This window comes from Vibrio sp. 03-59-1, from assembly GCF_013114135.1.
GTDB lineage: Bacteria > Pseudomonadota > Gammaproteobacteria > Enterobacterales > Vibrionaceae > Vibrio > Vibrio cortegadensis.
Map to the genome: position 1 here is coordinate 1 of NZ_VTYA01000014.1, position 57,671 is coordinate 57,671.

Sequence of the window (57,671 nt, forward strand, 5' to 3'; positions counted from 1 at the left end):
TGGTTGCGGGAGCAGGATTTGAACCTACGACCTTCGGGTTATGAGCCCGACGAGCTACCAAGCTGCTCCATCCCGCGTCCGGATGCATTGTTTAAGACAATGACTCTTTTCTATTCTTTCTGAGCAAAACTCAAAGAGAAAAATTGGAGCGATACATCGGGTTCGAACCGATGACCTCAACCTTGGCAAGGTTGCGCTCTACCAACTGAGCTAGTATCGCAAACTGAAACGTCTTTCGTCGTTCAGGGCTGCGAATTATAAGAGCATTTTTTTGTGATGCAAGTCCTTCCTTCAAAAAAAATTAATTTTCTACTATTTTGATGGAAAAGCATGCAAAAAACGCATTTTTTAACCAAGTGTAACCATGACGCGTACCATAAAACCCGCTTTTACAATCAACTAGATACTAATAATTGTTTTACGGTAGTACTGCAATTCCGCAATCGACTCACGAATATCGTCCAGTGCTAAATGGCTACCTGTTTTTGAAAAGCCATCAAGAACCTCTGGTTTCCAACGACGAGTCAGCTCTTTCAAAGTGCTCACATCGATATAACGGTAATGGAAGTATTGCTCTAATTCAGGCATATGTTTGTAAAGGAAGCGACGATCTTGCCCAATACTATTCCCACAAATTGGCGATTTTCCTTTTGAGACCCATTTTTCTAAGAACGCGATCGTTTGATCAATTGCATCTTGCTCGGTGACTTGGCTCTCTTGAACTCGCTTAACTAAGCCGCTACCAGTATGCGTTGTCGTACACCACTCATCCATTTTCGCTAATTCATCATCAGATTGGTGAATAGCCAAAACAGGCCCTTCTGCTAGAATATTTAATTCGCTATCGGTAACAATGGATGCAATTTCAATGATTTTATGAGTTTCAGGATCTAAGCCTGTCATCTCCAGATCGACCCAAATTAAGTTCTGATCGCTAAAGGACATAAGGGAGCTGCCTATTTGTTTAGGTGTAAAAGAGGTACTATACCCAAATATGTATACTCAAACTAGGTTTAGCACGACCGAAATATCGTAGTGTCAATAACATAGCGTTGAGTACTCAATCATCAATTTAGATGTGTTAAGTGGAAAATTGTGGCTAAAAAGAAAAAGTTAACCAAAGGTCAAGTACGACGCGTACGCAGCAACCAGAATAAGCGACTTAAAAAAGAAGACTCTGTTCAGTGGGACGAAAACATGCTGGGCGGCACTAAACGTGGTTTAGTGATTACTCGCTTTGGGCAACATGCTGACATTGAAGATCTAGAAACCAATGAAGTTCACCGCTGTAACTTACGCCGTAGTATTGAAACTTTAGTGTCTGGCGACAAGGTCATTTGGCGCGCAGGTCTGGAATCAATGGCTGGTATTTCTGGTGTTGTTGAAGCCGTTGAGCCAAGAACATCAATGCTAACTCGCCCCGACTACTATGATGGCCTAAAGCCTGTTGCAGCAAACGTTGACCAAATGATCATTGTATCAGCCGTGTTACCAGAGCTATCCCTTAACATTATTGACCGCTACTTAATTGCATCAGAAACAGTAAATATAGCCCCACTTGTCGTACTTAATAAAGTCGACCTCCTCACAGAGAAGCAGATCGCTGAATACCAAGAAACATTAAAAGCTTATGAAAAAATTGGCTATAAAGTGCTTCTTGTCAGTAAAGAGTCTGGCTACGGCATTCCTGAGCTTGAAGCTGAACTTAAAGGCAGAATTAATATTTTCGTAGGTCAATCAGGCGTAGGTAAATCCAGTCTGGTTAACGCATTAATGCCAACTCTCGATATTGAAGAGGGCGTGGTTTCTGAAAACTCAGGGCTTGGTCAACATACTACGACGGCTGCTCGTTTATACCATTTTCCATCTGGTGGTGATTTAATTGACTCCCCTGGAGTTCGAGAGTTCGGTTTATGGCACCTTGAACCCGAAGAGATCACAGAAGCTTTCATCGAGTTCCGCCCATATTTAGGGGGATGCAAATTTAGAGATTGTACGCACATGGACGATCCTGGTTGCCTCCTAAGAGAAGCCGTAGAAAGCGGGAAAATAAGCAAGCTACGATTTGATAATTATCACCGCATCATCGAAAGCATGGGTGAAAACAAAGCGAATCGTCAGTATTCTCGTGGAAAAAAAGCTGACCTCTAAGACTAGAATATCGGTAAATAAGCACCATATTATGAACAACTGATACCACGCCTACTCATTGTAGGCTGGGCATCCTCTTTTAAAACCTAAACATAGAGCACTGGAAACTCGCACCATGGATAAAATCAAAGTTGGATTGCAATACTGTATTCCACAGCACGGGCTAACTCGCCTAGTCGGTAAAATTGCATCTGCAAAAGCAGGCGCTTTAACCACCGCGATTATTAATTGGTTTATTAAGCAATACAAAGTCAACATGGATGAAGCTCTGCACAGCGATCCTAAACATTTCAAAACGTTCAACGAATTTTTTGTCCGTGAGCTTAAAGAAGGCATGCGCCCAATCGCTGAAGGTGAAACGGTAATTTCTCACCCAGCAGATGCTCGCGTTAGTCAATTCGGACCAATTACTGACGGTCAGTTAATTCAAGCGAAAGGCCACAATTACTCAGCACAGGAGCTACTTGGCGGCGACGCTAACCTTGCTGAAGAGTTTAAAGATGGTGAATTTGCGACACTTTACTTATCGCCAAGCGATTACCACCGTGTTCACATGCCATGTGACGGTACGCTTCGCCAGATGATTTATGTTCCTGGCGACCTTTTCTCAGTCAATCCATTAACTGCAGAAAATGTTCCGAATCTATTTGCTCGTAACGAACGTGTTGTCTGTATCTTCGATACTGAATTCGGTCCTCTTGCTCAAGTTCTTGTCGGCGCAACCATTGTAGGAAGCATCGAACAAGTATGGGCGGGAACCATCACCCCTCCACGCGGTAATTCCGTTTACAAATGGGACTATCCATCAGAAGGCAATACCGCTGTGAGCTTGAAGAAAGGTGAAGAAATGGGCCGCTTTAAACTTGGCTCTACTGTTATCAACCTTTTTGCTAAGGATTCGATTCAATTTGATGAATCAATGAAAAATGGTGAAGCGACCGTAATGGGTACCGCTTACGCACACATTAAGAGTGCTGAAAATAAGACACAAGCGTAACCAACCATCCTTAACTCTCTTTAAAAAGTTGGTACTTCGGTATCAACTTTTTTATATCTATCGACAAAAGCATCAGTTCATTTTCTTGACCAAAGACAAACCTCTCACCGAAATATGCTACGAGTTTGTAAAAGTCATACTCCCGTCTAGGTACCTAAATCGTTGATAATTTATTCTATTTTGAGTTCATTTATTTATGAGGTTGGTCATCTATGCCGAAATTACGTTCAGGAGTGCTGTTGAAGCTGCTAGTCTGCTTTTCAATCCCCTTAGCTGTGCTCTTTATGCCAATAGATGCTATCCCTATCGACGACCTCACTTTAATTCAGCATCGACTACTCGCTATTTTCCTACTTGCTGCTCTTTTGTGGGTGCTTGAGCCTGTTCCCGTATTTGCCACCTCAATTCTCATTATCGCTTTAGAGCTAGTGATGATCTCAGACAAAGGACTTCATCTTTTTAGATCGCCCCCTGCGGGACATGATCTTGGAGAGTTAATGAAATACACCGACATATTCAGTGCATTTTCGTCTCCTATTATTATTCTATTTATGGGGGGATTTGCTCTTGCGATTGCAGCCTCCAAATATGAACTCGACAACAACTTAGCCCGAGTGTTACTCAAACCTTTTGGTACCCAGCCTCGCTTTATTATGCTTGGGCTCATGTTGATCACTGCTGTCTTCTCTATGTTTATGTCCAATACCGCGACCACGGTTATGATGCTGGCGCTACTCGGCCCCATCGTCGCGTCTGCACCAAGAGGTGATTTAGGTATAAAAGCATTGGTTTTATGTATTCCGATTGCCGCGAATACAGGTGGCATAGCCACACCAATAGGAACCCCTCCAAACGCCATCGCTCTTCAATATTTAACCGGTGAAAACAGTATCGATTTCCTTTCATGGATGATGATGGGGCTACCTTTTGTCATTATCCAACTCACCATCGCTTGGTTTTTATTGCAGAAATTCTTTCCATCGTCAGAGAAAGAGATGATTTTAAAACTCGACGGAAAATTCAAGAAAAGTTGGCGCGCGATCGTCGTCTATGTCACCTTTGCGGCCACCATTATTCTATGGATGACGACTAAACTACATGGGATGAATACCTATGTGGTTTCTATTATCCCGCTAGCCGTATTTACGCTGACTGGGATCATGGGCAAAGAGGAGCTTAAGCAAATTAACTGGGATGTATTGTGGTTAGTTGCAGGCGGTATTGCTATCGGGATCGGTTTAGATAAAACAGGGCTAGCCGCAGCGCTTGCTCACGCTATTGATTATGAATCTCTTTCTCCAATGTCGGTGGTTTTCACCTTATCGATAATCTGCTGGTTAATGGCGAACTTCATGTCGAATACCGCCACCGCCAACTTATTAATGCCCATTGCAGCGGCGATTGGCGCATCGATGGAAAGCTTAGTTAGCATTGGTGGATTGCAAGGTTTACTGGTTGTTGTCGCCTTCTCTGCGTCATTAGGGATGATCCTTCCAGTCTCCACACCACCAAACTCTTTGGCTTATTCAACAGGACTTATCGAAAGTAAGGACATGGCAAAAACAGGTTTAATCATGGGCGTAATTGGCTTACTCATTGTTTATATTGCCGCCCTCATTATTACCTAAATTATCAATAGTGGGATATACGTAGGCTTGAATGAGCATGTAACATTTATAAGCCTACATAACCGCGATTTTAATTTAATAGACAACTGTGATTTCGCTTCACACTTTATCTAATAAACAGCTTATAGGTTTGGATTTATTTGATTCTAAACACATTTTTTACACATCAATACAACGACACTACACGCGCGTCAATCACGCATCCACCAGCACCATGCATCATTTTGACTATCGATTTTCTAAGAGGGAGGAATAGACCTTGAGGCATACCATCAAATTTAAAATTCAAATCGCAATAGCGGTTATTATCGCCGTAGTTAGTGGCGCTCAAGCTTGGATTTCCGTCAATCAGCTCACCCAAGAGACTGAAGTTGCGATTAGCCAAGAAATGAAGAATGTAAGTGTAAGTACAACCAACTATATTGCCGATTGGCTCTCTATTCGTAGCGATATGATGGTTGCAAATGAACCAACCGTGTCTAGCAATGAAAATTCAGATCGCGAACTCCTCATCACCAAGCAAGCGGGGCAATTCTTATCTGTCTACGCCGGGTTTAGTGATGGCACTATCGCATACGGTGATAAGGGTGAAGATTGGCCAGCAGGCTACGACCCACGAACTCGCCCTTGGTATAAAGATGCAAGTGCAGCGTCAGGGCTCATTATTACTGAACCTTATCAAGACTTTGATGGCAGCATTGTCATCAGTTTCGCCAAAGCATTTAACGGTGAACAAAAAGGTGTTCTCGCCGCTGACTTAACCGTGACGAGCATTATTGATGCCGTTCTTAACGTAAAACTTGATAACGATGGTTTTGCATTCTTGGTCGATGGTAACAACAACATCGTGGCTTACAGTGATGAAGAGTTAAGCCAAAAACCACTAACAAGTCTGAACCCTGAACTTACGGCAAGCAAAGTTTCACAACTGATTCAAAACCAAACGATCACGACTCTCGCTTGGCCTAAACAGAATGAGAAGATGATCTACATCGCCAATGTACCGAATACCGATTGGTCACTTGGTATTGTTATCGATAAAGAGATGGCGTTTTCTGCGGTATCCGATGCGATTCAATTCATCGCACTCACTTCATTTATTTTGTACATCGTCATTTCAATCGCAAGTACCATGGTTATCAACCGCTTGCTTTATCCATTACAAACGCTGTCTGAAGCACTCACTCAACTCGCACAGGGTCGAGGCGATCTGACTCAGCGTATTGATATTACTCGCATGGATGAGATTGGAAAACTTGCCGAGCTTGTGAACCAGTTCTTAAGCCAGATGCAGAGCATGCTGAAAGGAGTCATTGAGCACAGCCATGACTTAAACAATCATGCCGAGCAAGCGAATCAACTGGCCACTCAATCTTCAATTCGAGTTGAAAACCAGCAAAACGATATCAACCAAATAGCAACGGCTATCCATGAGATGTCAGCAACAGCGGCAGAAGTAGCAAGCCACGCAGAATTAACCGCATCAGCGTCTCAAGCATCAGCAACCGCATGTAATGAAGGCCAAGAGGTGATTCAACAAAACCGTGATGCGATTACTGGTCTTGCAACTCAGGTAGAAGATGCCGCTAACGTTATTCGAGAACTAGAGAGTAACGCGCAAAGCATCAACCAGATCCTATCAACCATCCAAGGTATTGCTGAGCAGACCAACTTACTTGCGTTAAATGCGGCAATCGAAGCGGCTCGCGCTGGTGAGCAAGGTCGAGGCTTTGCTGTAGTTGCTGATGAGGTACGAGTACTCAGCCAAAGAACGCACGGCTCAACAGAAGAGATCCGCGTCATGATTGATACTCTGCAGAAGAATACTGAACATGCCGTTGAAAGCATGACAACCAGTACTCAACTGGCAGAGAACAGCGTAGGCTTTGCTGAGCAAGCGCATGGCAGCCTAAGCAAAATCACTCAAGCAATCACTGAAATCAATGATATGGCTCTACAAATCGCAAGTGCTGCCGAAGAGCAACGCGCGGTAAGTGAAGATATCAGCCGTAACACCCAAGGTATTAAAGATGCTTCTGACGATCTTGCCCATCAAGCAGAGAGTAGCCGTAATAGCTCGAACGATATGAGCAAAGCCGCTGAATCTATGCGTCAAGATGTGGAACGTTTTAAGGTATAACGCCCAAACGTACATCTTTTAATATCCGTAATACCGCTACCGAGACTGAAACAAAGCGATCCTTTTCATAAGAATCGCTTTGTTCTCAGCTCGGTTTCATGCATATTTATGAGCTAATTTATCCCAATCACAAGGATGTTGTTCACATGGGATTTGAATGGTTAGCGCTTGCAGCGGCTTTTCTATGGGCGATCTCAAGCCTATTATCTGTCTCTCCTGCTCGTCATCTTGGAACATTTGCCTATAGCCGTTGGCGTATGGGTTGCACCGCTTTAATTCTTTCATCCATGGCTTTTGCGACTGGAGGGTGGTCAAGCGTTGAACCTCACCTTATCACTCCAATGATGCTGTCAGGTTTAATTGGCATTTTTATCGGTGACACCGCTCTTTTCGCTTGTTTAAATCGAATGGGTCCAAGGCAAGCTGGGCTTCTATTCTCTTGCCATGCGGTCTTCTCTGCCATTTTAGGATACTTCCTATTTAGCGAAACCATGCAAGGCACTGAGCTTGTTGGGGCCGTATTGGTTTTCTTAGGAGTCATCACCGCCATTTTCTTCGGAAAAAAAGCGAATACCCATGAACTGGAATCAATCAAAGGGAAGATTTGGGTGGGCGTCGGATTAGGTCTTACCGCTGCGATATGCCAAGCTTTAGGGGGAATTATTGCTAAACCCGTCATGCAGACAAGTATCGATCCCGTTGCAGCATCTGCCATTCGTATGATCACCGCTTTTCTTGCCCATAGTCTATTCCGTCTCAGTGGCGCGAAGTTGGCTCGTCCAACAAACCCAATGACAGGAAAGATGCTAGGGATCACCGCTCTCAATGGCTTTTTAGCAATGGCCGTGGGTATGACTCTGATTTTGTATGCGCTACAAGAAGGAAACGTAGGAATGGTCGCCCTGCTCTCTTCTACCACACCTATCATGCTGTTGCCTCTTCTCTGGGTATATACAAAAAAAAGACCCAATCGATATGCGTGGTGCGGGGCGATTTTAGCCGTCGTCGGAACGGGAATATTGGTGAGCTAGAAATCGAATACTGAAAACAAAAAAAGCCATAACACGCTAAGTGCAATGGCTTTAATCAGTCACTCTATATTGACCGATGACTAGGCTTTTGGGAACGGAAATGCCGTGACATCGTCAATGTGATCACAATTCAACGCGAGCATAATTAAGCGATCGATCCCCAGAGCAACGCCCGCACATGCTGGTAATCCAGCCTCCAGCGCAGTAATCAAATGATGATCTATCGGCTGCGGTTGTAATCCCATTTCCACTCGTTTTTGATTATCCGCTTCAAACCGAGCCAATTGCTCTTTTGCATCATCAAGCTCATGAAAACCATTCGCAAGCTCAATACCTTTGAAATAGACTTCAAAACGATCGGCAACTCTCGGATCTTGCTTATTAATTCGAGCCAATGCCGCTTGTGACGCAGGGAAATCATACACAATGGCAGGAACTTGCAATCCAATTTTACTTTCAACCCCAACGCTGAACAGAAGTTGCAGTAGTGTATCTCTATCCTCTTCTGGCTCCGCAATATCACTCAAGCCTAATTCATTCCCCACAACTTTAAGTTGCTGCATCGACGCTTCAAGTGGGCAAACCCCTAGAACCTGTAAAAATGCGTTCTGATACGTCATTTTCTCGGCAGCTTCACATTGAAGAACTTGCTGCAATAGCGCGTCCATTTCAGCCATTAGATCATGATGATCAAATCCAACGCGATACCACTCCAGCATCGTGAATTCAGGGTTGTGATAGCGACCATTCTCCTCATTGCGGAATGCTTTTCCAATCTGGTAAATGCAACCACTTCCAGCCGCCAGTAAGCGTTTCATATGAAATTCAGGACTGGTCATCAGATAAAGATGGCTACCGTCAGCATAGCCAGGGCCAATAAAATCAGTTTGAAAAGTATGTAGGTGTACATCCGTTACGGTTGCATGACTAATCGCAGGTGTCTCAACTTCAAGAACCTGACGTTCTGCAAAAAACTGTCGAATTGAAGCCAGCAATAATGCACGTTGTTGTAATTTAGCTATTGAAGCGGAGGGTTGCCAATCTGAACCAATCATATCGAGTTACACATAAACAAAAGTTATGCGAATTCTAACGCTACCATCCAATAAATCCACAATTGAATGTGATTCAAATCACACAAAAAACAAATAGTATGCTTACGATTTCACTACCGAAGAAAAAACCTAGCAGCATCAATTTTTTGTTCACATGGCTCTTTTAGAATACCCACTACCACTTAAGGCTTATTATTAAAAAACTCGATAAGCAAGCCTTTTACTATAACAAGTGAGTTAATTTAAAACTCACATACACTGGAGGATAACTGTGAAGACTATCACCACAGATATCGCAGTCATCGGCGCTGGCGGCGCTGGTTTACGTACTGCAATCGCAGCCGCAGAAGCAAACCCTGACTTAGAGGTCGCTCTGATTTCTAAAGTTTACCCAATGCGCTCTCACACGGTGGCTGCAGAAGGTGGTTCAGCAGCAGTTATCAAGGAAGAAGACAGCCTAGACAATCACTTCAACGATACCGTTGGCGGTGGTGACTGGCTATGTGAACAGGATGTTGTTGAATACTTTGTAAAAAGTGCAACTCGTGAAATGGTTCAAATGGAACAATGGGGTTGCCCATGGAGTCGTAAAGAGAACGGCGACGTCAATGTACGCCGATTTGGAGGCATGAAAGTCGAAAGAACGTGGTTCGCGGCTGATAAAACTGGCTTCCACATGCTTCACACTCTATTCCAAACATCGATGAAATACGATCAAATCAACCGATTTGATGAATACTTCGTGGTTGACCTATTGGTTGAAGGCGGCGAAGTTCAAGGCCTTATCGCTATCCATATGTCGGAAGGTGAACTGGTTACGATCAAAGCAAAATCTGTTGTATTAGCAACAGGTGGCGCAGGTCGAGTTTACCACTGTAATACAAATGGTGGCATCGTAACGGGCGACGGCATGGCGATGGCTTATCGTCACGGCGTTCCACTGCGTGATATGGAATTTGTTCAATACCACCCAACTGGCTTACCAGGTACAGGCATCTTGATGACTGAAGGTTGTCGTGGTGAAGGCGGTATTATCGTCAACAAAAATGGTTACCGTTACCTACAAGATTACGGCATGGGACCAGAAACACCCGTTGGCGAGCCAAAGAACAAGTACATGGAACTTGGCCCACGAGACAAAGTATCTCAAGCATTCTGGCATGAGCAGCAAAAAGGCAACACAATCAAGCATGCACTAGGTGATGTTGTACACCTAGATCTTCGTCACCTAGGTGAAGATTACCTGCAAGAACGTCTACCGTTCATTTGTGAATTGGCAAAAGCGTACGTTAACGTTGATCCAGCAAAAGAACCGATTCCAATTCGTCCTACCGTTCACTACACCATGGGTGGTATTGAAACTGACGGCCTATGTGAAACTCGCATTAAAGGTCTGTTTGCCGTAGGTGAATGTGCTTCAGTTGGTCTTCACGGTGCAAACCGTCTTGGCTCTAACTCTCTAGCAGAATTCGTTGTATTCGGTCGCGTTGCCGGTGAAAACGCCGTGAAACGTGCCGCTGAATTCAAAGGCTGGAACGATGAGTCTATCGCTAAGCAAGTAAAAGCGGTTGAAGATCGTATTGCAGGTTTGATGAATCAAGAAGGCGACGAAAACTGGGCAACAATCCGTACTGAAATGGGACACACCATGGAAGCGGGTTGTGGTATCTACCGTCAAGAAGATTTAATGCAAGCGACGATCGATAAGATCAGCGAGCTAAAAGAACGTTACAAACGCATCAGCATTAAAGATAAAGGCAAAGTATTCAATACTGACCTTCTTTATGCAATTGAAGTGGGATACGGCCTTGAAGTGGCAGAAGCAATGGCATGTTCAGCAATCCTTCGTAAAGAGTCTCGTGGTGCACACCAACGTCTAGATGAAGGTTGCACAGAACGTGATGATGTTAACTTCCTCAAGCACTCTTTAGCATTCTACCAAGAAGACGCTGCACCAACGATCGATTACAGCGGTGTAACTATTACTAAATCGCAACCAAAAGCACGTCTGTATGGTGAAGCTGCCGAGAAAGCCGCAGCTGAAGAAGCGAAAGCAAACCAAGAACAGTCTGCCGAGGAGCAAAAATAATGTCAGCAAATCGTATCCAAAAAGTAGACATTCTACGCTACGACCCTGAAAAAGATAACGAACCGTACATGCAATCTTTTGATGTACCGTTTGATGAAACCATGTCAGTGCTTGATGCAATTGGCTATATCAAAGACAACCTAGACAAAGACCTATCTTACCGTTGGTCTTGTCGTATGGCGATTTGTGGCTCTTGCGGCATCATGGTGAACAACGTTCCTAAATTAGCATGTAAGAGCTTCCTACGTGATTACCCAGATGGCGTAACCATTGAGCCTCTAGCAAACTTTGCTATTGAGAAAGATTTAATCGTTGATATGACGCCATTCATTGAGCGTTTAGAAGCAATTAAGCCTTACATCATTGGTAATGACCGCACTGTAGAAGATGGTCCAAATAACCAAACGCCTGCGCAAATGGCGAAATACAAACAGTTCGCTGGCTGTATTAACTGTGGTCTGTGCTATGCAGCATGTCCGCAATTTGGTTTAAACCCTGAATTCATCGGCCCTGCGGCATTAACGATGGCTCACCGTTACAACCTTGATAGCCGTGATAACGGTAAAGCTGAACGTATGAAGCTTATCAATGGTGAAAACGGTGCTTGGGGTTGTACTTTCGTCGGTTACTGTTCTGAAGTTTGTCCGAAGAGCGTTGATCCTGCGGCAGCGGTAAACCAAGGCAAAATCGAATCTTCAATGGATTTCGTGATCGCAATGCTTAAACCTGATGGCCAACCAACATCAGTAGAAACAAGCAAAGAGGACGCATAAGATGACTAATCGTAAGCCTTATGTTCGTGAAATGAAGCGCACGTGGTGGAAATCTAGCTCTTTCTACCGTTTTTACATGATGCGTGAAGCCACTGTATTACCTTTGATCCTATTTACTCTGTTCCTGACCTTTGGTTTGGGTAGCTTAGTAAAAGGCCCTGAAGCATGGGATACGTGGTTAGGTTTTATGGCAAACCCAATTGTTGTGGCGATTAACATCGTCGCTCTATTAGGTAGCCTATTACACGCGCAAACCTTCTTCAGCATGATGCCTCAAGTAATGCCTATTCGCATAAAAGGCAAACTTGTCGATAAGAAGATTATCGTTCTAACTCAGTGGGCCGCTGTTGCGTTCATTTCACTGATTGTTCTCATTGTGGTTTAAGGAGCTGAGTGTGTCTAACAATTATCAGGTAAATAAAAACCCAAAACGTTCAGATGAACCAGTATGGTGGGGCTTGTTTGGCGCTGGCGGTTCATGGTTTGCAATGATCACACCAGTGACTATTTTGGTTCTTGGTATCCTTGCTCCTCTGGGTATTATTGATGCTGAAGCGATGAGCTACGAACGTGTATCTGAATTTGCAACGAGCATCATCGGCGCTCTATTCATTATCGGTACTCTAGCGTTGCCAATGTGGCATGCAATGCACCGCGTACATCACGGTATGCACGATCTTAAGATTCATGCAGGTGTTGCAGGCAAAATTGCTTGTTACTTCTTTGCTGGCTTAATCTCAGCATTAGCGGTTATTTTCATCTTCATGATCTAATTCATAGATAGAAAATCAAAGAGCTCAGTCATTCGTTACTGGGCTCTTTTTTTATCCATGTTCCGGATAACTATAGGTTTCAGATAAAAAGGTACAGATAACAAAAATGTTTCAGGTAACAAAAAAGGCCACCGAAGTGACCTTTATGCTTAGCAACCTTTCTTAAAGAAGATTACTTCACACGACCAACGTATTCACCGCTACGAGTGTCAACTTTAACTACTTCGCCAATCGCAATGAATAGAGGAACACGAACAACAGCACCTGTTGCAAGCGTCGCTGGTTTACCACCAGTACCTTGAGTGTCGCCCTTTAGGCCAGGATCAGTTTCTGTTACTTCGATTTCAACAAAGTTTGGTGGAGTAACCGTGATAGGGTTATCATTCCACAATGTTAGAGTACAAACATCGTTTTCAACCAACCATTTAGTCATATCACCCACAGCTTTTACATCAGCGGCGATTTGTTCAAATGTGTCATTGTCCATAAAGTGGTAGAATTCGCCATCGTTGTATAGGTAAGCTAATTCGATATCAACAACATCAGCAAGCTCGAAGCTTTCACCTGATTTGAATGTTTTCTCTAACACTTTGCCTGACAGCAGTTTACGAAGTTTTACACGGTTAAACGCTTGGCCTTTACCTGGCTTAACGTATTCATTGTCGATAATTGAGCAAGGCTCGTTATCTAACATGAACTTTAAACCGCCTTTGAATTCATTGGTGCTTACTGTCGCCATGATTATATCTTCCACATCTTTGAGTTAATTTCAATGCCGCATATAATAACCCGAAAAGCCGAATCTGTTGAGCAAAACTGGCTCAAACAGCTATCGAATGCGATCTCAGACCCCGCAAAACTCCTAGAACAGCTAGAAATTGACCCTCTGCATTGGAAAAAAGGCTTCGAAGCGAAACATTTATTTGCTCAACGTGTGCCACAAAGCTTCATTGAGCGTATGGAAACAGGCAACCCTCACGATCCATTGCTACGCCAAGTGCTTCCTCTAAGCGAAGAGTTTGAAGTTCACCCTGGCTACTCCACAGATCCACTGGAAGAGCAAGGCAACGAAACACCAGGGTTACTGCATAAATATAAGAATCGAGCATTAATGATAGTGAAAGGCGGCTGCGCCGTTAATTGTCGCTACTGCTTCCGTCGCCATTTTCCCTATCAAGATAACAAAGGCAGCAAACAAGTTTGGCAGCAGAGCCTTAGCTATATTGCTCAGCAACCTGAGATCAATGAAATCATATTGTCAGGTGGCGATCCTCTCATGGCGAAAGATCACGAAATTGAATGGTTAGTGGCCGAAATAGAAAAGATTCCTCACGTCAAACGTCTGCGTATTCATAGTCGATTACCAGTGGTGATTCCCGCTAGAATTACTGATGAGCTATGCTCCATACTCAAACAGACATCGCTACAGACGATCCTAGTTACGCATATCAACCACGCCAACGAGATCAACGCAGAGCTAAAAGAAAGGCTCGCGAAACTCAAAGCAGCCAATGTCACTCTTCTCAACCAAGGAGTCATGCTAAAAGGTGTCAACGACTCAGCATCAGCACAAGTCAACTTAAGCAATACCCTATTTGATGCTGGTATATTGCCATACTACCTGCATGTATTAGACAAAGTTCAAGGCGCTGCTCATTTTTATATCTCAGATAATGAGGCGAAAAAAATAATGGCAGAAGTGATGGAGCAAGTGTCTGGCTACCTAGTGCCAAAGCTCACACGGGAGATAGGAGGAAGAAAAAGCAAAACACCACTCGATCTGCATTTAGAGTAAGTCGATATTTTTATCGTCACTACTAATTTTCTGATTCGATTAGCTATACTTTTCCATGCATACTCCGCAATTTAGGAGCTGACCATGCAACCCATCGTTTCAGTTTTAGATCTTGGCCCGTTTAGTTGGTCAGCTTTAATGTGTTGTGCGATAAACGGAGTACTCATTGGGGTTGAAAGACAAACTCGTGGTAAACCCGTAGGAATAAGAACATCGATACTCATTATAGCTGGCACCTACTTCTTCATGTCGATGGCGATATCTTTATCACCGAACACACTTGATCAAGCGAGAGTACTAGGCCAAATTATTACTGGCGTCGGTTTCTTAGGCGCGGGAGTAATGATGACACTCGATGGGAAAATACATGGCGTGACATCTGCCGCTATCATTTGGATGCTGGCCGCGCTTGGCATGATGATAGGTCTAGGTTACTTACAGCAATCTGTCGTGATCACTCTATTAGCGCTTTCCGTTCTTTTAGGTGTTGATAAAGCCGAGAACTCCTTTAAAAGCTTACGCCGAGGCGTACACCAAAAGTTTCGCCAAAGACCAGTACCGCCCAATAAAAAATAAACCCAACAAGCCGTAATCAAAAAAGCCCAGACACACAACGCGCGTCTGGGCTTATCTATTCGTATCAAGAAACATTTCGTATCAAGAGGCATCTGAAATTTGACTTCAAACGCCCTAATATTTCAATTACTTCGCAAAGTTAATGATAGGGAAGCACTTAAAGAAGCCATTGTCAGCACAGTTGATCAAGCCAACTTGAACGCCTTCTATTTTCGCCGTTTTATTGAAGAAGCCAAGTTGGACAGTTGATGCATCAGAGAAGTTTGCCGCACCAAAATCAACCAAAGTGTTACCTTCTGAATAGTTCACAAAACTCACGTTAGCGCCTTTCACATTATTAGTAATGTTCACAGCACCAATGTTCGCTCCCGTCATATCACCGCCCATCCAGTTAAAGAAACCCAACGACGCACCCGTCATCTCTTGGTTAACTTTAGCCGCACCAAAGAAACCTAAGTTAACACCCGTAGTTTTCTGAGTTTCCGACATACCAATTATTGCGATATCAAGGCCTTTTACTTCATCAACTTGACCATGAAGCGCTGCAACACGAACACCTTTTACACTGGTGTTTGATGGTGCATTAAAGTCATTGATTGATGAGAACATGACAGGCGCACTATCAGCAAGAGCAATAGGAGAAGCGACTGCTGCCGATACAGCAAGAACTGAAAGTAGTTTATTCATGATAAAAATCTCCACTGGCTATAGTTAGCCCTATTTATTTAAGGCTTTATTTTATATGTATTATCAATCACTAATGTTAATACCAAGTCATGATTGATCGTTGAGGTAAGTACTCAAAAACAACACTAGATGTGCAACTTACCACTTATATAACTATAGCCCTTATCATTGTAAGTGCAGACTTTTTAAACGCGCACAACAAAACCGCAAGCAATAAAAAAGCCGAAGGCATGAACCTTCGGCTTTCGAATCAAGACAGGAAGTCTGTCGGCTTACATCATGCCGCCCATTCCACCCATACCGCCCATGCCACCCATATCAGGCATTGCAGCAGCAGAATCTTGAGGCTTATCTGTTACCATCGCTTCTGTTGTGATCATAAGACCCGCAACTGATGCTGCGAACTGAAGTGCAGAGCGCGTTACTTTAGTTGGGTCAAGAATACCCATTGCGATCATATCACCGTATTCGCCCGTTGCCGCGTTGTAACCGTAGTTACCTTCGCCAGCGCGAACGTTGTTAGCAACAACAGAGTCTTCTTCGCCTGCATTCTTAGTGATTTGGCGGATAGGAGATTCCATCGCACGAAGTGCTACGCGGATACCCACATTTTGCTCTTCGTTATCACCAACAAGGTCAGCAACTTTAGATGCAGCGCGGATAAGTGCAACACCACCACCTGCAACCACACCTTCTTCAACCGCTGCGCGAGTTGCGTGAAGTGCATCTTCTACGCGGTCTTTCTTCTCTTTCATCTCAACTTCAGTTGCTGCGCCAACTTTGATTACTGCAACACCGCCAGCTAGTTTCGCTACGCGCTCTTGAAGTTTCTCTTTGTCGTAGTCTGACGTTGCATCTTCAACTTGTTGACGAATTTGAGCAACGCGACCTTGGATCATCACTTCTTCACCAGCGCCATCAATGATCGTTGATGTCTCTTTAGTGATAGAGATACGTTTTGCTTGACCAAGATCTTCTAGCGTTACTTTTTCAAGATCTAGACCGATCTCTTCAGAAATAACCGTACCACCAGTAAGAATAGCGATATCTTGAAGCATTGCTTTACGACGGTCACCGAAACCAGGCGCTTTAACAGCAGCCACTTTCACGATGCCACGCATGTTGTTCACAACAAGAGTTGCAAGCGCTTCGCCTTCTACATCTTCAGCAAGAATAAGAAGTGGACGAGACGCTTTTGCTACTGCTTCTAGTGTTGGAAGTAGTTCACGGATGTTCGATACTTTCTTATCAATAAGAAGAACGAATGGACTTTCTAGATCAACACTGCCCGCTTCTTGGTTATTGATGAAGTAAGGAGATAGGTAACCACGGTCGAACTGCATACCTTCAACAACGTCTAGCTCATCTTGTAGAGCTTGACCTTCTTCAACAGTGATAACGCCATCACGGCCTACTTTTTCCATTGCTTCAGCAATCAGGTTGCCCACAGTAGAATCAGAGTTAGCAGAGATAGTACCTACTTGTGCGATAGCTTTAGTATCTTCACATGGCACAGATAGCTCTTTTAGTGCTTCAACAGCAGCAACAACTGCTTTATCGATACCGCGCTTAAGATCCATTGGGTTCATGCCAGCAGCAACCGCTTTTAGGCCTTCAGCAATGATTGATTGTGCAAGTACTGTTGCAGTTGTTGTTCCGTCACCCGCCGCGTCATTCGCTTGCGAAGCCACTTCTTTAACCATTTGTGCGCCCATGTTTTGGAACTTATCTTCAAGTTCAATTTCACGAGCAACAGAAACACCATCTTTAGTAATGGTTGGAGCACCAAATGATTTGTCTAGTACAACGTTACGGCCTTTAGGACCTAATGTTACTTTTACCGCGTCAGCCAGAACGTTTACACCTTCTAGCATTTTGATTCGTGCGTCGTTACCAAATTTAACGTCTTTAGCAGCCATCTTTATTTTCCTTTTTAAATCTGTTTTTATCTAATTAGTAGAATTCGAAAAACGAATTACTCAACGAGTGCTGGTTATTCAACAATAGCCATGATGTCGTTTTCAGACATGATCAACACTTCTTTGCCGTCGATTTTTTCAGATTTAGTGCTGTAGCCTTCTGCAAAAATAACGCTATCACCAACTTTAACATCCAGTGGTTGAACTGAGCCATTTTCTAAAATGCGGCCTTTGCCTACCGCTAGAATAATACCGCGAGTTGATTTCTCAACAGCAGCACCAGTTAGCACGATGCCACCAGCAGATTTTGATTCAACTTCTTGGCGTTCAACGATTACGCGATCGTGTAAAGGACGAATGTTCATTGGTCGTCTCTCCTGATTGAGGTTAATTTGATGAATGTCGATTTGTCGACTAGTGAATATTAAGTGGGGTGCGATCCCTGATAACCCAAGGGGTCAGCAATTAAAAAGTGTGATTAATATAACGAAATAGATCAAAGTTTTAATCGTATTGAATAAGGAATCCACGCAAGAGAGATTTTCAACTCTTCCTGCCGACTTCGAGGGGGAATAGATAAGAGCTTGATGAGTGTTTAAATAAGCGCGGTGCATTCTATAATCTCCACTTTGTATCCTGTATCCTACTCAGTTCCCAGAGACACGTTTTCATAACGCTCATTTTTTCACAACGCTAGTTGTCATAAAGCTAATTGTCATAAAGCTAATTGTCATAAAACTAATAGCCATAGAGCTAATTGTCTTAAAACTTATAGCTACGAGCTAACTGGCTACAGAGCGGATTTCCATAGAGTAAAGGTTATTCATGCAAGATAAGCACGGCTTACTGACCGCCCCTATCACCAATGTGCTGCGCCAAATGACCATCCCGATGATTTTCGGCTTGGTGGCGATCTTGATGTTTAACTTAGTGGATACTTTCTTTATCTCATTACTCGGTACTCAAGCGCTCGCGGCAATCAGTTTTACTTTTCCCGTCACGTTTGGTGTGAACTGCATCACCATGGGTATCGGGATTGGGTTATCGACAAGCATTGGTCGTCTACTTGGACAGGGCGATGCACACTCTGCGGCTCGATTTACTAGCCACGGTTTATTACTTGCGGTGTTACTTGTCGCGCTAACGTCTACGCTCGGTTTTTTCACCATTGAACCTCTGTTCTTAATGCTTGGTGCAGAGCAAGAGCTGATCCCTTTGATTGAGCAATATATGCAGGTTTGGTATCTCACCATCCCATTGCTAGTGATCCCGATGGCGGGCAATAGCGCCATTCGTGCCACTGGAGATACTAAAACCCCTGCCAAAATCATGATGCTCGCTGGACTTATCAACGGAATTCTCGACCCATTGCTTATTTTTGGTTATGGCCCATTCCCTGAACTTGGGATTCAAGGTGCAGCGATTGCAAGTGCTTTCAGTTGGTTTGGAGCGTTAGGGGGATCATTCTATGTTCTGATTCTGCGTGAAAAACTACTGGCTCCCCCTCGCTTATCAACTATGTTCAATGATTGGAAGTTAATCCTAAAAGTCGGCACGCCTGCGGCTCTATCGAGTGCAATGAATCCTCTTTGTGGTGCTATCTTGATGATGCTGCTTGCGAGTCATGGTACGGCTGCTGTCGCGGCTTATGGCGCAGCACAACGAATTGAATCTATCTTAATTATCGTATTAATGGCGCTCACTTCCGCCCTCACCCCTTTTATGGCTCAAAATCTAGGGGCCAAGAAACCACAACGTAGTTTCAATGCTCTTTTCCTGAGTATGCGTTTTTCAATTGTTTTCCAACTGATCATTTTTGTCATGATGGTGCCGCTTAGCATTCCACTTTCCGCTCTGTTTTCTCAAGAGCAAAGCGTGAGAGATTTACTGTGGCACTACCTTTTAGTCGTGCCTTTTAGCTACGGTTTTCAGGGGATTTTGATGATGTTAGTGAGCGGGTTAAATGCGATGCATCAACCGATGAAAGCATTTCGTTGGAGCTTCATGCGTCTGTTTGTATTCACTCTACCAACCGCATGGGTCGGGAGTTTACTCTACGGTATTGAAGGCTTATTTATAGGTATCGCTCTGGGGAATGTACTTGGTGGCGTTTGCGGTTATCTCTATGCATTGAAGCTAAGAAGAGAGGAGCATGGTATCGAGACTCATCACGCTTAATGTCACTGTAGGGTGTCGAGATAGAGTTTCAGTATCGGGTTTTGATATAGAGTCATAGGCAGCCGTATTGATGTTAGTGGCGACTCTTTAATAAAAGATAAACAACGCTACCACTAACATCAAACAAGAAGAGGCTCGAAACAGACCGTCTAGATACCATCCCCACCCGTAAAGCTTTGTGATTTACCGTTAAACTGCTGGTCCATATCGAGCGAAGGCTTACTGCTCTTAGGTTTACCCACAATCTTAGCCGGAACACCCGCAACCGTTGTATGTGCAGGAACCGCTTGAAGTACAACCGAGCATGAGCCAATTTTCGCCCCTTCTCCCACTTCGATGTTACCTAGAATTTTAGCCCCAGCACCAATCATGACGCCTTCGCGAATTTTAGGATGACGATCACCGCACTCTTTACCCGTACCACCTAGCGTCACGTCTTGCAGGATAGACACATCATTTTCAACCACTGCAGTTTCGCCTATCACAATGCCTGTCGCGTGATCGAGCATGATCCCACGGCCAATACGCGCAGCAGGGTGAATATCAACTTGGCACGCGACCGAGATCTGATTTTGCAGATAAGTTGCAAGAGCAATTCGACCCTGTTTCCATAACCAATTCGCAACGCGATAGCCTTGTAGCGCGTGATAACCCTTCAAGTACAACAGTGGCATTGAATACATTGCTACAGCAGGATCTCGCGTAACAGTCGCACAAATATCACAAGCTGCGGACTCCATGATCTTCGGGTCTTGCTCAAAAGCTTGTTCAACCACTTCACGAACCGCCATTGCAGGCATAGACGCGGTTTTTAGCTTATTCGCCAAAATATAGCTCAATGCAGAGGCAAGGCTATCGTGATTAATAATCGTTGCATGGTAGAAGCTTGCTAACATCGGCTCTTGTTCCGACTGTTCACGCGCTTCGCGTACGATTGATTTCCATACTTTCTGTTTTTCGCAATGTTTCATGAATCGGTTCCAGTCGTCCGTGTTTTAAGCTCTAGCTCACTCATTTCACCATAGGGAGCTTTTCGCTCCCTTTAGCTATTCTTTTCTGTTTTTATGCTTCTGATTTTTTATCTCGCGCTAACAGATCTTGAGCAGCAAGATGTGCATCTTTACCTTGATACAATACTTGATAAATTTGGTCAACAATTGGCATCTCAACACCCATGCGATTTGCCAACATCCACACCTCTTTGGTATTGCGATAGCCTTCCACCACCTGACCAATTTCTTGTTGTGCGGTATCGACATCTTTACCCGAACCTAGCGCTAGCCCAAAGCGGCGGTTACGCGATTGGTTATCGGTACAAGTGAGCACCAAGTCGCCTAATCCAGCCATACCCATAAAGGTTTCAGGTTGCGCTCCTAATGCAGCGCCTAAACGACACATTTCAGCCAGACCACGCGTGATCAGCGCTGTACGAGCATTAGCACCAAAACCAATACCATCGGACATGCCAGCACCAATAGCGATTACGTTTTTCACGGCTCCGCCTAACTGCATTCCCGTAAAGTCGCTGTTCGCGTATACACGGAAGGTTTTACTACAGTGGATTTTCTCTTGGAGGTCAGCGACAAATTGTTCATCTGGAGAGGCCACTGAAATCGCCGTTGGCATTCCCATCGCCAACTCTTTCGCAAACGTTGGGCCAGACAGTACCGCTAATGAGTAGCCATCACCGACCGCATCATGCGCCACTTCTTTAAGCAAGCGACCCGTTTCAGGTTCAAGCCCTTTGGTTGCCCAACAGATACGAGTATCGCTGCGCAAGTGAGGCTTCAAGCTGTTAAGTACAATGCCAAAAACGTGGCTCGGCACGACAATCAAAAGATCTCGGCTAGCTTGTACCGCTTTTTCTAAATCCGATTCAACAATCAGTGTTTCAGGGAAATCGATTCCTGGTAAGAATTCATGGTTGGCACGATCCGCTTCAAGTTGCGCCATGTGGCTCTCTTCATGTCCCCAAATGACAACATTTGCCCCATTACGCGCCAAAGAGATCGCCAGCGATGTTCCATAAGAACCAGCACCAATCACGGTCATCGCAATCTCTTTACCATAAACGTCATGACCAGATGCTTTTGCGTTTTGCTGGTCTAGCGTATTTTGAGCATTCTGTTTTTGAGAATTCGGTTTTTGAGAATTAGAGTCTTGAGAGTCTGTCATTGTTTCACCTGATTATTGGTCGCTACGTTCAGCGTTATTTATTGGCTAGTATAAATAAAAAATGCACATCGCTCTAATGATCTCAATAAATCATTGTTGCTCTGTGCATTTAAAAAGCTTTCAAGAGAAGATTATTGCAACATTACATCGCGACTCTAACCTTCTCTGATGTCTGGTCTCAATTATGCTTCAGGTTGAGCTTCAGCTTGTTGAGCTTGGTTTTGTAGGTAGTTCATGAACAATGCATCGAAGTTAACTGGAGCAAGGTTCAATTGTGGGAACGTACCTTTAACCACTAGGCTAGAGATTGTTTCACGAGCATATGGGAATAGGATGTTCGGGCAGAAAGCGCCTAGGCAATGTGCAAGTTGTCCAGCTTCCATTTCACCAGCAGTGAAGATACCACCTTGTTGAACTTCACATAAGAATGCTGTTTCTTCTTCATTCTTAACCGTTACCGTTAAACGTAGAATGACTTCGTAAACGCCTTCACCTAGCTCACGGCTTTGAGTGTCAAGATCTAGCTTAACATCTGGGTTCCACTCTTTTTGGAACATGTTTGGTGAGTTAGGCGCTTCAAATGAAACGTCTTTTAGGAAGATACGTTGGATTGCAAATTGTTGTTGTGCTTCTTGAGGTGCTGCTTCAGCCATTTTCTTAATCCTTAAAATACTTACTCAAAATAGAGAATCTGTTGGTGTGTCTGCCTTTAAGCGAATAAAAAGAGACTACCCGAGCTCCATTACAATGACTAGATTAAGCCTCCATTACGTGGAAAGCATCACAACTCTTAGGGATAAGTGCCGAGATTTTGCCCAGTCATTGCATAAATAAAACCAATTAATAGAGCGAACTATTTTTTACCACGTATTAGTGGCATGTTTGCTTCGCTCCAACCTGCTAAACCATTTTGCAGCAAGTTAACATTTTCAAAACCTGCTTTTGCCATAAGGTTTGCACTTTCGACAGCCGTTTGGCCTGTCTTGCATACAACAATGATTGGGTCAGCTTTATGGTTTTCAAGGCTACCAAAGTTACCCGCTTTGATATCAGACGGTAAAATGTGAACTGCGTCCGTAATATGCCCTTTCTTGAACTCATCTTTAGTACGGATATCCACAACCACACCATTTTCACGGTTCATCAGTTGTGTGGTTTCCGCTGAGTTGATCTCTTTGTATGCTGCTGTCGTTGATTTCACAATATTCATGATCACTGCAACAACCAAACCAATCCACGCAATTGCTAGGATCATATTCTCTTGAAAAAATGCTACGTATTCTTGCATATCTGCACTCTACAATATCGGGCTAAAAAGTTAGACAGGGAGTATAGCGAGGTTATAAGCGCGAAGCGAGAGAGGAAAATATTTCTAAGCAATAATTGAGATCTGTTGTAAATGATTATTCGTATCGGCAGAACTCATCGAAAAGAACAACATCGCCTTTAAACCTTCTTGATATCTATCTTGCATCCATCCAGTTGAATTGTGGTACTTATCTCTGAGTTCAAAAGAAAAAATGACAATATATGAAAGCGAGTAACGATAAACTGCGAACATTATTTGATCTTAGCCTACAGTTTCCACTACAAACTGTAGTAAAATTACGCTAATTTATTTCTTAAAATTACTTTGAATTGAACGAGGTCAGTCCTATGTCAGCTAAGAAGCCAATGGCTCTAGTGATCCTTGACGGTTACGGTTACCGTGAAGACAACCAAGACAACGCAATCGCAAATGCAAAAACACCTGTACTTGACGGTCTAATGGCAAGCCAGCCTAACACTCTCATCTCAGCTTCTGGCTTAGATGTAGGTCTACCTGATGGTCAAATGGGTAACTCTGAAGTTGGTCACACTAACATCGGTGCTGGTCGCGTTGTTTATCAAGATCTTACTCGTATCACTAAATCTATCTCAGATGGCGAGTTCCAACAAAACGAAACGCTAGTTAACGCTATCGACAAAGCCGTTAAAGCAGACAAAGCGGTTCACATCATGGGTCTTATGTCTCCTGGTGGCGTTCACTCTCATGAAGATCACATCTATGCAGCAGTAGAAGCAGCAGCAGAGCGTGGCGCAGAGAAAATCTACCTACACTGCTTCCTAGACGGACGTGATACTCCACCGCGCAGCGCAGAAAACTCACTGCAACGCTTCCAAGATCTATTCGCTAAATTAGGTAAAGGCCGTGTGGCTTCTCTAATTGGCCGTTACTACGCAATGGATCGTGATAACAACTGGGATCGCGTACAAAAATCTTACGAGCTACTTACTGAAGCAAAAGCAGAATTCACTTTTAATTCAGCGGTTGCAGGCCTTGAAGCCGCATACGCTCGTGAAGAGAACGATGAGTTCGTACAAGCAACTGAAATCAAAGCAGAAGGCGAAGCATCAGCAGCAATCGTTGAAGGCGATGCGGTTATCTTCATGAACTACCGTGCTGACCGTGCGCGTGAAATCACTCGTGCATTCGTTCCTGATTTCGATGGTTTCGCTCGTAACGTATTCCCAGCAATCGACTTTGTTATGCTGACTCAATACGCTGCAAACATCCCTCTACTTTGCGCATTCCCACCAGCATCACTAGAAAACACTTACGGTGAGTGGTTGTCTAAAGAAGGTAAAACTCAGCTACGTATTTCTGAAACTGAAAAATACGCACACGTAACTTTCTTCTTCAACGGCGGTAAAGAAGACGAATTTGAAGGCGAAGAGCGTCAACTTGTGGCTTCTCCAAAAGTCGCGACTTACGACCTACAACCTGAGATGAGTGCTCCTGAGCTAACAGAAAAATTGGTTGCAGCAATTAAGGGCGGCAAATACGACGCTATCGTTTGTAACTTCCCTAACTGTGACATGGTTGGCCACACTGGCGTATACGATGCAGCAGTTCAAGCGATGGAAGCTCTGGATGAGTGCATCGGTAAAGTGGTTGCTGCAATTAATGAAGTGGATGGCCAAATGCTAATCACGGCTGACCACGGTAATGCTGAAATGATGGTTAACCCAGAAACAGGCGGCGTTCACACTGCGCACACTAACTTGCCAGTTCCGCTAATCTACGTGGGTAACAAAGATCTAGAATTTAAAGAAGGCGGTAAGCTTTCTGACCTAGCTCCAACGATGCTTGCACTATCTGGTTTAGAAATCCCTGCTGAAATGTCTGGTGACGTTCTAACTAAATAATCGTTCAAACTAAAATAATTAAAGAGACTTATTCTTTTAAGGCTTTTTAATCGCAAAACAGAGCGTCCGTATTTCTACGGGCGCTTTTTTTTGCGCCATTTTTCCACCAGTGCGTCGTTCGGTGTTTACATCCTCAGCAAGTACGATGAGTGATAAAACACAGGCTGAGATTCGCTCTTAGTGAGTTCTGTGGGTATACTTGCGATATACATGGATAGGGGCATTTAACGAAAATGAAGACACGCGATAAAATTGTGTTCGCAGCACTAGATCTTTTTAATGAAAATGGTGAACGTAATATCACGACCAACCACATTGCGGCGCACATCGAGATCAGCCCTGGGAACCTTTACTACCACTTTAATAACAAACAAGAGATAGTGCGTGAGATTTTTGCTCTCTACTCCGCTGAGTTATTGGAGCGTTTTACCCCAATCGAAGGCCAAAAAGAGACGCTAGTGTTGCTGCGTAGCTACCTCGATTCAATTTTCACCTTAATGTGGAAATACCGCTTCTTCTACGCAAACCTGCCTGAAATTCTCTCTCGTGATGAAAAACTGCATGAAGAGTACATCGAAGTACAGGACAAGTTACAAGCGAACCTTGTCAGCATCACAAGAGCATTTGTTGAAATCGAACTGCTTTCCGTCAGTGAAGAAGAGATAAAACCATTAGTGACAACGCTGCATTTAATTGCCTCAAGTTGGCTTGGTTATCAATCTGCGATGTCGCCAAAAATTCAAATTACAGAATCCGTTGTACATCAAGGCATGCTACAAATGATTACCGTGATGAAGCCTAAAGCAACCGCGAAAGGGTTTGAGCAATTACAGCTATTAGAAGATGGCGTAAAAGTCATGAATGCTTAATTGATCCTTTAAATGATGAGTGATTGTGAGTAACAATCACTTTTCTCACCGCTTCTGACTCCTTCTACCTTATAACACATCCGTATTTTCCTCTTACCGCCTATCTTGCATAAGATAGAGGCTGATAAATTCAATCAGAAATGGAGCTTCATGAACTACGATATCTTCAATGGTGATGCCGACGGTATTATTGCTCTGCTACAGTTACGCCTCGCTACCCCTCAAACCGCAACCTTGATCACAGGTGTAAAGCGCGACATTAATTTACTCGCTCAGTTACCCACGACGAGTGGCGAAGATAGCGTGACGGTCTTAGATATTTCGATGGTAAAAAACAGCAAAGCACTGCATCAATTAATCGATTCAGGCGCTGATGTTTTTTATGCTGATCACCACCAATCTGGGGAGATTCCTCAAGCAGACAACCTAGATGCACACATCGATCTGGCTCCGAACACATGCACAGGTTTGATTGTCGATAAGCTGTTAAATGGAAAATACCATGCATGGGCCATTACGGCGGCGTATGGGGATAACTTACTTTCTATTGCCGACGCATTAGCCGATACCGCTGGGTTTGATGCATTAAAAAAATCACAATTGAAAGAGCTTGGCACTTTAATTAACTACAACGGTTATGGTGAGCAGTTAGAAGATCTACACTTTCATCCCGCCGATTTATATCAATCTCTGCTCCAGTATTCATCACCATTTGCAGTCATAGACGATCATCACTCCCCTTTTTATGTTTTACAACATGCGTATCAAGAGGATATAAAAACGATTTGTTCTTTAGACCCCTTCTACCAGTCTTCTATTTTATCGGTATTTTCACTGCCAAACACGGCAACCTCTAGACGCATCAGTGGCGTATTTGGAAACCAGCTCGCCAATGAAAGCCCGAACTCCGCTCATGCGGTACTAACAGAAAACAGTGATGGCAGTTTTAAAGTTTCATTACGAGCACCGTTAAATAATAAGCGGAAGGCTGGCGAGATTTGTAGTCAATTCCCAACGGGGGGAGGAAGAGAAGCGGCGGCAGGCATAAACGCTTTACCCGCGAAAGATGTCACACGTTTTATTGAAGCGGTCACCGCTTGTTATCAATAGATACCGCGCAATAAATAGTGAAATGAACCGCTAATATCGAAGATCAATTAGCGGTTACTATGTAAAGGGTGCTATTTCACCAACCAACGCTTAGGGTTTTGTGCTTGGCTATTACGACGAATTTCAAAGTAAAGCGAAGATCGAGATTGTCCACCAGTATCCCCTGCAAGGGCGATCGTTTCTCCAGCGGCGACTTTATCTCCCTCTTTTTTTAGTAACGCTTTATTGTAACCATAGAGCGTCATATCACCTTTGCCATGATCCAGCAGCACCACCAGTCCGTACCCACGTAAATACTCAGCAAAAACGACAGTACCAGAATAGACCGACTTAACCGCCTGACCCGATTTGGCACTGATCACAATCCCTTTCCAGTTAATTTGCCCTGTCTGCTTCGTCCCAAAATTGTGTAGAACTCTACCTTTCAATGGCCAAGGTAAGCGCCCTTTTTTCTTTGCCAGCCCGTCCATCGGGATTGAGTTTCGTTTGGCTGCTGCGGCGATTTCAGCTTTCAAGCGCGTCTCATTACGCTGCAACTCCGCTAAGTAGTTCTTATCTCCCGAAATACTTCTTTTGATACTTCCAACAGTACTTTTACGCTTGGACTGCGTTTTCGTGAGTTGATCGCGTTTTTTCGTTTGCTGCTTAAGCAGTGTCGCTATCTGATCTTTTTCTAAATTGAGCTGATGTTGACTTTTAATCAGTTGCTCACTGGTGTGATTTAGCGCGGTGATGGTTTCAGAACGAGCACGAGCAAGATGTTGGAAGTATTGGCTGATCCTATCCTCTTCCACTCCATTATTCAGAATGCTCGTCGATGCTTTTGCTCTTTCAGTGACATAATAAGCTTGAATTAACTGCTCCAATTTAGCGGTTTGTTGTTTCTTCTGAGTTTCTAGAGTTTGAATCTTCTTCTTCAAATTCTTGATGTTCGCATCAGACGTTGCCAGGTGCTTGCGAGTCTGCTTAATCTCTTTCTCTAAATTAACAATACTCAGCTCTTGGTTCTTTAGCGATTTTTGCAGTTTATCTAATTGATTTTGCTGAGAGGTGAGTGTTTTTTTCTGACGAGATATTTCACTTTTCACACCGCTTAATTGATTCGAGTCGGCGGCAAATGCAAGCGAACTCAACGTCGTTGCAAGTACGAGAAGTAGTGGCAATAGTGCTGCATAAATACGGTTCATCAAAGATAGAGAAGGCATGCAGCCATTTGATTGAGAAAGCATCATCCGTTTGGTATATCCAAATACAACAAAAGAGTAGCCAACGAGTATACGTTAAGTTCTGAAAGACGAGAAATCACAAGGTAATGCTTTGAGATATTTAGCAAAACAAATAGAAAAAGAGAGAACAAAAGACCAAGCAGCAGGAACTCCAATCAACAGATACAAAAAAACCGCTGACTGTGCAGCGGCTTATATTGCATTAAATTGAACTAAACCTTAGAACAACTCTTCAGCAACTTTGAACAGGTCATTACGCACTGGACGCTTCATATTCTCAATAGCGTCGATGATATCGTGGTGAACCAATTCTTCTTTTTGGATACCAACACAACGACCACCTTCACCTTCCATAAGAAGATGTACCGCAAAATTACCCATGCGAGAAGCAAGAACACGGTCAAATGCCGTTGGACGACCACCACGTTGAATGTGACCAAGAACCGTTGCACGAGTTTCACGACCTGTTGCCGCTTCAATCTCTTTTGCTAGTTCGTTTGCGTCCATCATCAATTCAGTAAGGGCAATAATAGCGTGCTTCTTACCTTTTTCGATTCCCGCAAGAATGCTTTTGATCAACGCTTCTTTGTCTAAACCATTTTCTGGTGTGATGATGTATTCACAACCACCAGCAATCGCTGAAGTCAGAGTCAAATCACCACAGTGGCGACCCATGATTTCAACAATAGAGATACGTTGGTGAGATGAAGATGTATCACGTAGACGGTCAATCGCATCGATAACAGTGTTCAACGCCGTTAGGTAGCCGATAGTGTAATCCGTACCAGCGATATCATTATCGATAGTGCCAGGAAGACCGATACAAGGATAACCCATTTCAGTTAGTTTCTTCGCTCCCATGTAAGAGCCGTCACCACCAATAACCACAAGTGCTTCGATACCGTGTTTTTTAAGGTTTTCGATGCCTTTTTCACGTACTTCTACATTTTTGAATTCAGGGAAGCGAGCAGAACCTAAGAAAGTACCACCACGGTTAATCACATCAGAAACACTTGAACGGTCAAGTTTCTCAATGCGGTCTTCAACAAGACCTAAATAGCCATCATAAATACCGTAAACTTCAATGCCAACGGATAGTGCAGTACGAACTACGCCACGAACTGCAGCATTCATACCTGGTGCGTCGCCGCCACTTGTTAAAACACCGATCTTCTTAATCATGCTCACCCTCGATTATTGGGAATCTATTATTAATTTTAGTGTGAGCCGCATGTAATTTGCCACTCACTAAATCTGTTATTTTGTGCGCTATGTTACATTTACCAAACAGGAATACCACTCAAATCGCACTAAATTATGTAATTTATCTACTTATGTAAGAGTATTACAGTTTTACTCATTTACTTTGTTGATTCATATCAGAATCACTTTGTTTTCTTTATATTGCAGAAAAGATAGTCAATGGCTACAAATTTGTCTTCTTTTCTTATATAAAAATCATCACCAATCTTGAGTCTTCTGCTCTTTTTCACTGCCAAACACCACGGAATATGGATCTTGATGAATTAATACATCAGCTTCTGGGAAAAGGTGTATTAGCTTTGCTTCAACGAGATCAGAAATGCGATGCGCTTCAATAAGCACGATCTCATCTCCAAGCTCTAAGTGCAGTTGAATAAAACGAACTGGACCAGACATACGTGTGCGAACTTGGTGTACACCTAAAACCCCATCAATCGAAATAGAAGCCTGCTTTATCTGTTCGATCTCCTCTTCTGGTAATTGGCGATCCAGTAGAGATTGCACCGCTTCATTGGCCATTTGAAATGCACTATAGAGAATATAAAACCCAATACCGACAGCAAATACCGAGTCCGCTTGACCAATACCAAACCAACTTAACCCTAGCGCAATCATAATCGCCGCATTCATATAGAGGTCAGTTTGATAATGTAAAGAATCCGCAGCAATGGCTTGGCTACCGGTTTTCTGCACCACGTGTTTTTGAAAACGAACCAGTCCAAACGTCATGATAATGGCAAAGAAACTGACATAAATACCGTACTCGGGTGAGTTCAGTTCGTGCGGCCTAAAGAAACGCTCCACACCATTGAGGATCAAGAAACAAGCCGAACCAGAAATAAACATCGCTTGAGCCAGCGCCGCTAATGATTCGGCTTTACCATGACCAAAAGTATGCTCTTTATCTGCTGGCTGAAGGGAGTATCGAACCACAATTAAGTTGACGACCGAGGCTGCAATATCAAGCAGCGAATCGATCACTGAAGCCAATAAGCTTACCGATCCTGTCATCCACCACGCCACCATTTTTACAATCAATAATAGCGAAGCAATTGTCGTTGCAGCCCAAGCTGCCATAGTAACCAAACGTGCGTATTCTTGTTTCATAATGCCAATAATGAGTGTGAAGTGAACAAAGTATAACCTGCAAATCGATGCTTGAATATATATCCAAAAAAGCGAACGCTGAAAAAACTAAGTTGTGTAGCTGTAAAGTTGTATAGCAGTAAAGTTGTATGGCAATAACAGCATCACTGACAGAAAATCAGAGCGTTAGAGTGGCACCCATTCGCGAGCCCAAACAGCAGACACAAAAAAAGCGACGCTAAGCCGCTTTTTTATCATGAATGTATGACGCTATTAATACGAAATACCGTATTAATTATTTTTCATGCGCTTTTCCATTTTAGCTGAACACTCTTGCATTCTCTCTTGCTGAAGCTCCTGCACTTTTGCTTTTTGCTCAGCCGTTAATACGCTGAACATCTCATGCTTTTTCTTCATCATTTGTACACGACGCTCAGATTGTTGCTCAACCATCTCTTTCGCAAGATCGTTAGCCGCCGCTTCATCAAAGTTATCCGCCAGCACAAGAGCTTGAACCTTCGCATGATGCGCTTGCATTTCAGCACGTTTCTCTGCGTACTTACCTTTCATTTCTTTACGCCCAGCTTCACGCATCTCTTTTAGTTGATCGCGCTGCTCATCCGTTAAATCCAATTGGCGCATCATGCCTTTATCGAATCCACCACATTTACCGTCAGGACCTTTATGGTGACCTTTACCACCACCGAATGCGAATGCACTTGCGGTACCAAGAGTAAGTGGAAGAACAACAGCGGCTAAAATTATTTTCTTTGCATTTTTCATAATAGATACCTTCATCAATGATTCGTTGGCGTGCTGTCTTCACAGCGGTTGAGTATAGAATAGAACCTTCGATGTAAAGTGGCGTATAGAGAGCGTAAAGAATCGTAAAGACTGTTAATCGGCTAAGGTTTAACAGTAATATAAATAGGTAATCACCTGGATAAAGGCAAAGCAATGGCACATATTCTTCTCATCGACGACGATACTGAACTCACCAGTCTACTAAAAGACATTTTGAGCTTTGAAGGTTTTACGGTCTCAGAAGCAAACGATGGTGAAGCAGGGCTTGACGCTATCACAGATGACATCGATTTAATTCTTCTTGATGTGATGATGCCAAAGCTTAATGGAATGGAGACTCTTAAGCGCCTGCGCACTCAGTGGGAAACTCCTGTACTCATGCTAACCGCTAAAGGGGAAGAGATCGACCGCGTGATAGGCTTAGAGCTTGGGGCGGATGATTACCTACCAAAACCATTTAGTGACCGCGAATTACTGGCGCGTATTAAAGCTATTTTACGCCGCACACAAACAGCACCAAATACCAAAAACAGTGATGGTATTGAATATCAAGATATCCACGTTTACCCAGGAAAACAGGAAGCTTACTGTAAAGGTGAATTGATCGATTTAACCACCACCGAATTCTCATTATTGGCTCACTTCATTCAAAACCCGGGAACGACGTTAACCAAAGAGGCCTTAAGCTTAGATGTGCTAGGCAAACGTCTGGCCGCTTTTGATCGCGCTATTGATATGCATGTCTCTAATTTGCGCAAGAAACTCCCAGAGCGAGCGGATGGAAAACCTCGAATCAAAACATTGCGTGGACGCGGCTACTTGTTGGTGGAGGAAGGGTAATGCGCGTACCTAAAATCACCAGCTTATACGGGCGTATCTTTGCCATTTTCTGGCTCACGATGTTACTCGTTCTTCTGGCCGTGTTAACCCTGCCCCATTTAGATCCTCGTGTGGCTCGCGATGTTCCCCCTGATCATTTAAGTCGCTTATTCTCCATCCAAAAGAATACCGAGGCTCGCTTTCAAAATAACGATAATCTCACCTCTATTATATACAGCTTAGAGAAGAGCGATCATCGCAGCGGTAAAGCACGCTTTTTCATTACAGATTTAGAAGGCAACATTCTCACGATCAGAAAGCATAAGGATTTTAAATTCAAGGCAGTGCAGAACTTTATCTCCAGTATTGATGACAATAGCCAACCGAAACAGAAACTGTATGGCCGATATATGCTGGCAGGCCCAATTCCTATTACTTTAGCGAATCAAGAACTGCAGATGTTTGTCGGGGTCAAGTGGGATCGGCCTCCACCGTTTCTATTGCGACTGTTTGATAAACCCTTTCAATTGCTGTTTGCCGTCATGATCGTCAGTACCCCACTCTTATTATGGTTAGCATGGGCATTAAGCCAGCCTGCTCGTAAATTAGAAAAAGCCGCCCAGCGAGTCGCCAAAGGTGAATTTGTGGCTGATCCTGAATTAGAAAAAGGGACGTCAGAATTTAGGCAAGCGGGCGCAAGCTTCAACCAGATGGTACTGGCGGTGAATCAAATGATGTCAGGGCAACAACGACTGCTGTCTGATATCTCCCACGAATTGCGTTCCCCACTTACGCGTTTGAGAATGGCTAACGCATTGGCGACACGTAAACAGGGGGAAAGCTCAGAACTAGAACGAATCGATACGGAAGCGCAGCGACTTGAGCAGATGATCGGTGAGCTATTAGCACTATCTCGAATGCAAGTCGACAGCCACCTTGCTAGGGAGATCCAGCCACTTTCAAGCTTATGGGAAGCGATCCTTGTCGATGCTCAATTTGAAGCTGAACAGATGGATAAAACGTTAACTTACAGCGCCATTCCTGAAAGACACATCTCAGGTAGCCCTAAGCTATTAATGAGTGCGGTAGAGAACATTATCCGTAATGCCATTTGCTATGGGAAAACCACGGTTAATGTGGCGATGAGTGTCGATAAAGAGTGTTTGACCATATGTGTTGAAGATGATGGAAACGGTGTGCCCGAAGGTGAACTCAAAGAGATTTTCCGACCGTTCTACCGCGTGTCAACCGCCAGAGATCGTCATTCAGGAGGAACCGGATTAGGTTTAGCAATTACTGAGAACGCGATCAGGCAACATAGTGGGACGATTCAAGCGAGCAAAAGCGCTCTCGGTGGATTAAAAGTCCAAATTGAACTTCCACTGCAAGAATAAATCGGCTGTATTTCCGACTATAGCCGTCTTATACTCCTTGCCTATCTTATTTATATCGTGGACTCATATGTTTGATATCGCTCTTTACGAACCTGAAATCGCGCCAAATACTGGCAATATAATTCGTCTTTGTGCCAACTGCGGAGCAAACTTGCATTTAATCGAGCCGCTAGGATTTGATTTAGAAGAGAAGAAAGTTCGCCGTGCAGGGTTGGATTATCATGATCTCGCACGAGTGAAGCGTCATAAAAACTTAGAAGCCTTTCTAGAGTATTTACAGAATGAGCGTGAAGGTGATTTCCGAATCTTTGCCTGTACAACGAAGACAACGGGTCATCACGTGGATGCCTCTTTCCAAGCGGGAGATGTATTGATGTTTGGGCCAGAGACTCGCGGCCTACCTGCTGAATATATTGAAAGCTTACCAATAGAACAGCGAATTCGTATTCCAATGATGCCAGATAGCCGCAGTTTAAACCTGTCTAACGCCGTGGCTATTATTGCGTTTGAAGCTTGGCGACAAATGGGCTTTAACGGCGCGGTTTAATCGAACCTAATTCATTCTCATGCAGATCGCGTCAAAGACGTCATCCATTTTTCGTGAATGATCAGACAAATCGCTGAAAGCAAAAAGCAAAAAAGGATTGAGCATCACGCATCAATCCTTTTTTATTATCGGTAATCTTAGTAGAGACGACTATTTCAAGCGTTTGCCTTCATCGTCTTCTCTTTTTTCAAACTCACCTTCGAAGGTATTACCATCATCTCTTTGTTGTGAATTGAACGGATCGCGATGAAAAGGGTCTTGCTCAAATGGGTTATGCCCACTTTGATTTGCATCTCCTCCCATCGGGCCTGAGCCAAATGAACCGGCGTTAAATCCACCCGACATGTTATTCACCAACATTTTGCTCATTAGCTGTTTTGCAATCATAGCTCGTGGCGCAGGCAGTAATACCAACATACCAAATGCATCCGTCATAAAGCCTGGCGTTAAGAGCAACACACCTGCTACGGCAAGCATAACACCTTCAAGAATCTGTTGAGCTGGCATTTCACCTTGCTGCAAACGGCCTTGAACCGACATCAGGGTTTGAATACCTTGGCTACGAACCAGAGAAGCGCCCGCAAATGCAGTGATCAAAACCAAGGCGATAGTTGGCCATAAACCAAGGAAGCCACCCACTTGGATAAATAAGCCAATTTCAATGATTGGCACAAATATAAATAGTAAAAGTAAAATCGGAAACACAAGTCCTCCTTTGGTTTTCTTCAGTGTATGCCGAAACCCCTTACAAGCTCAAATTTATCCTGTAAAAAAGCTTATCAAAACGAAGTCAACGAACTTTGCAAAAGAATGACAAAACAAAAGCAGAAAAGGTGATCTAGTTACTATTTTTATGCGCACAGTACAGTATTATGTGCCACATAAGTCAGGACGGATTTTACAGCCAAAAACTCTAGCGAATGGATTCTTTACGCACAGAATTGGCTAATAAACTACTATATTGTCAGAATAAATCTCTAAGGATCCTGTTATGGCTACCCTATCTGAAAAAAATTGCACTGCAAATCAAGCAACTCGTCTAGAAGAAGACCTTCTTGGTCAACGTCATGTTCCTGCTGATGCTTACTACGGCATCCATACTCTACGTGCAGTGGAAAACTTCAATATCTCTAATGTGACTATTTCAGATGTACCTGAATTTGTTCGTGGCATGGTCATGACAAAGAAAGCCGCTACATTAGCAAACAAAGAGTTAGGTGTTATCCCAAGTGACGTAGCAAAATTCATCATCCAAGCTTGTGACCTGATTCTTGAAACAGGCAAATGTATGGATCAATTCCCATCGGATGTTTTCCAAGGTGGTGCTGGTACTTCTGTAAACATGAATACCAACGAAGTTATCGCTAACGTTGCTCTAGAGCTTATGGGTAAAGAGAAAGGCGAATACGATTTCGTTAACCCTAACGATCATGTGAACAAGAGCCAATCGACTAACTGTGCTTACCCAACGGGCTTCCGTATTGCGGTATACAACAGCGTAACTAAGCTAACTGAAGCGATTGGCTACCTAAAAGGTGCTTTCGAACTTAAGAGCCAAGAATTTGATACCATTCTAAAAATGGGTCGTACACAGCTGCAAGACGCCGTTCCAATGACAGTTGGCCAAGAGTTCCATGCTTGGGCTGTAACGTTAAATGAAGAAATTAAAAACCTAGATTACACATCTAAACTGATTCTAGAAGTGAACTTAGGTGCGACAGCGATTGGTACTGGTCTTAACGCCGCTCCTGGTTACCAAGAGTTAGCAGTAAAACACTTAGCAGCAGTGACTGGTCTTGAGTGCGTACCAGCAGAAGACTTGATCGAAGCAACGTCTGACTGTGGTGCTTACGTGATGATCCACGGTGCACTAAAACGCCTAGCCGTTAAACTGTCTAAAATCTGTAACGACTTACGTCTTCTTTCTTCTGGCCCTCGCGCTGGTCTGAATGAGCTGAATCTTCCTGAACTTCAAGCGGGCTCTTCTATCATGCCTGCAAAAGTTAACCCTGTAGTACCTGAAGTAGTAAACCAAGTTTGCTTTAAAGTTCTAGGTAATGACAACACGGTTTCTTTTGCTGCTGAAGGCGGTCAACTTCAATTGAACGTAATGGAGCCAGTTATCGCGCAAAGTATGTTTGAATCTTTAGACATTCTAACTAACGCTTGTGTGAACCTACGTGACAAGTGTGTAGACGGCATTACGGTAAACAAAGAAATTTGTGAAGCGCACGTGTTCAACTCTATCGGTATCGTGACTTACCTAAACCCATACATTGGCCACCATGAAGGTGACATTGTTGGTAAGATTTGTGCTGAAACAGGTAAGAGCGTTCGTGATGTTGTTCTAGAGCGTGGCTTACTGACTGAAGAAGAGTTAGATGACATCTTCTCTGTCGAGAACCTTATGCGTCCGCAGTACAAAGGCAAACGCTACGAATAATAGATTAAAGAATAAAGGCTCTGGAGACAGAGCCTTTTTTTGTTTCTGACCAAATTATCAATAACTATATATTTAGGAGTCACTCATGTTTTTACTTGAGCTAATCGTCGTATTGGGATGTATCCTGATCGGTGCTCGTATCGGGGGGATCGGCCTCGGCGTTATGGGCGGTGTCGGTCTTGCGGTATTAAGTTTTATTTTCGGCATCCAACCAACAAGCCCACCAATTAACGTAATGTTAATGATCATGGCGGTGGTTGCAGCGGCAGCAGCAATGCAAGCGTCTGGTGGTTTGGATTACATGATCAAGATTGCATCTGGCATTCTGCGTAAAAACCCTCGTCACATCACTTTCATCGCACCTTTAGTGACTTACTTTTTCACAATGATGGCAGGTACTGGCCACGTTGCTTACTCTGTTCTACCTGTTATTGCAGAAGTGAGCCGTCGTAGTGGTATTCGCCCTGCACGCCCACTGGGTATGGCAGTTATCGCATCACAATTTGCGATTGTTGCAAGCCCAATTGCAGCCGCTGTTGTCGCTTTGGTTGCCTTCCTAGAACCACAAGGCATCACGCTAGGTAACGTGCTTTCTGTGACGATCCCAAGTACTTTCCTTGGCCTTGCTTGTGCTTGTGTCATTGTTAACAAGCTTGGTAAAGAGTTAAAAGACGATCCTGAATTCCAACGCCGCATGCAAGATCCTGAGTTCCGTAAAGAGATGGAACAAGAGGAAGCGGTTGAAGATATCATCATCACACCGCAAGCGAAAAAATCAGTAGGCATGTTCCTATTTGGTGCGCTAACGGTAGTTATCATGGGTGCTTTCCCATCACTTCGCCCTCAATTTGATGGCTCTCCTATGGGTATGGCGCACACCATTGAAATCGTAATGCTAACGGTTGCTGCTCTTATCATCTTGATCTGTAAACCAGACGGCAATGCGATTAGCCAAGGCTCCGTGTTCCATGCTGGTATGCGTGCGATTGTGGCTATCTTCGGTATTGCTTGGTTAGGCGATACTTTCATTGGCGGCCATGCTGCAATGGTAAAAGAAGCAGTATCTGGTTTAGTTGAAGTGGCACCATGGACATTTGCATTCGCACTATTTGCTTTATCGGTAATGGTAAACAGCCAAGGTGCAACAACTGCGGTTCTTGTCCCTGTCGCGATAGCTCTAGGTCTTCCACCAACAATCATCATTGCAACCTTCGTTGCGGTTAACGGTTACTTCTTTATTCCAAACTACGGTCCTATCATCGCATCGATTGACTTTGACCGAACTGGTACCACGAATATTGGTAAGTACATCTTCAACCACAGCTTTATGATCCCAGGCTTACTCAGCATGGTATTTAGCATCATATTTGGTCTGATCCTATCGAACATCATGATCTAATCGACTAGATTTTGTATTGAATAATGAGGAGCGAATATCGCTCCTCTTTTTATTTCTTCTACGTAGTTCCACGCTTTTCTTCAACGAATCATACGCTTAATTACCACCCACTTTTATTCAGCCATAATTTGCGTAACTTAGTGTAAATTCTTATATTTTTAGTTACTCAAAGCACAAAACAAATCTAGATCACGCTTCAGATTTGACATGCATCAAACATTGTCGAAATAACACCAAAAACATAGCCGAATTTTCTTTTGCATAAAATTCCAGACATTTATGCACACCAGCCCCTAGAGACCCGAAAATAAAAGAACACGCCTCAACCAGCAGCATAGATAACCACTTTAAGCACACTAATACCCTGATAATTCCAAGAACAGCTATTGAGTATAAAGTTAGCACAATAAAAGTGTGAACAACGCCTAGGATAGATTTCACAATGGGATTTAAAATAGCCGCCAGATAAATGAAACTTTAAATTTAATATCGGATTTAATTTAATAATCACAAATATAAATTATTGGTTTAATGCATTATTTAATTAACTAATCATTTCGCATTTTGATTAAAATTCTTTATTTACCCAATTTTGGATCAGCTATTTATTTTTGACTCGCGAATTCACACTGAACTGCCTTTAGAGCAATGACGTGAAAGGAGATTGCTATGACTACCGAAACTGTTCAAAAGGAAGAAAAAGGCGGCTTTTTTGCTAACTTTAAATTCCCTTCTGCTTACACTATTTTATTCCTACTGATTGCAACTGTTGCACTTCTAACTTGGATCGTTCCAGCAGGTCAATACGACCGTGCTATGAACGAAGACCTAGGCCGTGAAGTGCCAATTACTGGTACCTATAAAGCGACTGACGGTAACCCGCAAGGCGTTGTTGATGTACTAATGGCTCCAATCGATGGTTTCTACGATCACAACAGCTATGAAGCGGCTGCGATTGATGTATCCCTTTTCATTCTAGTTATCGGTGGCTTCCTTGGCCTAGTAACTAAAACAGGTGCTATCGATGCAGGTATCGAACGTGTAACCGCTCGTCTTGAGGGGCGAGAAGAGTTAATGATTCCGATACTCATGGCGCTCTTTGCTGCTGGTGGTACGGTTTATGGTATGGCGGAAGAGTCTCTACCATTCTACACGCTACTTGTTCCAGTAATGATGGCCGCTCGCTTTGACCCATTAGTGGCAGCAGCAACGGTTCTACTAGGTGCTGGTATCGGTACTCTAGGTTCAACGATTAACCCGTTCGCTACTGTTATCGCAGCAAACGCAGCAGGTATCCCGTTCACTGACGGTATCGTGCTACGTGTTCTTATGCTTGTTATCGGTTGGGTTATCTGTGTTGGTTACGTTATGCGCTATGCAAAAATGGTGCGTGCAGACCAAACTAAATCAATCGTTTACGACAAATACGAAGAAAACAAAGCGCACTTCCTTGGAAACCAAACTGGTGAGCTTCTTGATTTCACAACCACTCGTAAAATCATTCTAACTATCTTCGCAGCTTCATTCGGTGTAATGATTTACGGTGTATCGGTTGCTGGCTGGTGGATGGCAGAAATCTCTGCAATGTTCCTAGGTTCAACTATCCTTATCGGCCTTATCGCTCGCATGAGTGAAGAAGAGTTCACCACTAGCTTCATTGATGGTGCTCGTGACCTATTAGGTGTTGCGCTAATCATCGGTATCGCACGTGGTATCGTGGTAGTAATGGACCGCGGTATGATCACTGATACTATCCTGTTCGCTGCAGAAAACGCAGTAACTGGCTTGTCATCTATCGTGTTCATCAACGTGATGTTCCTACTAGAAATTCTACTATCATTCCTAGTTCCTTCATCTTCAGGTCTAGCGGTACTAACAATGCCTATCATGGCACCTCTAGCTGACTTTGCTGGCGTAGGACGTGAACTCGTTGTAACGGCTTACCAATCTGCATCTGGTCTAGTGAACTTAATGACACCAACGTCTGCAGTGGTTATGGGTGGTCTTGCTATCGCTCGTGTACCATACGTTCGCTGGGTTAAATGGGTCGCTCCGCTACTTGCAATCCTATTGGTTGTAATCATGGTTACGCTAAGTATCGGCGCTATCATGTAATCACAGTCTTGACTGTAAAAACCGCCTACGGGCGGTTTTTTTTCGCTCTGTATTTGTCTTGCTCAACGTCCTTTCCTATCGTCCATCACATGCCCCAGCTCTTACTCATGGGCATTACCTCTTCTACCGCATGCTGACCCATGAGTCGTCATGCTGACCCTTTTCTCTTTTCTTATCGCCAGTGATGCCTGGCCATCAATCTACAGGTATCGACATGCGAGCCGCTAGATCGGCGTGGGCCATTAAACTGCCCAGCCTATTCAGCCCATAGGCCTCACCTTCAAATCTTCAAATCTTCAAATCTTCAAATCTTCAAATCTTCAAATCAAGCATCAAGCATCAAGCATCAAGCATACACACGGAGACGTACCATCAAGCCATGGTCGTATCAACATCGACAGTAGAAGTAGAAGTAGAAGTAGAAGTAGAAGTAGACCAACAGTGTAAGTAAACCCCTATTACTTATACGTGTTTATTAATTGATTTTGATAGATTTATATATATCACGGCCATTCATCCATAACATTTATGGCTAATTAAATGGTTGGAACATAATTAATGAGTATTTTTGAATAACTATAAAAAAAGAAAAATTACAATATTATCGCCGACTCATTTTGAATAATAAAAACGACTCTAATTCGCTAAAAAAAACACAACTAACCCAAAATATAAAATGTGACCTACAAGCACTTTACGTAAAAAAGTTTTGTTAAAAAAACACACAATCCAATCTAAATGCATATAGATACACAGTTATAGTGAATAAGAAAATTGCATATCCGCATTGCCACAGAAATTATTATTGAATAAATTTCCCATAAAAATCCAGCATTCAACCAACAACGGCATAAATAGCGAATAATTACGCGAAAAAACCACTAAAAACCCATGTCAATTTAAAGTAAATTGCTGCATAAAATTTGTTACAAGCCCCGCCACACAAGGGTTTCACGTGAATAATCTATTTGTGACTAACCTCTAAGAATCCTATTCACTCTGGAGTAATATGGGCTCCAGAAAGAAAAACTGGATATTTAAATTAATCCTTTATTCCCTACGAAATAATAATGTGCTTTTAAATATGAAAGCATTCAAATAGAGAGATAAGATTATGAGTAAGTTCTATGTAGGTTCTGAAGTTGGCCAACTACGTCGCGTTCTAGTTCACCGTCCAAGACGTTCACTTAGCCACCTAACACCATCTAACTGCCACGACTTATTATTTGATGATGTGTTAGCAGTAGAACGTGCAGGTAAAGAGCATGATGCATTTACTAAAACGTTACGTGACCAAGGCGTTGAAGTTTTACTTCTAACAGACCTTCTTGCTGACACTCTAGCAGTAGCTGAAGCGAAAGAATGGTTGCTGACTCGTCAAGTTTCTGATTACCGTTTAGGTAAAACATTTGCAAATGACGTACGTTGCTACCTAGCTGACCTACCAAATGTTGAACTTGCTAAAATCCTAACGGGTGGTTTGTCTTACGCTGAAATGCCAATGAAATCATCTTCTATGATGCAAAGCATGCACGCTCCGACAGACTTCATCATCGAGCCTCTACCAAACCACCTATTTACTCGCGATACTTCTTGCTGGGTATACGGCGGTGTTTCTATCAACCCAATGGCTAAAGAAGCTCGTCAACGTGAAACTAACCACGTTCGTGCAATTTACCGCTGGCACCCAACGTTCGCTGGTGCAGACTTTGTTAAGTACTACGGCGACGAAGAAAAAATGTACGACCACTCTACAATTGAAGGCGGCGACGTTCTTGTAATTGGTAAAGGTTCTGTACTTATCGGTATGTCTGAGCGTACAACGCCACAAGGTGTTGAGCAGCTAGCTTCTAGCCTATTCAAACATGGCCAAGCGAAACAAGTTATTGCAATGGAACTTCCTAAACACCGTTCTTGCATGCACTTAGATACAGTAATGACGCACATGAACGAAGATACATTCTCTGTTTACCCAGAAGTGGTTCGTAAAGACGTTCAATGCTGGAGCTTAACTGGCGACGAAACTGGCGCTGTTAACGTTAAAGAAGAAGGTTACTTCGTTACTGCTATCGAAAAAGCACTAGGCGTAGACAAGCTAAACCTAATCACAACTGGTGGTGACAACTTCACTGCAGAACGTGAGCAATGGAACGATGCTAACAACGTACTAACTGTTAAACCAGGTGTTGTAATTGGTTACGAAGGTAACACTTACACTAACGAAAAATACGACAAAGCGGGCATCACAGTTCTACCTATCCCAGGTGACGAACTTGGTCGTGGCCGTGGCGGCGCACGCTGCATGAGCTGCCCAATCGAACGTGACGGTATCTAATCGCCACCTTCAACTAAGCAATTCGTGTTAAAGCAACAAAAACTAAGCTAAATACTAAGGTCGGAATAACGATTTCGACCTTAGTCAGAATTCAAAGAGAATCGATTATGACTAAGCAAACTGTTGTCGTAGCGTTGGGTGGTAATGCACTACTACGCCGTGGTCAGCCACTTGAAGCTGATATCCAACGTGAAAATATTGAAACCGCAGTTAAAACTATCTCTAAGATCGCCGAAGAGTACAACGTAGTTCTAGTGCACGGAAACGGCCCACAAGTTGGTCTATTAGCACTACAAGGTTTGGAATACAAAAAAGTAAGTCCATACCCATTAGACGTTCTGGGAGCAGAAACTCAAGGCATGATCGGCTACATGTTGATGCAGGAATTTAGAAACTACCTTCCTCAAACGCATATCTCTTGCATGTTGACTCAAATGACTGTTGATCCAAAAGATCCAGCGTTTGCAGACCCAACAAAACCAATCGGTCCAATTTACGAAGAAGCGGAAGCGAAAGAATTGGCTGAGAAATACCGCTGGTCAATTAAGCCAGACGGCAAACATTTCCGTCGTGTTGTGCCTAGCCCACAACCGACAGGCATCATCGAAAGCGACGCTATCACTACGCTTATCGATCAAGGCCACTTAGTAATCTGTACTGGCGGTGGCGGCATCCCAGTAAAAGAAGAGAACGGTAAATTAGTCGGTGTTGAAGCAGTTATCGACAAAGACATGTCAGCAGCTTTCCTTGCGAAACAGCTAGACGCAGATGCACTACTTATTTTAACTGACGCTGACGCGGTATACCTAGACTGGGGCAAACCAACGCAACATGCTCTAAGCGCAACCACACCAAGCGAATTATCTCAGTACGAATTCGATGCAGGATCAATGGGGCCTAAGATTGAAGCTTCATGTGAATTCATCAACCAAGGCGGCAAGTTAGTTGGTATCGGCGCACTTGAAGATGGCCTACGCATCTTGAAGGGCGAAGCGGGAACTAACATCAAACGCGACGCTTAATAGTTTAGAAAGATAAAAAATACTTAAACCCATACTTAATTTAGACATGCTCCCTACACCTATTGTCGTAGGGAGTCATAATACAAGAAGGAATACATCATGGCTTTTAACCTACGCAACCGTAACTTCCTAAAACTTCTAGACTTCACTCCACGTGAAATCCAACACATGCTAGAACTAGCAGCTGAGTTGAAAAAAGCGAAGTACAACGGTTACGAGCAGCCTCGCCTAACGGGTAAAAACATCGCGCTTATCTTTGAAAAAGCATCTACTCGTACTCGTTGTGCATTTGAAGTTGCTGCATATGACCAAGGCGCTAACGTAACTTACTTAGGCCCTTCTGGTTCTCAAATCGGTTACAAAGAGTCAATGAAAGATACAGCACGCGTTCTTGGCCGCATGTACGATGGCATTGAATACCGTGGCTTCGGTCAAGAAATCGTTGAAGATCTTGGCGCATACGCTGGTGTTCCAGTATGGAATGGTCTAACAGATGAGTTCCACCCAACTCAAATTCTTGCTGACTTCCTAACTATGCAAGAGCACGGCCGTGGCAAACAGCTACACGAAATGACTTTCGCTTACCTAGGTGATGCTCGCAACAACATGGGTAACTCTCTAATGGTTGGTGCTGCGAAAATGGGTATGGACATTCGTCTAGTTGCTCCTAAAGCATTCTGGCCTGAAGAAGAGCTAGTAGCTCAATGTCGTGAAATCGCTGAAGAAACTGGTGCGAAAATCACTGTTACTGAAAACGTTCAAGAAGGTGTTGAAGGTTGTGACTTCCTTTACACTGACGTTTGGGTATCAATGGGCGAAGCGAAAGAAGCTTGGGCTGCACGTATCGACCTAATGATGCCTTACCAAGTAAACATGGAAATGCTAAAAGCAACTGGCAACCCACATGTTAAATTCATGCACTGCCTACCTGCATTCCACGGTGAAGATACAGTAGTTGGTAAAGAACTTGCTCAAGAATACCCAATGCTTAAAGACGGCGTTGAAGTAACAGATGAAGTGGTTGAATCTAAGCACTCTATCGTATTCGATGAAGCTGAAAACCGCATGCACACAATCAAAGCAATCATGGTTGCGACACTAGGTCAGTAATTGATTATAGTTTGATGCATGAACCACAGTTAAGCGCATATTATTAGGCTCTCCTATTGTTCTTAACTGTCATATTGCGAGTAATATCTTGGATATTACTCGCATATTTTTTTGCACCGATAAAAGTTAAAGCCCCACAAAATCAATAAAATTCAAAACCTTAATATTGACCTTCCTGATAAGCAATTCGCATACTTCCCGCATAAACTTTCACCTGAAAATTAGTTTACGAAAACGTTTGCACTGTATAGAATTCTACGTATAATCCTTCGCAATTTGCCAAAATAGAGAAAGAAATGAAGACGACCAATCTACAATATTTGATTGCACAGAGCCTGAAAATGGCGTCGTTATCTATTTCATATTTTTTCGAATTTTGGTTGTTATTGAAAAGATCCTATTAAAAGCCTCCTATTATTGGAGGCTTTTTTTTGTCTTAAATTTGGTGCGGCCCGCTATAGGGCAGCTTTGATTCATCAGTTTGTTTCGTTGTTAAAGGAAAAACGTTATGGCGCATTCGTTATTTAATAAACATATCATTTCAATTCCAGAGCTATCTCGTAGTGAGCTAGAGTTGATCGTAGAGACCGCTGGGCAACTTAAAGCAGAACCAAACCCTGAGTTATTAAAAAACAAAGTGGTAGCAAGTTGCTTCTTCGAACCTTCAACTCGTACTCGCCTCTCTTTTGAAACCGCCGTTCAACGCTTAGGTGGAACTGTCATTGGTTTTGATAACGGTGGCAATACATCACTAGCGAAGAAAGGCGAAACTCTTGCCGATTCAGTGCAAGTTATCTCATCTTATGTGGATGCCTTTGTTATGCGTCACCCACAAGAAGGGGCTGCACGTTTAGCGTCTGAATTCTCAAATGGCGTGCCAATTGTGAATGGCGGCGACGGTGCGAACCAACATCCAACTCAAACACTGTTAGATTTGTTCTCAATCTATGAGACTCAAGGAACACTGGATAACTTGAATGTAGCTTTTGTTGGTGACTTGAAATACGGACGTACGGTTCACTCACTGACCCAAGCGCTTGCAAAATTCAACAACGTTCGCTTCTTCTTTATTGCTCCTGAAGTTCTATCTATGCCTGATTACATCTGTGAAGAATTAGATGATGCTGGCATTAAATACAGCATGCACAAAAACATCGAAGAAGTAGTACCTGAATTGGATGTTCTGTACATGACTCGCGTACAGAAAGAACGCTTTGATGAATCTGAATACGCGCACATGAAAGCGGCTTATATCTTAACGGCATCAATGCTAGAGCCCGCAAAAGATAATCTGAAAATTCTTCACCCGCTACCTCGTGTGGATGAAATCACAACAGATGTCGATAAGACCAAACACGCATACTATTTTGAGCAAGCCGAAAATGGCGTTTATGCTCGTGAAGCATTGTTAGCACTAGTCCTAAACAAAGAACTTTAAGCAGGGGGAATTTATCATGGTAAAAGAGACTCAACTACAAGTAGAAGCAATCTGTAATGGTTCAGTAATTGACCACATCCCTGCTCACGTTGGCATAAAAGTTCTGAAGCTTTTTAATATGCATAAAACCAACGAGCGCGTTACGATTGGCTTAAACCTACCGTCATCAGCACTAGGTCATAAAGATTTAATCAAAATTGAGAATGTGTTCATTACTAATGAACAAGCGAACCAATTGGCGCTTTACGCCCCAGCAGCAACAGTAAACCAAATCGAAAATTACAAAGTTGTCGATAAGCTCACACTATCGTTACCAGAGCAAATCAACGCGATTTTTGAGTGCCCAAACAGCAACTGTATTTCTCATGGCGAACCAGTGGAAAGTGGCTTCAAAGTTCTACTGAAAAAAGAGCGTGTACAGCTTAAATGTAAATACTGTGAGAAAGTATTCTCACGTGGAATCATGACAGAAAAACGCTAATTTAAGTCGATTTAAAGACAAATATGCTAACTCGGCCCATACTGATATTATAGTCAGTATGGGCCGTTTTTTATATTTAACACCTTTGCAATAACTTCAACTATTTTAGCGCACTTTAGATGTTAAAATTCAGAACAAAGAACCCATCAAAAAGCTTAATTATAGTTTTTTATTTGGTGATTAAGCTCAATAAACCAATATAAAGATACTGATAACATCGGCATACTAGTTAATAATATTTGTCTCTCTCATCGCCTTTAGCCTTTTCGTTCAACACTGAACCTAAGCTTGTGACTAAAAGCAGACTAATAAGGAGTTGTCCGTGAATACTGAAAACATACAGGCTACGGCGCTAACTGCCGACGATAAAACATTAACCGCTGCATGTAAGCGTTTACTTCAACAACAAAGTTTTGCGACGCAAAATGACCTACGTTTGCGTTTAATTGAACTTGGGTATGAAGGGATAAGTCAATCAACAGTATCACGCTTATTATCCCAATTGGGTGTCGTTAAAGTGCAAAACGCTTGCGGTAAGAAAGTGTACTGCATGACAGTGGAAAGTGCGCCAGTTCGTGTTGGCTCGTCGATCTCTTCTCAAATTGAATTTATTACACATAACCAATTAATGGTTGTGATTAAAACTCACCCTGGCAGTGCACAGCTTGTTGCGCGCTTAATTGATATCGATCCACACGGAGAGATCTTAGGGACTGTCGGTGGTAATGACACCGTGATCGTCGCACCAAAAGATGTCAGCAATATTGAAGCATGTGAGCGCGTCGTAAAAGAGCGTCTTGGCGTACTATAAGCTTTCATTCTATACAATGGCCTAATCATTAGGCCATTGCTCTTCTGCAACTCGCATCTCTGTGTTCCTCCCCACCACATAAATCATATTTATTTTTTAATAATGAAACTTATCCCCATAAAATCGGGTCTCATTGAGTTAATATACTTTTAACTTAATTCTAGTAAATTTCATTATGCGCGCACTCGTCACTCTGTTTTTCATTGGGTTAATGACAATATCTAGCCCTGCCCTTGCTCTATTTGGTAACAGCGATAAATCCGCTGCTTTTGCTCCAACAGACAATAGTTTTGTGCCTGTTGATCAAGCCTTCCCATTGAACTTTTATCAACAAGGCAACCAAATATCTTTGGATTGGCAAGTCAAAGAAGATTACTACCTCTACCAAGATCGTATTTCAATCAGTGCAGAAAACGTCACTTTAGGCGATATTCAAATGCGCGATGGGAAACCTTACCAAGATGAATTTTTTGGCAAGGTAAACATCTACACTCAGCCACTGTTTGTTGACGTTCCGCTGAGCGAATACCAAACTGGTGCACGCTTGATTGTGCAATATCAAGGCTGTGCAAAAGCGGGATTTTGTTACCCACCAGAAACCCGAGTGATAGACCTCAGCCCATTCAATACTAATGGCGATAAAACGGCGGCTGATCCACGCCCACCTCAAAAGGCAACCTCAGCAATAACTCAGTCCGAGACTCCTGTTGCCGTAGTGCCATCGACTACTTTGAATCCTAATTCTGCGAATGTCACTCCGGCTTCAAACGATTCAAGCTTAGCCGATAAACTTGGCAATAATTGGTGGACACCTTTCCTATTTCTCGCGCTAGGTGTTGGCCTTGCTTTCACTCCGTGCGTTTTACCTATGTACCCTATTTTAACGGGTATCGTATTAGGGAGCGGCAAGCTCAATCATCGACGAGCATTAGGGCTATCTTTTATTTATGTGCAAGGAATGGCTCTCACTTATACCTTACTCGGGCTAGTGGTTGCTTCCGCTGGAATGCAATTTCAAGCCGCAATGCAACATCCTTACGTATTAATAGGTTTGAGCGTGCTATTTGTTGGGTTAGCGATGTCGATGTTTGGCGTTTATAACTTACAACTCCCAAGCAGCGTGCAGACATGGTTGAACACTCAAAGTAATAAGCAGCAAGGCGGCAATAGTTTCGGTGTATTTGTCATGGGGGCAATTTCAGGGCTAGTCTGCTCTCCGTGTACGACAGCTCCCTTATCTGGCGCACTGCTCTATGTCGCGCAAAGTGGTGATCTACTTACGGGTGGTATCGCCCTTTATGCGCTCGCGATGGGGATGGGGATACCTCTCATATTAGTTGCCGTATTCGGAAATAAGTTACTTCCTAAAGCCGGTGGTTGGATGGATAAAGTGAAAACTGTTTTCGGTTTTATCTTACTCGCGGCTCCAATATTTTTGCTTGAACGTATTCTTCCTGAGTTTTGGTCAACCGTGCTTTGGTCAACACTAGGTTTTGCTGCATTTGGTTGGCTGTATCACACCAAAAACGCCTTACCATTTGGAGGATGGAAACAGAGCTTGATCGGTATTATTGCGGTTTTAGGTCTGTTTGCCTCGGCGCAGCCAGCACTCAACTATTGGTTCTCAGACAGTAGCTCACCACAAACTAGAACAGAAACGACGATCAGTTTTATCCGCGTGAACAATGTTACTGAGCTAGAACACCAACTAGTGGAAGCGAAAAAGTCAGGCAAGCCAGTCATGCTCGATTTCTATGCAGATTGGTGTGTCGCTTGTAAAGAGTTTGAGAAATACACCTTCCACCAGCAAGAGGTTGAACAGAAGCTAAAAGAGTTCGTATTACTCCAAGCCGATGTGACTAAGAACCAGCCACAAGACATTGAATTATTAAAGCAATTGAATGTTCTTGGCTTACCAACTATCGAGTTCTGGGACGGTAAGGGGAACCATGTTCCAAATGCTCGAATTACCGGTTTTATGCAAGCAAAACCTTTTCTTCACCACATTCAAGCTCATAACTTATAAAACAGAATCGACTTTTCAGAGTTAATTGATGCCCGTAATTAAGCCGTTTACCTCTGCGTGAACGGCTTTTTTTTGAATCCAATGCAAGATCATGGGTGCATATGAATAAAAGTCGATATGCTTCAGACTTTTAGTGCATAAATATTGTTCAAAACAGGTTTAGCGATAATAATAAATTTAACTAAATTATAAAAAGTGTATAACGTCATGGATTCGACCTACACCATTATCATTGCCGATGATCACCCCTTATTCCGTAACGCCCTATTCCAGTCTGTACATATGGCGATCAGTGGCGCAAATCTCTTAGAAGCAGATTCACTCAGTGCGCTGCTGGATCTTCTTGCTAAAGGTGAAGAACCTGATCTGCTACTGCTGGATTTAAAAATGCCAGGAGCAAACGGGATGTCAGGGTTAATTCAATTACGTGCAGAACATCCCGATCTACCCATTGTGGTTATCTCTGCAAGTGAAGATGCAAGTGTTGTCGCACAAGTGAAAAGTCATGGCGCATTTGGCTTCATCCCTAAATCGAGCGATATGCGATCACTGATTAGCGCGCTCAATCAAGTCCTCGCAGGCGCCCCTTTCTTCCCCGAAGGATTAATTACCAACAATGCGGCCTGCAATGACCTTGCAGAGAAGATCGCCACTCTTACCCCTCAGCAATACAAAGTGCTCGGCATGCTGTCTGATGGCCTGCTCAACAAGCAAATCGCTTATGAGTTACATGTCTCCGAAGCCACCATCAAAGCGCATATGACCGCAATATTTAGAAAACTCGATGTTAAGAACCGAACTCAAGCGGTCATTGTTTTACAACAAATGGAAAGTGAGCTCTAGACGATCGTCTTAAGATAAATCTTCTCTGATTCCTATTGAACGTTAGACCTTAGGCTAATTTAACAACAAATTAACATCACATTTTACCCCTCCTATCTGATTAAGCGCCCATTTTTCGGGCGTTTTTTGTTTTATTCCTCCCGACTAAAGTTGCACAGATCTCTTGATTTTAGGCTGCTATCTTCTAAATCGTAACATTACGTTAACACGGTAATTATCTACAAAAACAGTTTCTACGAAATGGAATCAAGGAGAAGGTCATGTCGTTCGAATCAACAGAACATGCTCAAGCCTACTGGAAGGAAAACTTGGGGATAATGGGGTCACTACTTGCCATATGGTTTGTCGTGTCATATGGGGCAGGCATCTTATTTGTCGATGCTTTGAATGTCATTCAGTTTGGTGGCTTTAAGCTAGGGTTTTGGTTCGCACAACAAGGTTCAATATATACCTTTGTCGCCTTAATCTTTATTTACGTTGTTCGCATGAATGCGCTCGACAAAAAATACAACGTACAGGAAGACTAGAGGCTAGAACATGGATATTCAAACTTGGACGTTTATATTGGTCGGTATTACCTTTGCGGTATATATCGGTATTGCTATCTGGGCTCGTGCTGGATCAACCAGTGAGTTCTACGTTGCAGGCGGTGGCGTACACCCTGTAGCAAACGGCATGGCAACCGCAGCCGACTGGATGTCAGCAGCATCCTTTATCTCTATGGCAGGTATCATCTCGTTCGTTGGTTACGACGGTGCGGTTTACCTTATGGGGTGGACAGGTGGTTACGTACTACTTGCGCTATGTTTAGCCCCTTACCTACGTAAATTCGGCCAGTTTACGGTGCCTGATTTCATTGGTGAGCGTTACTACTCGAAAACAGCTCGTATGGTAGCGGTATTCTGTGCAATCTTCGTATCGTTTACGTACGTTGCAGGTCAGATGCGTGGTGTGGGCGTTGTATTCTCCCGTTTCCTCGAAGTTGATATTAACCTCGGCATCATCATCGGTATGGGTATTGTGTTCTTCTACGCAGTGCTTGGTGGCATGAAAGGCATCACTTATACGCAGGTTGCTCAATTCTGTGTTCTCATTTTCGCTTTCCTTGTCCCTGCGATCTTTACCTCAATTATGATGACGGGCAATCCACTACCACAAGTCGGTATGGGTTCTACAATTACGGGTAGCGATGTTTACCTACTCGATAAACTGGATGGCTTAACGGAAGAGCTCGGCTTTACCGCTTATACCGAAGGTAATAAGAGCATGGTCGATGTCTTCTTCATCTGTGCGGCTCTAATGGTTGGTACTGCGGGTCTGCCACACGTAATCATTCGTTTCTTCACCGTTCCTCGTGTACGTGATGCGCGTATCTCAGCAGGTTGGGCACTACTGTTCATCTCATTGCTTTACACAACCGCACCAGGTGTTGCTGCCTTTGCTCGTGTAAATATGATTGAAACAATTAATGGCCCGGACATGCAAGGTGTCTCTGGTGAAGAAGCACCAAGCTGGTATAAAAACTGGGAAAGCACAGGTCTTGTTGGCTGGGAAGATAAGAACGGCGATGGCAAGATGTTCTACTCGGGCGATGAGCGTAACGAGATGAAAATCAACCGTGACATTATCGTACTAGCGTCTCCAGAACTTGCAAAACTACCAAACTGGGTTGTTGGTTTACTGGCGGCAGGTGGCTTAGCGGCTGCACTATCAACCGCTGCGGGTCTATTACTGGTTATCTCAACGTCTATCTCACATGATTTACTGAAGAAAGGCTTTAGACCTAACATGACCGACAAACAAGAGTTGCTCGCCGCTCGATTGGCTGCAATGGTTGCGATTGTTGGTGCGGGTTACTTAGGTATTAACCCTCCAGGCTTTGTTGCACAGGTGGTAGCGTTCGCATTCGGTCTTGCTGCGGCGTCCTTCTTCCCTGCAATTATCCTAGGTATCTTCTATAAGAAGATGAACAAAGAAGGTGCGATTGCAGGTATGTTGGCAGGTATCGCCTTCACAGCAAGCTACATTATCTACTTCAAGTTCATCAACCCAGCAGCAAGCTCACCTGAAAACTGGTGGTTTGGTATCAGCCCAGAAGGCATCGGTACGCTAGGTATGTGTCTAAACTTTATTATCTCTATTGCGGTAAATAAAGTAACGGCTGAAGTTCCTGAAGATGTACAAGAGATGGTTGAGTCTATCCGTTTCCCTAAAGGTGCGGGTGAAGCTCACGACCATTAATCCAATAAGGACTGAGCTTGTAGGGAGCTCAGCCCCTCACGGAAACCAAAGCCGATGCCATTGCATCGGCTTTTTCATTCGATATTCAATGAACGATGCTCAGTATGCTTAAATACATAAGGGGCTAAAAATGCAGTAAATGGGATAGTGAGAACAATTCCAACACTTCCTGCTAATGCATTCACCACGGCCAATCCAACCAATGGTAAATTCATAAATTGATTGGCAGGCATATCTAACCCCCAAACCATCATTATGGTAGTAAGGGAGCCACCAGCAAAAGCCAAAATCAATGTGTTGGTCATCGTGCCCATAATATCACGGCCAATATTCATGGAAGCTTGAACTAATTGTTTAGGCGTTAAGCGGGGATCGGTTTGTTGCAATTCGCCATACGCTGAAGCAATCGAAATAGCCACATCCATAACCGCCCCCAAAGCCGCGATAACAATAGTGACAAACATTAACCAACGCACCCCCATCTTTATCGAGGTGAGATAAATAACATCTTCCCCTTTATCAAGATAGATCCCCGATAAATTGGCCATTTCACCAAACCACTGCGCCATAATACCAGCAGCGACGACACCGAGTAACGTGCCTCCCATCGCACATAAACTTTTCCGGTTGGCTCCTGATACAAGAATAAAGCTGACCACAATAATGACCACCATAAGAACTATGCTCATTATCATTGGGTTCCAACCAGCAAAAATACTTGGGACCAGCACCCCAACAATTAAGGCGGCGGTAAAATAAAGTGCCACCATTGAGTTAATGCCTTCTTTACGACCAAAACTGAGTAATAGAGCAAAAAAAACAGCAAGCATAAGATAAATTGAATCTGATCTCTTATGGTTATATGCCCAATATACCGTCCCATTATTGGTTTCTCTGATCATAAGAATGAATACATCATCCTCAGCAACAAAGACATTATGCTGCCGACTCAGTGGGTTATCGACCTCGACAACGCTGCCTTCTTCTACCCCTTCTAATATTTCAGCTGTAAATATTTGCTTCCCTGTCATAATTTCAGGGACTAATCGGTCAGGTGCAATGTTACTTGATACGATATCGATGACTTTAGCTTCAACAAACTCTTGTTTTTGAGAAGATTTTGGACGAAAACTATCGCTCCAATCTGGTGAGAATTGAAATATGATTGTTGAAATTATGATGATAGCGAGGGTGAATCCCCAATTTGTATAGATTCGTTTTAGCATGCTGAACTCTTCATATCGACTTACCAGTAAGTACTATAAAAATCATTACTGGTAAGTAGAAAGGTGCAATGTTTACCACTGCACCTATTACTATTTAGTTAACAGTGATGTTACGGATTACAGCCAGCAACAACTTCGTTAATGTCAGAGTTACCTGCATTTGGGTTCGCAAAGTATGTGCTTGGGTCATTAATATTCAATGACTCAACAATTGCTGGGTATTTCGGGTTTTCCAAATCAATCGACACACAAATTTCCATGTTAGTTAATTGGTCCCAAAGTGCTTTACCAGCGCCCTCACGCAGTTGTGTAATTTCACCACTCGCTTGATATTGAGTAAATTCCCAAGTCGGTTCTGCAGATGTGAAATCGGCTACATTGATACCATTATTTTTCTCAACGTATGCTGTTAGCATATCTCGGATCGCATACACTGGCTCATTGACTGAATCGTAGAATACGTCCGCATCTGTCGCCCAACCATATTTCTTAACTTGAGAGCCCCAACGGTAGCTGTTCATTGCTACTTTATAAGTGGCCGCAGGATCGAAGGCTTCACCTGCAATCTCTGTAATATTGATACGGCTACCTTCTGTAGTAATGGCATAATTTTCATCCATCTCAAGTGCAGGTTTGCTTAAATCAACGGTATACGTTAACTCACCATCAAATTGATCGTACAAGTAAGCTGGCGATCCTTTTTTGAAAGATACCGTCAAATCACCCGCTTTATATTCATTAAAGTATGTGTAAGACCATTCAATGAAATGCTTCAGATTTTCACCCGTCATCTCTACGCCAACTAATGTATTGTCGTATTTGTACAGGTTCGTCGATTTCCCTTTGGTGTAGACTTCATTGTCAACTAAGTTACTTTGATCTGAAAATAGAGAGGCAGCAGAAACAACCGCACCGTTACCAGCACCCACTGCTTTTTCAATTTGATCAATCTGAATTTGGTTAATAACATCCATCAAAGGAGTATCCATCACTTTCGCAGCATGGATAGTCGAGTACAGACGATCATGAGTGTAATTAAAATCAGTAGAAGTTGCTTCGTCAGCGAAACCAGTAGCAGTTGGTGTAAAGTTACCTGTCACTCGACCAAGTTCACGAGTTGCATCTTCAATAGCAATGTCATGAACATATTGGAAACGGCTCTGTAAATCCGTATCTTCAGCAATATTTTTCGTGCCGATATTGGTCATGGTTGTATCAACCATTGTCCATTTATCATCCACTTTTTTGAGTTGAATCTCTGCTTTTGCTAAGTATGAACCCCATTTACCTGGTTCCATAATCTTAACACTCTGTTGGCGTGTCTCTTCGTTGTAATCTGTAGAGATAGTTTTGTCTTCAACTAAGCTGTTATCACCACCAATCGTAGAGCTGTCAGTGCTAATTGAAGTCACTGTGCCATCAGCGTTCACTTGCTCAATATAGTTTGCATGCTCATGGCCTGCTAAAATCACATCAAACTTGTCAGCCATTGCGGCTGCAATATTATGAACACCTGCACCACCTTCACCTTTACGACCTAAGTGAAGCGCACCCACGATGACATCTGGGCTGTATTTCTGAACTAATGTATCTACTGCTTCTTTTGTTGCTTCTAGCTCACTCTCAAATTTTAAACCTTTAAAGTGGTCTGGAGCTGAAGCTTCCCAGTTAGGGACATTTGAAGGCGTTAAGCCAACAACGGCAACTTTTACACCTTCAACATCAAAAATTTGAAATCCGCGAATATAGTTAACGCCATTGCTTTCCCATTTGATATTTGAAGAAAGAACGGCACCATTAAAGTGATCGAGGTTACGGTCAATGAACGAACGTTCAAAGTTAAACTCATGGTTACCAGGTACCCATACATCGAATTCAAGTGCATTCATGCTTTCGACTACAGGGTGCGTTGGATCATCGTTAAATAACTGAGCAGAGTTACCTTGAACGGTATCGCCGATATCGATCAAGATCATATTTGGATTATCGTTTTTCTCTGCTTGTAAGAGCGTTGCCACACGTGTGATACCAGCATCGCTATCGGCGCTGTTTAAAGCGTAGTCATAACCAAATAAGCGACCATGAAGATCCGATGTTGCGCCTATCGTAATCGTAATTTCATCTTGATCTGTAGGGGAGCCTTTAACAATTACATCTGGGGTATTGGTAAGCGTTTTGCCTTCTGCTACTACAGGGCTGTAATCTGATGGAACATCGACATAAACTGTCTCATCATCATTACAACCGGCCATTACACCTACAACGGCCAAACAAAGTAAGCTACGTTTAAATTTTTTCACGACATTTTCCTATTATTATAATGTATAGAGTGGGTAAGGATTCGACTAAATTCATTAATAATAATATGGTTATTAGATGCTATTTTTTGAGGCGCAAACGGTTTACCGATTAAAAAAGGCCCTTATTGTTACACTGTTGCCTTAAAATAATACATTGATCACACCATGTTTTAATTTTTAGAGTATGACGAACTTAATATCAATTCACTCTGTTCAGTATCGTCCTTAACTTCAATGGCTTGACTGGCTTGGCAATGAAACTAAAGCCGTTACCTTTAATTCCATCCATCATGTCATCGGTACGATCTGCGCTAATGATCACGCCTTCAAAACTATCACCCAAACGCAGACGACACTGTTGCAATACCTCAAGCCCAGTTCTGCCATTGTCGAGTCGATAATCAGAGAAAATAACATCGGGCACCCAGCCATACTCTAACGTTTTAAGACTTTGCATTAAATCGGTCGCGGTTTTCACTTCACATCCCCAACGAGCCAATAAATCCTCCATCCCCAGTAAAATCTCCGTTTCATTATCGACACACAACACTCGAATATGATTAAGGTCTGAATTTGTTTCCTGTTTCAAGGCTTGCTGCTCGGGTTCCACATACTGTGACTTCTCTAGCGTCAGAGAGAAGACGCTGCCTTTATCTGGCCATGAACGCATTGATATTTGATGATCCAGAACATGAGCAATCCCTTTTGAAATCGCAAGACCAAGCCCTAACCCTTGATCGGAACGAACTTGGCTACCTCGGTTAAACTCTTCGAATATTTCTTGCTGTTTATCTTGCTCGATTCCAATGCCGTTATCCCACACATCAATGCGAACTTGACCTTTCACTCGCCTTACCCCAAGAACCACTTTGCCTTTAGGGTTGTATCGAAAGGCGTTGGTCAGAAAGTTTTGCACTACCCGTCTCAGTAATTTAGGGTCAGACATGACATACAACGAAGAGGGCATCATGTGGAAATCGATCCCTTGTTGCTTGGCGAGAGCACTGAAATCAGCATTTAAATTGGCTAAGACATCATTAATTGCAAAGCTGTGTACATTTACGTCCATCTTTCCAGATTCTAACCGTGAAATATCAAGCAAGTCGCCAATCAAATCTTCCCCTGCTTCCAATGCACTTTCAATGTAACTGGCCAAGCGCTTCACTTCTTTATCTTGCGCGACTTCGGTTAATGAAGATGCAAACAGACGAGCCGCATTCAACGGCTGCATAAGATCATGGCTCACCGCCGCCAAAAATCGTGATTTAGACTGCGACTCCAGTTCGGATTTTTGAGTCGCTGAGACTAATTTTCGGTTCAGGGTTTCTAGCTCTTGAGTCCTTTCATGCACACGAAACTCCAACGTCTCATTGGCATCTTTTAGTGCCTTTTCGGCCTCTCTAAATACGGTAATATCGGTAAAGCTCATCACAAACCCACCGCCCGGCATAGGGTTACCTTGCACTTCAATCACTCGTCCATCCGCTCGGGTTCGAGAAGAGGTGTGCCGAGAACCTTGCTCTAAATGATAAACCCGACGCTTAACATGCTCTTCTGGATCTCCGGGCCCACATAAACCTTGCTCTGCATTATGGCGAATGACATCT

General features: G+C 43.2%; 49 protein-coding genes and 2 tRNA genes (1 of these 51 running past the window's edge). 31 read left to right on the forward strand and 20 right to left on the reverse strand.

Annotated features, from left to right (window positions below; all coding sequences use genetic code 11):
• From F0249_RS14610 to orn, 3 genes are all read right to left on the reverse strand, one after another.
• Positions 1 to 77 (reverse strand) — tRNA-Met (locus tag F0249_RS14610).
• Positions 78 to 144: 67 nt separating this feature from the next.
• A tRNA-Gly gene (locus tag F0249_RS14615) sits at positions 145 to 220 on the reverse strand.
• Positions 221 to 399: 179 nt separating this feature from the next.
• A complete protein-coding gene (gene orn / locus F0249_RS14620; protein WP_017053394.1) occupies positions 400 to 945 on the reverse strand; it encodes an oligoribonuclease in 546 nt (181 codons plus the stop codon).
• Between the two features lie 150 nt (positions 946 to 1,095).
• Between orn and rsgA the strand changes: the two genes are divergently transcribed.
• The 5 genes from rsgA to F0249_RS14645 all read left to right on the forward strand — a co-directional run bounded on the left by rsgA (position 1,096) and on the right by F0249_RS14645 (position 7,947).
• Positions 1,096 to 2,151, forward strand: a complete 1,056-nt coding sequence (gene rsgA / locus F0249_RS14625) for a small ribosomal subunit biogenesis GTPase RsgA (RefSeq protein ID WP_136995692.1) — start codon at positions 1,096 to 1,098, stop codon at positions 2,149 to 2,151.
• A gap of 115 nt (positions 2,152 to 2,266) precedes the next feature.
• A complete protein-coding gene (asd, locus tag F0249_RS14630) occupies positions 2,267 to 3,148 on the forward strand; it encodes an archaetidylserine decarboxylase (RefSeq protein WP_017053392.1) in 882 nt (293 codons plus the stop codon).
• 212 nt (positions 3,149 to 3,360) lie between these two features.
• Entirely contained in the window at positions 3,361 to 4,776 is a 1,416-nt protein-coding gene (locus tag F0249_RS14635; protein WP_113798989.1) for a DASS family sodium-coupled anion symporter, read from the forward strand.
• Between the two features lie 259 nt (positions 4,777 to 5,035).
• The gene (locus F0249_RS14640; protein WP_171757072.1) at positions 5,036 to 6,916 is read left to right on the forward strand and encodes a methyl-accepting chemotaxis protein; all 1,881 of its coding nucleotides are present in this window, start codon (positions 5,036 to 5,038) and stop codon (positions 6,914 to 6,916) included.
• Between the two features lie 146 nt (positions 6,917 to 7,062).
• On the forward strand, positions 7,063 to 7,947 hold the full coding sequence (locus F0249_RS14645) for a DMT family transporter (RefSeq protein WP_171757073.1): 885 nt from the start codon (positions 7,063 to 7,065) through the stop codon (positions 7,945 to 7,947).
• Between the two features lie 80 nt (positions 7,948 to 8,027).
• Here F0249_RS14645 and epmA read toward each other — a convergent pair whose 3' ends face one another.
• A complete protein-coding gene (gene epmA / locus F0249_RS14650) occupies positions 8,028 to 8,999 on the reverse strand; it encodes an elongation factor P--(R)-beta-lysine ligase (protein WP_171757092.1) in 972 nt (323 codons plus the stop codon).
• Positions 9,000 to 9,273: 274 nt separating this feature from the next.
• Here epmA and frdA point away from each other — a divergent pair, with 274 nt between their 5' ends.
• Genes frdA through frdD form a run of 4 tightly spaced genes read left to right on the forward strand, consistent with a single transcriptional unit; the run spans position 9,274 to position 12,637 of the window.
• Positions 9,274 to 11,091: a fumarate reductase (quinol) flavoprotein subunit gene (gene frdA / locus F0249_RS14655; RefSeq protein ID WP_017053387.1), complete on the forward strand. Its 1,818-nt coding sequence runs from the start codon at positions 9,274 to 9,276 to the stop codon at positions 11,089 to 11,091.
• Positions 11,091 to 11,864: a succinate dehydrogenase/fumarate reductase iron-sulfur subunit gene (locus tag F0249_RS14660; protein WP_017053386.1), complete on the forward strand. Its 774-nt coding sequence runs from the start codon at positions 11,091 to 11,093 to the stop codon at positions 11,862 to 11,864. Before frdA ends, F0249_RS14660 begins: the two co-directional genes overlap by 1 nt.
• Position 11,865: 1 nt before the next feature.
• Positions 11,866 to 12,249, forward strand: a complete 384-nt coding sequence (gene frdC, locus F0249_RS14665; protein ID WP_017053385.1) for a fumarate reductase subunit FrdC — start codon at positions 11,866 to 11,868, stop codon at positions 12,247 to 12,249.
• Between the two features lie 10 nt (positions 12,250 to 12,259).
• Entirely contained in the window at positions 12,260 to 12,637 is a 378-nt protein-coding gene (gene frdD / locus F0249_RS14670; RefSeq protein WP_017053384.1) for a fumarate reductase subunit FrdD, read from the forward strand.
• 172 nt (positions 12,638 to 12,809) lie between these two features.
• On the opposite strand, the gene efp is transcribed toward frdD, so the two are convergent.
• A complete protein-coding gene (gene efp, locus F0249_RS14675) occupies positions 12,810 to 13,376 on the reverse strand; it encodes an elongation factor P (protein ID WP_017053383.1) in 567 nt (188 codons plus the stop codon).
• Positions 13,377 to 13,409: 33 nt separating this feature from the next.
• On the opposite strand from efp, the gene epmB reads away from it, so the two are divergent.
• Entirely contained in the window at positions 13,410 to 14,432 is a 1,023-nt protein-coding gene (epmB, locus tag F0249_RS14680) for an EF-P beta-lysylation protein EpmB (protein ID WP_017053382.1), read from the forward strand.
• A gap of 84 nt (positions 14,433 to 14,516) precedes the next feature.
• The gene (locus tag F0249_RS14685) at positions 14,517 to 15,008 is read left to right on the forward strand and encodes an MgtC/SapB family protein (RefSeq protein ID WP_113798996.1); all 492 of its coding nucleotides are present in this window, start codon (positions 14,517 to 14,519) and stop codon (positions 15,006 to 15,008) included.
• A 126-nt stretch (positions 15,009 to 15,134) separates the two neighbouring features.
• Here F0249_RS14685 and F0249_RS14690 read toward each other — a convergent pair whose 3' ends face one another.
• The 3 genes from F0249_RS14690 to F0249_RS14700 form a co-directional block, all read right to left on the reverse strand.
• Positions 15,135 to 15,695, reverse strand: a complete 561-nt coding sequence (locus tag F0249_RS14690) for a hypothetical protein (RefSeq protein WP_017053380.1) — start codon at positions 15,693 to 15,695, stop codon at positions 15,135 to 15,137.
• Positions 15,696 to 15,967: 272 nt separating this feature from the next.
• Complete coding sequence (groL, locus tag F0249_RS14695; protein ID WP_017053379.1) at positions 15,968 to 17,614, reverse strand: chaperonin GroEL; 1,647 nt, start codon at positions 17,612 to 17,614, stop codon at positions 15,968 to 15,970.
• Between the two features lie 74 nt (positions 17,615 to 17,688).
• On the reverse strand, positions 17,689 to 17,979 hold the full coding sequence (locus tag F0249_RS14700) for a co-chaperone GroES (protein WP_017053378.1): 291 nt from the start codon (positions 17,977 to 17,979) through the stop codon (positions 17,689 to 17,691).
• A 460-nt stretch (positions 17,980 to 18,439) separates the two neighbouring features.
• Here F0249_RS14700 and F0249_RS14705 point away from each other — a divergent pair, with 460 nt between their 5' ends.
• Positions 18,440 to 19,792, forward strand: a complete 1,353-nt coding sequence (locus tag F0249_RS14705; RefSeq protein ID WP_136995685.1) for an MATE family efflux transporter — start codon at positions 18,440 to 18,442, stop codon at positions 19,790 to 19,792.
• Positions 19,793 to 19,941: 149 nt separating this feature from the next.
• On the opposite strand, the gene cysE is transcribed toward F0249_RS14705, so the two are convergent.
• The 4 genes from cysE to F0249_RS14725 all read right to left on the reverse strand — a co-directional run bounded on the left by cysE (position 19,942) and on the right by F0249_RS14725 (position 23,255).
• Positions 19,942 to 20,763 (reverse strand): serine O-acetyltransferase, encoded by an 822-nt coding sequence (cysE, locus tag F0249_RS14710; protein WP_017053376.1) that lies wholly within the window; start codon positions 20,761 to 20,763, stop codon positions 19,942 to 19,944.
• A gap of 91 nt (positions 20,764 to 20,854) precedes the next feature.
• Entirely contained in the window at positions 20,855 to 21,844 is a 990-nt protein-coding gene (gpsA, locus tag F0249_RS14715; RefSeq protein ID WP_084654928.1) for an NAD(P)H-dependent glycerol-3-phosphate dehydrogenase, read from the reverse strand.
• A gap of 305 nt (positions 21,845 to 22,149) precedes the next feature.
• A complete protein-coding gene (secB, locus tag F0249_RS14720; RefSeq protein WP_017053374.1) occupies positions 22,150 to 22,620 on the reverse strand; it encodes a protein-export chaperone SecB in 471 nt (156 codons plus the stop codon).
• Positions 22,621 to 22,820: 200 nt separating this feature from the next.
• Positions 22,821 to 23,255 (reverse strand): rhodanese-like domain-containing protein, encoded by a 435-nt coding sequence (locus F0249_RS14725; RefSeq protein ID WP_136995684.1) that lies wholly within the window; start codon positions 23,253 to 23,255, stop codon positions 22,821 to 22,823.
• Between the two features lie 368 nt (positions 23,256 to 23,623).
• Here F0249_RS14725 and gpmM point away from each other — a divergent pair, with 368 nt between their 5' ends.
• The 3 genes from gpmM to F0249_RS14740 all read left to right on the forward strand — a co-directional run bounded on the left by gpmM (position 23,624) and on the right by F0249_RS14740 (position 27,135).
• Positions 23,624 to 25,156, forward strand: a complete 1,533-nt coding sequence (gpmM, locus tag F0249_RS14730; protein WP_171757074.1) for a 2,3-bisphosphoglycerate-independent phosphoglycerate mutase — start codon at positions 23,624 to 23,626, stop codon at positions 25,154 to 25,156.
• A gap of 233 nt (positions 25,157 to 25,389) precedes the next feature.
• Positions 25,390 to 26,025, forward strand: coding sequence for a TetR/AcrR family transcriptional regulator (locus F0249_RS14735; RefSeq protein ID WP_113795430.1), 636 nt, complete (start codon positions 25,390 to 25,392; stop codon positions 26,023 to 26,025).
• Between the two features lie 150 nt (positions 26,026 to 26,175).
• Positions 26,176 to 27,135 (forward strand): DHH family phosphoesterase, encoded by a 960-nt coding sequence (locus tag F0249_RS14740; RefSeq protein ID WP_171757075.1) that lies wholly within the window; start codon positions 26,176 to 26,178, stop codon positions 27,133 to 27,135.
• 71 nt (positions 27,136 to 27,206) lie between these two features.
• On the opposite strand, the gene F0249_RS14745 is transcribed toward F0249_RS14740, so the two are convergent.
• The 4 genes from F0249_RS14745 to F0249_RS14760 all read right to left on the reverse strand — a co-directional run bounded on the left by F0249_RS14745 (position 27,207) and on the right by F0249_RS14760 (position 31,493).
• Positions 27,207 to 28,322, reverse strand: a complete 1,116-nt coding sequence (locus F0249_RS14745) for a murein hydrolase activator EnvC (RefSeq protein WP_301337557.1) — start codon at positions 28,320 to 28,322, stop codon at positions 27,207 to 27,209.
• Between the two features lie 258 nt (positions 28,323 to 28,580).
• Entirely contained in the window at positions 28,581 to 29,543 is a 963-nt protein-coding gene (gene pfkA / locus F0249_RS14750; RefSeq protein ID WP_017053368.1) for a 6-phosphofructokinase, read from the reverse strand.
• A gap of 279 nt (positions 29,544 to 29,822) precedes the next feature.
• A complete protein-coding gene (gene fieF / locus F0249_RS14755; RefSeq protein WP_113795426.1) occupies positions 29,823 to 30,731 on the reverse strand; it encodes a CDF family cation-efflux transporter FieF in 909 nt (302 codons plus the stop codon).
• Between the two features lie 270 nt (positions 30,732 to 31,001).
• Positions 31,002 to 31,493 (reverse strand): CpxP family protein, encoded by a 492-nt coding sequence (locus F0249_RS14760; RefSeq protein ID WP_017053366.1) that lies wholly within the window; start codon positions 31,491 to 31,493, stop codon positions 31,002 to 31,004.
• Positions 31,494 to 31,667: 174 nt separating this feature from the next.
• Between F0249_RS14760 and F0249_RS14765 the strand changes: the two genes are divergently transcribed.
• The 3 genes from F0249_RS14765 to trmL all read left to right on the forward strand — a co-directional run bounded on the left by F0249_RS14765 (position 31,668) and on the right by trmL (position 34,274).
• On the forward strand, positions 31,668 to 32,354 hold the full coding sequence (locus F0249_RS14765; protein ID WP_113795425.1) for a response regulator: 687 nt from the start codon (positions 31,668 to 31,670) through the stop codon (positions 32,352 to 32,354).
• Positions 32,354 to 33,727, forward strand: coding sequence for an envelope stress sensor histidine kinase CpxA (gene cpxA, locus F0249_RS14770; RefSeq protein WP_136995678.1), 1,374 nt, complete (start codon positions 32,354 to 32,356; stop codon positions 33,725 to 33,727). Before F0249_RS14765 ends, cpxA begins: the two co-directional genes overlap by 1 nt.
• A gap of 67 nt (positions 33,728 to 33,794) precedes the next feature.
• Complete coding sequence (trmL, locus tag F0249_RS14775) at positions 33,795 to 34,274, forward strand: tRNA (uridine(34)/cytosine(34)/5-carboxymethylaminomethyluridine(34)-2'-O)-methyltransferase TrmL (RefSeq protein ID WP_113795424.1); 480 nt, start codon at positions 33,795 to 33,797, stop codon at positions 34,272 to 34,274.
• A gap of 150 nt (positions 34,275 to 34,424) precedes the next feature.
• Here the strand turns inward: trmL and F0249_RS14780 are convergent, their stop codons facing one another.
• On the reverse strand, positions 34,425 to 34,979 hold the full coding sequence (locus F0249_RS14780) for an FxsA family protein (protein ID WP_171757077.1): 555 nt from the start codon (positions 34,977 to 34,979) through the stop codon (positions 34,425 to 34,427).
• A 286-nt stretch (positions 34,980 to 35,265) separates the two neighbouring features.
• Here F0249_RS14780 and aspA point away from each other — a divergent pair, with 286 nt between their 5' ends.
• The 13 genes from aspA to F0249_RS14845 all read left to right on the forward strand — a co-directional run bounded on the left by aspA (position 35,266) and on the right by F0249_RS14845 (position 52,538).
• Complete coding sequence (gene aspA, locus F0249_RS14785; protein ID WP_017053361.1) at positions 35,266 to 36,717, forward strand: aspartate ammonia-lyase; 1,452 nt, start codon at positions 35,266 to 35,268, stop codon at positions 36,715 to 36,717.
• Between the two features lie 85 nt (positions 36,718 to 36,802).
• Complete coding sequence (locus tag F0249_RS14790; RefSeq protein WP_017053360.1) at positions 36,803 to 38,116, forward strand: anaerobic C4-dicarboxylate transporter family protein; 1,314 nt, start codon at positions 36,803 to 36,805, stop codon at positions 38,114 to 38,116.
• 669 nt (positions 38,117 to 38,785) lie between these two features.
• Positions 38,786 to 40,231, forward strand: a complete 1,446-nt coding sequence (locus tag F0249_RS14795; RefSeq protein ID WP_113795422.1) for a YfcC family protein — start codon at positions 38,786 to 38,788, stop codon at positions 40,229 to 40,231.
• Between the two features lie 1,114 nt (positions 40,232 to 41,345).
• On the forward strand, positions 41,346 to 42,566 hold the full coding sequence (gene arcA / locus F0249_RS14800; RefSeq protein ID WP_113795421.1) for an arginine deiminase: 1,221 nt from the start codon (positions 41,346 to 41,348) through the stop codon (positions 42,564 to 42,566).
• 107 nt (positions 42,567 to 42,673) lie between these two features.
• The gene (gene arcC, locus F0249_RS14805) at positions 42,674 to 43,588 is read left to right on the forward strand and encodes a carbamate kinase (protein WP_171757078.1); all 915 of its coding nucleotides are present in this window, start codon (positions 42,674 to 42,676) and stop codon (positions 43,586 to 43,588) included.
• A gap of 99 nt (positions 43,589 to 43,687) precedes the next feature.
• Positions 43,688 to 44,698, forward strand: coding sequence for an ornithine carbamoyltransferase (gene argF / locus F0249_RS14810; protein ID WP_017053213.1), 1,011 nt, complete (start codon positions 43,688 to 43,690; stop codon positions 44,696 to 44,698).
• 508 nt (positions 44,699 to 45,206) lie between these two features.
• Complete coding sequence (gene pyrB, locus F0249_RS14815) at positions 45,207 to 46,136, forward strand: aspartate carbamoyltransferase (protein ID WP_017053212.1); 930 nt, start codon at positions 45,207 to 45,209, stop codon at positions 46,134 to 46,136.
• Positions 46,137 to 46,152: 16 nt separating this feature from the next.
• On the forward strand, positions 46,153 to 46,617 hold the full coding sequence (gene pyrI / locus F0249_RS14820; RefSeq protein ID WP_017053211.1) for an aspartate carbamoyltransferase regulatory subunit: 465 nt from the start codon (positions 46,153 to 46,155) through the stop codon (positions 46,615 to 46,617).
• Positions 46,618 to 46,939: 322 nt separating this feature from the next.
• Complete coding sequence (locus tag F0249_RS14825; RefSeq protein ID WP_017053210.1) at positions 46,940 to 47,428, forward strand: arginine repressor; 489 nt, start codon at positions 46,940 to 46,942, stop codon at positions 47,426 to 47,428.
• Positions 47,429 to 47,603: 175 nt separating this feature from the next.
• Positions 47,604 to 49,454 carry a protein-disulfide reductase DsbD gene (locus F0249_RS14830; protein WP_171757079.1) on the forward strand — a complete coding sequence of 617 codons (1,851 nt, stop codon included), beginning with the start codon at positions 47,604 to 47,606 and terminating at the stop codon, positions 49,452 to 49,454.
• A gap of 207 nt (positions 49,455 to 49,661) precedes the next feature.
• Positions 49,662 to 50,297 (forward strand): response regulator transcription factor, encoded by a 636-nt coding sequence (locus F0249_RS14835; protein ID WP_171757080.1) that lies wholly within the window; start codon positions 49,662 to 49,664, stop codon positions 50,295 to 50,297.
• Positions 50,298 to 50,557: 260 nt separating this feature from the next.
• Positions 50,558 to 50,824, forward strand: a complete 267-nt coding sequence (locus F0249_RS14840) for a DUF4212 domain-containing protein (RefSeq protein ID WP_017053207.1) — start codon at positions 50,558 to 50,560, stop codon at positions 50,822 to 50,824.
• A gap of 10 nt (positions 50,825 to 50,834) precedes the next feature.
• Positions 50,835 to 52,538 carry a sodium:solute symporter family protein gene (locus F0249_RS14845; RefSeq protein WP_017053206.1) on the forward strand — a complete coding sequence of 568 codons (1,704 nt, stop codon included), beginning with the start codon at positions 50,835 to 50,837 and terminating at the stop codon, positions 52,536 to 52,538.
• A 74-nt stretch (positions 52,539 to 52,612) separates the two neighbouring features.
• Here the strand turns inward: F0249_RS14845 and F0249_RS14850 are convergent, their stop codons facing one another.
• The 3 genes from F0249_RS14850 to F0249_RS14860 all read right to left on the reverse strand — a co-directional run.
• Positions 52,613 to 53,764 (reverse strand): YibE/F family protein, encoded by a 1,152-nt coding sequence (locus F0249_RS14850; protein WP_171757081.1) that lies wholly within the window; start codon positions 53,762 to 53,764, stop codon positions 52,613 to 52,615.
• A gap of 110 nt (positions 53,765 to 53,874) precedes the next feature.
• Positions 53,875 to 56,064, reverse strand: coding sequence for a 5'-nucleotidase C-terminal domain-containing protein (locus F0249_RS14855; RefSeq protein ID WP_171757082.1), 2,190 nt, complete (start codon positions 56,062 to 56,064; stop codon positions 53,875 to 53,877).
• Positions 56,065 to 56,263: 199 nt separating this feature from the next.
• A protein-coding gene (locus F0249_RS14860) for a PAS-domain containing protein (RefSeq protein ID WP_171757083.1) crosses the window boundary here: on the reverse strand, positions 56,264 to 57,671 show its 3' end. It continues 2,024 nt past the right edge of the window; 1,408 of the gene's 3,432 nt are visible here — the last part of the coding sequence; its start codon lies off the right edge, out of view; it ends in the stop codon at positions 56,264 to 56,266.

Excerpts from the sequence above, each read along its gene's own strand:
- fieF (WP_113795426.1), bottom strand. The coding sequence starts at position 30,731 with ATGAAACAAGAATACGCACGTTTGGTTACTATGGCAGCTTGGGCTGCA.
- arcC (WP_171757078.1), top strand. The coding sequence starts at position 42,674 with ATGACTAAGCAAACTGTTGTCGTAGCGTTGGGTGGTAATGCACTACTA.
- F0249_RS14840 (WP_017053207.1), top strand. The coding sequence starts at position 50,558 with ATGTCGTTCGAATCAACAGAACATGCTCAAGCCTACTGGAAGGAAAAC.
- argF (WP_017053213.1), top strand. The coding sequence starts at position 43,688 with ATGGCTTTTAACCTACGCAACCGTAACTTCCTAAAACTTCTAGACTTC.
- aspA (WP_017053361.1), top strand. The coding sequence starts at position 35,266 with ATGGCTACCCTATCTGAAAAAAATTGCACTGCAAATCAAGCAACTCGT.
- arcA (WP_113795421.1), top strand. The coding sequence starts at position 41,346 with ATGAGTAAGTTCTATGTAGGTTCTGAAGTTGGCCAACTACGTCGCGTT.
- F0249_RS14685 (WP_113798996.1), top strand. The coding sequence starts at position 14,517 with ATGCAACCCATCGTTTCAGTTTTAGATCTTGGCCCGTTTAGTTGGTCA.
- pyrI (WP_017053211.1), top strand. The coding sequence starts at position 46,153 with ATGGTAAAAGAGACTCAACTACAAGTAGAAGCAATCTGTAATGGTTCA.
- F0249_RS14740 (WP_171757075.1), top strand. The coding sequence starts at position 26,176 with ATGAACTACGATATCTTCAATGGTGATGCCGACGGTATTATTGCTCTG.
- groL (WP_017053379.1), bottom strand. The coding sequence starts at position 17,614 with ATGGCTGCTAAAGACGTTAAATTTGGTAACGACGCACGAATCAAAATG.
- F0249_RS14690 (WP_017053380.1), bottom strand. The coding sequence starts at position 15,695 with ATGAATAAACTACTTTCAGTTCTTGCTGTATCGGCAGCAGTCGCTTCT.
- F0249_RS14725 (WP_136995684.1), bottom strand. The coding sequence starts at position 23,255 with ATGCAAGAATACGTAGCATTTTTTCAAGAGAATATGATCCTAGCAATT.
- F0249_RS14635 (WP_113798989.1), top strand. The coding sequence starts at position 3,361 with ATGCCGAAATTACGTTCAGGAGTGCTGTTGAAGCTGCTAGTCTGCTTT.
- cpxA (WP_136995678.1), top strand. The coding sequence starts at position 32,354 with ATGCGCGTACCTAAAATCACCAGCTTATACGGGCGTATCTTTGCCATT.
- F0249_RS14645 (WP_171757073.1), top strand. The coding sequence starts at position 7,063 with ATGGGATTTGAATGGTTAGCGCTTGCAGCGGCTTTTCTATGGGCGATC.
- F0249_RS14790 (WP_017053360.1), top strand. The coding sequence starts at position 36,803 with ATGTTTTTACTTGAGCTAATCGTCGTATTGGGATGTATCCTGATCGGT.
- F0249_RS14705 (WP_136995685.1), top strand. The coding sequence starts at position 18,440 with ATGCAAGATAAGCACGGCTTACTGACCGCCCCTATCACCAATGTGCTG.
- secB (WP_017053374.1), bottom strand. The coding sequence starts at position 22,620 with ATGGCTGAAGCAGCACCTCAAGAAGCACAACAACAATTTGCAATCCAA.
- F0249_RS14660 (WP_017053386.1), top strand. The coding sequence starts at position 11,091 with ATGTCAGCAAATCGTATCCAAAAAGTAGACATTCTACGCTACGACCCT.
- epmB (WP_017053382.1), top strand. The coding sequence starts at position 13,410 with ATGCCGCATATAATAACCCGAAAAGCCGAATCTGTTGAGCAAAACTGG.
- F0249_RS14835 (WP_171757080.1), top strand. The coding sequence starts at position 49,662 with ATGGATTCGACCTACACCATTATCATTGCCGATGATCACCCCTTATTC.
- F0249_RS14830 (WP_171757079.1), top strand. The coding sequence starts at position 47,604 with ATGCGCGCACTCGTCACTCTGTTTTTCATTGGGTTAATGACAATATCT.
- gpsA (WP_084654928.1), bottom strand. The coding sequence starts at position 21,844 with ATGACCGTGATTGGTGCTGGTTCTTATGGAACATCGCTGGCGATCTCT.
- trmL (WP_113795424.1), top strand. The coding sequence starts at position 33,795 with ATGTTTGATATCGCTCTTTACGAACCTGAAATCGCGCCAAATACTGGC.
- F0249_RS14745 (WP_301337557.1), bottom strand. The coding sequence starts at position 28,322 with ATGAACCGTATTTATGCAGCACTATTGCCACTACTTCTCGTACTTGCA.
- orn (WP_017053394.1), bottom strand. The coding sequence starts at position 945 with ATGTCCTTTAGCGATCAGAACTTAATTTGGGTCGATCTGGAGATGACA.
- gpmM (WP_171757074.1), top strand. The coding sequence starts at position 23,624 with ATGTCAGCTAAGAAGCCAATGGCTCTAGTGATCCTTGACGGTTACGGT.
- F0249_RS14845 (WP_017053206.1), top strand. The coding sequence starts at position 50,835 with ATGGATATTCAAACTTGGACGTTTATATTGGTCGGTATTACCTTTGCG.
- F0249_RS14765 (WP_113795425.1), top strand. The coding sequence starts at position 31,668 with ATGGCACATATTCTTCTCATCGACGACGATACTGAACTCACCAGTCTA.
- F0249_RS14795 (WP_113795422.1), top strand. The coding sequence starts at position 38,786 with ATGACTACCGAAACTGTTCAAAAGGAAGAAAAAGGCGGCTTTTTTGCT.
- pfkA (WP_017053368.1), bottom strand. The coding sequence starts at position 29,543 with ATGATTAAGAAGATCGGTGTTTTAACAAGTGGCGGCGACGCACCAGGT.
- pyrB (WP_017053212.1), top strand. The coding sequence starts at position 45,207 with ATGGCGCATTCGTTATTTAATAAACATATCATTTCAATTCCAGAGCTA.
- asd (WP_017053392.1), top strand. The coding sequence starts at position 2,267 with ATGGATAAAATCAAAGTTGGATTGCAATACTGTATTCCACAGCACGGG.
- F0249_RS14760 (WP_017053366.1), bottom strand. The coding sequence starts at position 31,493 with ATGAAAAATGCAAAGAAAATAATTTTAGCCGCTGTTGTTCTTCCACTT.
- frdC (WP_017053385.1), top strand. The coding sequence starts at position 11,866 with ATGACTAATCGTAAGCCTTATGTTCGTGAAATGAAGCGCACGTGGTGG.
- F0249_RS14735 (WP_113795430.1), top strand. The coding sequence starts at position 25,390 with ATGAAGACACGCGATAAAATTGTGTTCGCAGCACTAGATCTTTTTAAT.
- cysE (WP_017053376.1), bottom strand. The coding sequence starts at position 20,763 with ATGAAACATTGCGAAAAACAGAAAGTATGGAAATCAATCGTACGCGAA.
- F0249_RS14700 (WP_017053378.1), bottom strand. The coding sequence starts at position 17,979 with ATGAACATTCGTCCTTTACACGATCGCGTAATCGTTGAACGCCAAGAA.
- F0249_RS14850 (WP_171757081.1), bottom strand. The coding sequence starts at position 53,764 with ATGCTAAAACGAATCTATACAAATTGGGGATTCACCCTCGCTATCATC.
- efp (WP_017053383.1), bottom strand. The coding sequence starts at position 13,376 with ATGGCGACAGTAAGCACCAATGAATTCAAAGGCGGTTTAAAGTTCATG.